This is a genomic window from Psychrobacter sp. CMS30, from assembly GCF_904846565.1.
In the GTDB taxonomy this organism is placed as follows: domain Bacteria; phylum Pseudomonadota; class Gammaproteobacteria; order Pseudomonadales; family Moraxellaceae; genus Psychrobacter; species Psychrobacter maritimus.
Genome location: NZ_CAJHBF010000004.1, coordinates 1 through 57,671 on the forward strand (window position 1 = coordinate 1; position 57,671 = coordinate 57,671).

A 57,671-nucleotide genomic window follows, 5' to 3' on the forward strand; every position below is an offset into this window, starting at 1 on the left:
GGTGAACGTCATCATGGCTGTAGTATCCATGTGGTTACTGCTGAGCTTGATGCCGGCGCTGTTTTGACCCAAGCGCTGCTTGAAGTCAATCAAAAAGACACTGCTGATAGTTTGCAAGCACGCGTACAAAAAGGTGAACATCAACTGCTGCCGTGGACGATATTACTAATTGCTAACGGTATTATTGACTTAAACACCCCGCATAATGATGCTGAATTATCTTGCTTACCTGCTTTACCTTTAAAGCTATGGTTAAATGATTAAGGCTTGAAGTCTATTTATATATTTTAAAAAAGCAGAATCCGTAATTGGTTCTGCTTTTTTTATGTGCTTAAATAACGAGGTGTTTATAGCAAATTGCTAGCAAAAAAATACCTCGTTACGCAATAACGAGGTATTTAGAAAACTAGGCTTTTAACAAACTAGGCTTTTAACAAACTAAGCATTTAAAATTAGAAGCCTAAAACATTCTAATAATTAAACAGGCTTTTTACCAACCACGTGTACAGCTTTAATATTCACAAACTCTTTGATACCAAAGCCTCCATGTTCACGACCATAACCTGAGTCTTTAACGCCACCAAATGGCAAGCCTGGATTGACTAAGTTATAACCATTGATATAAACCATACCTGTGTCAAAATGCTGCTGGGCTAAATTAATCGCCTTTTCTTCATCTTTTGAGAAGATAGCACCGCCCAGTCCATAACGACTGTCATTGGCAATTCGGAACGCATCATCTTGGTCTTTGGCACGAATAAGCGCTGCCACAGGACCAAATAGCTCGTCTTTATAAGCAGGCTGGTCTGGTTTGATATTTTCCAGAATTGTTGGTGGATAAAAAGAACCCGGCTTATCAGGTATTTCACCGCCCAAGGTAATGGTTGCGCCTTTGCTGACACTTTCTTGCACTTGTTTATGCAACTCATCACGCTGCTTGCTGCTTGACATCGGCCCTACGTCAGTCGATTCTTCCATTGGATCGCCGATTTGATAGCCTTTAAACTTCTCAATAACCAAATCACGGAATTTGTCATAAACACTATCGACGACCACAAAACGCTTAGCCGCGATGCAAGTCTCACCATTGTTATATAAACGTGCATGGGCACAAGTAGTAGCCGCTAAGTCTAAGTCGGCGTCTTCTAATACGATAAAGGCATCGTTTGAACCAAGTTCCATAACGGTCTTTTTCAGCACTTTTGCCGCTTGCTGCGCTACCACTCGACCAGCGACATCACTACCCGTTAAGGTGACACCACGTACTTTTTCGTGCTCAATGACTTTTTCAGACTGATCATGGCTAATGATGAGCGTACGGAATAAATCATTTGGCAAATCAGACTCATGCATGATTTTTTCAATTAACAAACCTGAGCCTGTTACGTTTGAAGCATGCTTAAGCAAGATACTATTACCGGCCATTAAGTTGGCAATGGTATAGCGGAATACTTGATACGCGGGAAAGTTCCATGGCTGGATACCATAGATAATACCGATAGGATTGTAGCTGATTAAACCTTTTTTGATGCCTTCGATATCGCGCTCATCATCCGCTAGCGCGGCAATTCCTTCACCAGCGGTGAAATCACAAATTGCTTTACATAGATCTACTTCACCTAAGCTCGCCTCCAAGGTCTTACCGCGCTCCTCGGTCATCAGCTTCGCAAGCTCTTCTTTATATTTCATCAGCGTCTCGCCAATGGAGTTAATCACTTTGGCGCGCTCATCGGCACTGACCAAACGCCATTCTGAAAAGGCTTTATGCGAGGCATCGATAATTTTATTAACTTCATCGCTGCTCATATAAGTATAGTTTTTAATGTCTTTACCCGTCGTTGGGTTCACAGTGGTAATATCTGCCATGATAATTATCCTTATTTATTTGATTATTATGTAATAAATAATTGATTAATAAAGATTCTTTTTAAGAACCGTTTTATCAATAGATGACTCAATATGATTACTAGATATGACTACTATCTAAGTCTTTATGCTAGATAAATAACAATATTGAGAGATGAACAAGCCACTTCACATTGAGATAGCTGTATTTATTGAGATAGCTGTATTAAGAGATATGTAGTTAAAGGCGCTAACGATTAGCTCATATTTCTTAACAATGCTTGTGGCAATTGTCTTTTTACTAAATGTTCATCTATCATAACAAAAGGATTTGACCATAGTTTTACAAGTTATGAAGAAGTGTGGATGAGATGTTAACAGTGTGTCATTGATAAATGTCATGCAAACTTTGCTGTAAAAAAATAGCTTGAGCCAGATCAATAAAGCCTGAGTATCTAATGGGCATAAAAAAACCAGCACATAAGAGATGGGCTGGTTTTATTCATTTATTAAACGCTGATTTTATTATTAGCGTATTAAAACAAATGGTTAATAATCGGTATTTCTTGCGGTGGATTGTCTTCTTCATCGACGATTTGACGGGCCACATGCATGATAAGTTGGCGTAACCAGCGATGGGCTGGATGATGTTGCAATAAGGGCGACCACGCCATGGTCAGCTCAAACTCAGGGATAAAAAATGGCGGCTCTTCCATTTTAATGCTGTCATTATTGGCTTGCATTTTTGCCACCCGCGTCGGCAAAGTCGCAATCAAATCTTTATTGGCTGCAAGCATGGCGGGCATTTGGTAATGGCGGGTAAAAACACTGATTTGGCGTTTTTGACCTAAGCGTTGTAGCGCCTGATCGATAGAACCAAGTCCGCCAGATTTTTCTGGATTGACGCCAAAGCCCACACCCATACCCGTTTTAGATACCCAAACATGCTGCGCTTTTAGATAATTTTTTAGATTAAAGCGGTTGGCATAAGGGCTTTCTGACGACAATAAACAGCTAAAGGTATCGCGCCAAACCAAAACTTGATGGAAGCTTTGTGGAATCTCATTAAAGCGGTTAATCGCCAAATCAACCCGACCCTGCTCCATATCACGATATGAGACGTCAGATGGCGTCAAGAAATCCAAAATGACATTGGGCGCTTCAGAACGCAGCGCTTTAACAAGCTTAGGCACCAAAGTCGCTTCTGCATAGTCTGAGGTCATAATACGGAAAACGCGCGAGGTACTATAAGGGCGAAACTCGGTACGCGGCTCGAGCACTTGGGTCAAATCGGCAAGTATCTCACGAATACGCGGCTGCAGCTCAAGTGCGCGCTCGGTTGGCGTCATGCCCTCTGAGGAACGTACCAACAATGGATCATTAAACAATTTGCGTAAGCGCCTTAGAATATTACTCATCGCAGGCTGGGTAATACCAAGCTGCTCAGCAGCACGTGTGACGTTTTTTTCACGAAGCAGCACATCTAAATGCACCAATAAATTCAAATCAACCCGCTGCAAATTCATATATTTTTCTCTTTGCCTTAGAATAAATACCACAATAAGCTTGAGCAAGCTTGGCATTTTTCGCGCTGTTATTTTAACTAAAGCTGCCATAACAGCATAATATAACTATATTTTTTATTAAACTTTTCTAGAATATGCTTATTATAACGCAATTTAACCAGCATAAGCCATTGTTTTATCTATACTATAAGCACATAAAATACCCAAGATAACAATCATAAATTAGATAAATCTTGGTAAGGCAGTTATAGTGATTGCCGTAGACCAAATACAGCGAAGACCACAAAAATCCGCTCTGAGCGTTAAATGTAGTGAGTCTAACCGCTTAATAATAAAAGCATTTTGAAGATGAGTCGTGATAGCACAGTACGATTAAATGGGCAATGAGCCATCATAAATTATCGTGTCATCGCCTGTCTTAGAGACAGCATCGATTATTGTAACATCTCTTATCACCAAATATGATATTGCTAACCCATAATTGCTTAAACATTATATTGCTTAAACATCATATAGAAGCTTTTTAAGCATAGAATATTTTCAATTACTACCGCTATCATTTAGCTATCGTCACTCACTATCAGCTAGCTACGGTCACTTAACTATAATCATTTGATAGTCAGCACATATTTTTACCCACTAGCTTTTAACTAAATAATTTTTAACTGACAAGTTCAGCAATCGCCTTGTATTAATAGGCAGGTTTGTTTAGGGTAAGTAAGGCTGGCTGGATAATTAAGCGGCAACCTAGTTTTAACGATATTAAATTGGCTATATCACGCAAACTGTCATATTTGATGTCATACAAGCTTGATATAGTGACGATAAGAACTAGGTTTAGGTTTAGGTTTAGGTTTAGGTTTAGGTTTAGGTTTAGGTTTAGGTTTAGGTTTAGGTTCAGGTTTAGGTTTAGGTTTAGGTTTTAGTAAAATACAAAGTTCGTAAGATACTTATTTATTAAGATAAAAAGTTAGTTGCCCCATCTTTAATTGTTTTGACAATTAAATTTTCGTTTTTTACACCCCACCAAGGAGACTATAGATGTCAACTGCATATAAATCAGCGATCGATTTAGTACGTGAATTAAAGCAAAAGCACGGTAACTGGCAGAACATTAGCGAGACTGATGCGGCACGTATGATGTCACAAAACCGTTTTAAAACCGGTTTAGATATCGCAAAATATACTGCAAAAATCATGCGTCAAGATATGGAAGACTATGACAATGATACGTCTCAGTACACGCAGTCTTTAGGTGCATGGCATGGTTTTGTTGCCCAGCAAACTATGTACGCTAAGAAAAAATACTTTGGTACGACGTCAAAAACTTATATCTACCTATCAGGTTGGATGGTTGCAGCCCTTCGTTCTGAGTTTGGTCCTCTTCCTGACCAATCTATGCACGAAAAAACCTCTGTGCCTAAGCTAATCGAAGAAATCTACACCTTCTTACGTCAAGCTGATGCTAAAGTACTAAACGACTACTTCCGTGAGCTAAACGCTGCAGAAGAAGCCGGTCAAGACACTTCAGCTATCCTAGAAAAAATCGAAAACTTTGATTCACACGTTGTGCCAATCATTGCTGACATCGATGCAGGTTTCGGTAACGAAGAAGCGACTTACTTGCTAACTAAGCAAATGATCGAAGCTGGTGCTTGTGCTATTCAGGTTGAAAACCAAGTATCTGACGCTAAGCAATGTGGTCACCAAGCTGGTAAAGTAACGGTACCGCATGAAGACTTCATCTCTAAACTAAATGCTATTCGTTATGCATTCCTAGAGCTAGGTGTTGAAGACGGCATCATCGTTGCTCGTACTGACTCTGAAGGCGCATCACTAACGCAAAAAATCCCAGTATCAAATGAGCCAGGCGACCTTGCTTCTAAATACATCGACTTCATCGAAATGGAAGAAGTGACTTTAGAAAATGCAAAAGAAAACGACAGCTTGCTTAAGCACAACGGCAAACTAGTACGTCCAGTTCGCTTGCCAAACGGTCTATATCAGTTCCGTGAAGAAACGAACATCGACCGCGTTGTCCTTGACTGTGTCACTGCTCTAGAAAACGGTGCTGATCTACTATGGATCGAAACACCAACTCCAGACGTAGAACACATCAAAATGATGGTTGACCGTATTAAAGAAGAGCAGCCTAAAGCCAAGCTTGTATACAACAACAGCCCATCATTCAACTGGACGCTTAACTTCCGTAAGCAAATCATCGCTCAGTGGGAAGAAGAAGGCAAAGACATCTCTGCATACAATAAAGATGACTTGATGAGTGCTGATTACGATGGTACTGAACTTGATACAGCAGCTGACGAAGCGGCTAGAAACTTCCAACGTGATGCATCACGTGAAGCCGGTGTATTCCATCACTTAATCACGCTACCTACTTATCACACTACTGCTCTTAGCGTTCATGAACTTGCTAAAGGCTATTTCGGTGATGACGGTATGCTTGCTTATGCAGCTGGCGTACAACGTAAAGAAATCCGTGAAGGCATCGCTTGTGTTAAGCACCAAGCAATGGCTGGTTCTGACCTTGGCGATGATCACAAAGAAATCTTCTCTGGTGAAAACGCCCTTAAAGCTGGCGGCGGCAAGAACACGATGAACCAGTTCTAATGTCCGACCACTTATAAGTACACTTTATAAGTAAAAGTTTTAAGAAAAGCCGTCCTACCTTGTAGGGCGGCTTTTTTATGCGCTATACATAACCCCATCTCCTGCAATAACAGTGCTACTTAAGCAATCGTTTCATTAACTGCCGTTCATTTACTCACTACTCCTATTACTTGAGCCAACCAAAACAAAAGTTTTACTTGTTATTCACCGATAGCTTTCATACGATGGTAATCAATGAGATAATAATTTACATAGTATTAAAATAATCGGGAGCCATCATGCAAGAGATAGAGCTAAAGTTTTTGGTACCAGAATCACGACTAAAAGGCTTGCTGCGCCAAGCACAAGTCAAATCATCTGAAGTAACGCAACTGGCGGCCCATTATTATGATACCCCTGACCAACAGCTTGCACAGGCGGGTATTGGCTTACGTATTCGTAAAGAAGGCGATGCGTGGGTACAGACCATCAAAGCGGGTGGCGACGGTATTGCGGCACGTTTAGAGCACAATGCGCCACTGGATAATGAGCAGGTACAGGCTATGCTCGATAGTAATACGCTCATGCCCGATTTAAGCATTTATAAAAACACCTCTGTCGCTCCTGCTTTGGCTGAATTTAAACTAAAAAAACTGGCCAAAAATCTTACTCGGTTATACGTGACCGATGTCGAGCGCACCACACGATTGCTGGTAGATGAGAGTGACGATGAAGCAAATAACCATATCGAGATGGCATATGATTATGGAGAAATTATCCACGGTAATGATGATAGCCAGCGCGACGCTATTCAAGAAATTGAGTTTGAGCTAATATCAGGCGATATAGACTTTTTATTTACCACGGCCAAAACGTGGTGTAAGCGTTATAAGCTTTGCCTGTCTACGGTGACCAAGGCTGAGCGCGGTAGCTTGCTGATTACAGGGCAACATCATAGCCCAGCCGTCAGTGCTGACCTTGACCAGCTGACTATCAACAAAGACAGCAGCATGCCTGCATTTATACGGGCAGTAGTGCATAACTGTCTGCTGCAAATACTACCAAACAGCAGCGCTATCGTCGCGGGCAGCGAAGATGATGACCATATCCTGCAACTGTACATTGGCATTGTCCGCTTGCAAGCTGCCCTACAAGCATTCGCCAGCTATTCTGACGAAATCAATCCAGACTGGCTGCCGATAGTAAAACAAACAGCGGCTTTAATTAATAACTACCAAAAGCTTGCCTATCTCGCCTTCCATATAGAGCCTGATTTACAACAGCAGGGCGCACCTATCGTCGATTGGGCAGCTGACATTGATACGCTCAAGATTAGCCCAAAGGATACTGTCGGTGCCAATGATTTTCAGCTGACCTTACTTGAGCTGATTGCCTTTACCATGAGCGACCCAAGCCTTGAACCGCAAGCGGATAAACCCGTCATCGATAAGCTGGCAAAAACATTATCCAAACAGTATGCAAAGCTTGGCAAAGCAGCACAAATACTACAGAGTAAAAAGGGTGCTGACTCAGATAGCATCACTATAGAAAATAATGATTTAAAAAATGATGAGTTACAAAGTATTGACTCAGAAGATAGTGACTTAGAAGATAGTGACTTAGAAAACGTCAATTCAAAAAGTATCAACTCAAAAAAACTTGATGTAGAAAATGACGATATAGAAAATAGTGATACAGAGCAAGCAATGAGCAAGCTGCATCAGCAGTTAACAACCTTACTTTATATCAGTGAATTTGCCGCGCCATTATTAGAGAAGAAAAAGTCAAAAAAGAAAACCAAGCGCTGGCTAAAACGTTTGGTCAAAGCGCAAACAGCTTTGAATCACTATCGCAATCATATAATGTATCAACAGCGCTATCAGTTGAAATCAGAGACAGATAGCAATGCCCTATATGGCGCTGGTTGGTTTTCAGCCATGCTAACAAGAGACCATAAGCGCAGCGAAAAACGCTTGGCTAAAGTGATAGACAGCTCAATATTTTGGTAAAAATGCTCATAGCATTATGAATCAAGCTTAGAATAAACAAAGCTTTAAATAAAAATCTTAGCATAAAAAAGACAGCTCATTATATATGGGCTGTCTTTTTTATAAACTTAGCGCTTTTATAAACCTAGCACTTTCATACGCTCGCTAACTGGCTGATAGGTTTTCTCGCCAGCAGGCTCAACAATGTTACCGAACGGCATTTGCGCAACCAATTCCCAACTATCTGGAATAGAAAATGCTTTAGCGGCATCTTCATCAACAAGCGGATTGTAGTGCTGTAGGTTGGCACCAACGTTCAAGGTACGTAGCTCTGTCCACATGGCATATTGATGCATGGCCGAGGTTTGCTGAGCCCAAACGGGGAATCTGTCTGCATATAGCGCAAATTGCTCTTGCAGCGATTGAGTCACGTTTTTATCTTCATAAAACAGCACAGTACCCGCGGCAGCACGGAAACCGTCTAGCTTTTGCTTACTGCCAGAAAAGTCGCCATCACCAACGGCTGCACGCAGTTTCTCTTCGGCGATATCCCATAGCTGCTGATGCTCGGCACCAAACAATACCACCAAGCGCGAAGATTGTGAATTAAAAGCAGAAGGCGTATGCAATAAAACACGCTCGGCCATATTGACAATCGCTTGTGGCTCTACTGGTAGCTCATTGCCCAAAGCATATACCGAACGGCGTTCATCAAAGGCTTGTTGTAAAGTGACTAGACTTTCTTTAGACATCATCATTATCCTGATAATTATAATAGAATGTAGGTTAAACGTGCCGTATTTGGCATGACACGTTGATATTAACAAGGAGGCTATTATATCAATATACTAAATAACGTCTAGACTCTATAAAGTTTATTTTATCAATCACTCTATAAAGTTATTCTGTTTTACTTAAGCTTTAATGAGTAATAAATAGTAGCTAACTAGCGATAATCATCACTGCTGTACCTTCTTCCACTCTCTCAAATAATTCCATAATATCCTCATTACGCATACGTATGCAGCCATGTGAGAGCGGCGAGCCCATCGGCTCGCTGTCTGGCGTACCATGGATATAAATATAGCGCTGATAGGTATCACAGCCACCTTGGCTATTGCTGCCTTTATTGACTCCCTCTTCCAGTCCACTTAACCAGAGAATACGGCTTAATATCCAATCGCGCTCAGGATGGTGCTTGCCAAGCTCTGCACTATATATCTCGCCCGTAGGAATACGGCCAATGAATACCGCATTCATAGGTTCATTTGCGCCGATTTTCTTGGCGATAAAATGTTTGCCAAGGGGCGTGCAGCCGCTATCTTGCTGACTGCCTATGCCATTTTTAGCGGTAGACACCGTATATTGAGTCACTTCTTTATCGTCTTGGTAAAGAGTTAAATTTTGCTGAGCAATATTAATCACTAAATGCCTATTCGTTTTTTCATTATTTGTCATAAAGGGATTCCAGCGGTCATTCACCTAATGGATGTCATTATTGACCGCATGATGAGTAAGTTGAGTGAATTTTTCTATTATTAAGGGATTGTATCAAGGCTTTTGGCACCGTAATATAGGGGCACACTTTTTGATGCTAGCAGATTATGACGACTATTTCACCGACACGTGTGTCGATGTATGATTTTCTCTATCAAGATACCAAGCCGATGGTGTCATTATTGGCAGATGCGGCCAAGCTTTCATTACCGCAAGCGCGCTTGGCGATGGATGCCAGCTTGCAAGCCATTGTCAGTGCTTTGCTTGCTTACCAGCAGCATAATGATGGACAAGCGGTGAGCAAAAAGCTGTTTGGGCGCGGCGCGGTTAAAGAGCTGCGCCAATATAACTCGATGAATTTTTCCACCATCAATGCGACGTTATATCATCGCCATGAAGCGGCGGATGCGATATTTTATGATAATGCTCGCGTGATTAAAGCCAGTGAATATATTGCCAAACAGATTGACGCAACGACATCGCAAGTGCAGATATTGCTCACGTCTCTATGCGTGATTGTCTTACGCGAGCTGGCTATTTTAGCCGAATATAGCCAACTTGATAATGATGAGATGGATAAATGGTTTGCCTTACAACCGCAGTTTTTATCAGCTGCTCGTTTTGCCGCCAATGAACCAACTTCTATCGAATCGAATGAAGCTAATGAAGATAAAAGTTTAACTGCGCCGATAGAAGGCGTTTTGGAATCGGCAGCTGAAATAAAAGCAGAAGTCGAGAATAGCCCTAATACAGAACGTACCTTATTAAGTATAGAGCAGCTCGCTGATACCCCGCCAGTTTTTAATCCTTGCTGGCATGAATTGACGACATTTAAACCTGAACGTCATGAGCCGGTGCAAGATATGCAACTGGCGACGGGTAATTATTTAAAAGTCATCGGACGCTCATCTGCAAATGCTCAGCAAGGCAAACATAATGACTTGCTCATGTTTGCAGAAATGACCGCTATCAGCTTACCGCACCAACGCTGGTTGCTGCAATTGGCTAAAATTTCAGAAATATACTTGCAGCGTAATCGCCTACGTATTACCTCCGAGCCTGCCAGCGCACCGAAACCACCTTTGGTCAGTTTGGGTCTAATCGGTAGCAATAACGACAATACGCCAACCACCGCCAGTGAAAAGCCCATTGAATACGACGCGCCTATACCTCTCTGGAAAAATCCCGTTATCTTGATTATTATAGCTGTTATCGGCGTGCTTGGCGCGCTTGCCGCTCTTAAATATCAAAGCCAAAAATCTGATGGCGTGTTACTGGCGACAGAAGAGGTCATAGAACAAGACCTTATTAAGGAGCGTCAACAGCAAGATGTGGCTATCGTCATGGTAGACGATGATGAAGATGGTGCTGAAGAAGCAAAAGCAGCACAATGACAAGTGGCAGCAATTAATACATAACTTTTTAATCATCAAAAAATAGTCGAACAAACCTGCAAAAACCCATAAAAAAAGGCGCTAACTTAATAGCGCCTTGTTTATTTCTTCTTGCTTATGTTGTGTCGATAGTAGACTGACTTTAAAATCAATATAGTGCGACTGGAATGAATTTTTCGTAGCCTCTGTGATAACAGCAAGCAAGGAAAATTTATAACAGTCGCACGTGACTATTAACGTATCGTCTATGTCTCGAATTGACTACCGCAAATCTGGCTTACTTCGATAAATCACGACCACGGCTGGCTTCAATCGCCAAACGCAGACCATTTAAACGGATGAAGCCTTCGGCGTCTTTTTGATCATAGGCGCCTGCATCATCTTCAAAAGTGGCGATTTTTTCATCGAACAATGAATCATCTGACTTACGACCAACGACGCTTACAGAACCTTTGTATAATTTAACGCGTACGGTACCGTTGACATATTCTTGTGATTTGTCAATCAAGGCTTGTAGCATCATGCGCTCAGGGCTGAACCAATAACCGTTATAGATAATCTTAGCGTAACGTGGCATCAGCTCATCTTTTAGATGCGCCGCTTCACGGTCAAGCGTCAATGATTCGATACCGCGATGCGCTTTTAGCATAATAGTACCCGCTGGGGTTTCATAGCAGCCGCGTGACTTCATACCGACATAACGGTTTTCGACGATATCTAAACGTCCGATACCATGCTTACCGCCAATCTCATTAAGCTTAATCATCACTTCATAAGGCTTAAGCGCTTCACCATCGATAGCAACGATGTCGCCTTGTTTGTATTCTAATTCTAGATATTGTGCTTCGTCAGGTGCTTCTTCTGGGCTAACTGACCAGCGCCACATATCGTCTTCTGCTTCGGCGTATGGGTCTTCTAAAATACCACCTTCATATGAGATATGCAGTAAGTTGGCGTCCATTGAATACGGAGATTTTTTCTTATTGCCGGCATAATCGATAGAAATATTATGTTCTTCAGCATATTTCATCAAGCTTTCACGGCTCGATAAATCCCACTCACGCCATGGCGCAATGGTGACCACATCAGGAGACAAAGCAACGGCGCCAAGCTCAAAACGTACTTGGTCGTTACCTTTACCGGTCGCACCATGGCTAATAGCATCGGCGTTATGTTCTTTAGCAATTTCAACCAAACGCTTGGCAATTAATGGACGCGCGATAGAAGTCCCTAGCAGATACTCGCCTTCATAGATGGCATTGGCGCGGAACATCGGGAATACGTAATCACGGGCAAATTCTTCACGTAAGTCTTCGATATGGATATGCTTGATACCCATTGCTTCAGCTTTGGCGCGCGCAGGCTCAACCTCTTCACCTTGACCAATGTCAGCGGTGAAAGTAATCACTTCTGCATCATAGGTTTCTTGTAGCCATCTGGCGATAATTGAGGTGTCAAGACCACCTGAATATGCCAAGACGATTTTATTAATAGTTTTTGGATCAAGCTGAGCCATGAAGAACTCCTAATATAAGAATTTATTGTCGAATACATTTAATGGGACGTAAAATGCGAATGATGGGATGAAATCAATAAAAGATAGATTGCCTGCTCAGTGTACATCATATTTACTAGCGGCAAAAGTAGCACTGCCATCAGGCACTGGGTTTTCCCTTATATTTGAGGTTAATTCTATAAATCCGGTTATTTCAAATAACAGTCGCTGTAAACAACCCTCATTAAACAACTATCATTTCTAACAAGATTCTTAAAACTTTGTCAAAAGTTAATCCGGTAAAAAATCGCTTATCATTTATGTACAGATATTTTTCCGCATATTTAGTCAAGTAGGCAAATCTGTTATGATAGCAGCACAGCAAGACTCCCCCCTTCACTCCCGTATATGACGATATAGAGCGCGATGACACCATGACTGATTCGATTAGAGAATTAACCATCCTGCAACCAGATGATTGGCATATTCATTTGCGCGATGATAAAGCGTTAGCAACCACTGTTCCGCATGCCGCCCAAAGCTTTAACCGCGTCATCTGCATGCCAAACCTTGTGCCACCTGTTAAAAATGTTGATGATGCCCACGCTTATCGTGCGCGCATCATGCAGCAGTTAGAAGCAAGTAATTTGAGTACTGAGCGCAAAGCAGCTTTTGACCCACGGATGACCTTGTATCTTACGGATAACACCAGCGCCCATGATATCGAAATGGCGGCAAAATCAGGTATCGTCCAAGCGGTCAAGCTCTACCCTGCTGGCGCAACCACCAACTCTGCTGATGGCGTTACTGATATCAATGCCCGCGTCGATATCTTTGAAGCGTTAGAAAAATACAATCTGCCATTACTGCTACATGGTGAAGTGACTCACGACCATGTCGATATTTTCGACCGCGAAAAACGCTTTTTAGACGAAGTATTGGCACAAATCATTGTCAAATTTCCAACCATGAAAATTGTAATGGAACATATCACCACCAGTGATGCCGCTGACTTTGTTTTAGCACAAGGAAATCAAGTTGCTGCCACCATTACGCCGCAACATCTGATGTTTAACCGCAATCATTTACTGGTCGGTGGTATTAAACCGCATTTTTATTGCTTGCCTATTTTGAAGCGCGAAAGCCATCAAAAAGTATTGTTAGATGTTGCCACCAGTGGCAATCCGAAATTCTTTTTAGGCACAGATTCTGCGCCTCATGCAACGAACGCAAAAGAATCTGCTTGCGGCTGTGCCGGCTGTTATAGCGCCGCTAATGCGCTACCGCTATATGCCACCGCTTTTGATAGTGTCGGTAAAATTGATAAGCTTGAAGGGTTTGCGAGTCGCTTTGGCGCTCAATTCTATGGCTTACCAGTCCACGAAAGCACCATTACTTTGATCAATACGCCGATGCAAGTACCAACCGACTACCCTTATTTTGATGGCTCGTCGTTAACGCCATTAATGGCGGGCGAGATATTACCTTGGTCTATTAAAGCCTAATAGTGATGACGTAAAACTGCCTGCGTCTCTATTATCTATTCGATCCCCTATAAAATAAACATCGTGCTACTGGTATAAATTGTGCGCAGCCTCTGGAGTGCGAAGCGCACAGCAAGCAAGGAAAATTTATACCAGTAGCGTATTATAATATTTGTACTTATTTTATTTAGGGCTATCTCCTATGATAGACAATGTGCTTCTGCTAAAAGGCAACTCCATTAGCAAAAGCAATACTCGCATCATAGGATGTTTATTTTTTAGCGATTTTTAATTCAATTCTTTAACTTAATTTTTTACTTCAATGCCACAGCACGACTGATAAAAGCGATTTAACTTGATATGACCATTCAAAACGATGCCGCCCTACCTGAAAACAACGCAAACAATACTAGCAATGTCACTAATACTAGCAATGCAACCAACACGACCGATGGCAACACAGACGAACAAGCGCCCATGACCTTAAAAGAGCGTTTTCGTAAGTTCTTGCCTGTCGTCGTCGATGTTGAAACGGCCGGCTTTAATGCGCAAACAGACGCCTTATTAGAGATTGCCTGTATTCCTGTGCTGCTAAATGAGCAGGGTGTGTTTTATCCGGGCGAGGCTTTAAATGCTCATATCGAACCCTTTGAAGGGTCAAACCTTGAGCCAAGCGCCCTCGCTTTTACCGGTATTGACCCTAAAAACCCACTACGTAAAGCCATTGCCGAAGATGAAAAAACAGCGCTACGCCGTATTTTTAAAGGTTTAAAGGAAGTGCGCCGTACTGAAGACTGCCGCCAATGCGTCCTTATCGGCCATAATGCGCATTTTGACTTGGGCTTTTTAAATGCGGCGGTACTGCGTACCAATAGCAAAAACCATAACCCATTTCACAATTTTTCAGTCTTTGATACCGTGACCCTGTCTGCCTTAGCATTTGGACAGACAGTATTAGCACGTGCCTGTAAGGCGGCTGGCATCGACTTTGACGGTAAAGACGCTCATTCAGCGCTCTATGATACCCAAAAGACCGCTGAGCTATTTTGTCATATCCTAAACAGCTACCCTATGCTATCGAATGCGATGCATCTTGAGCAGAGCAACTCGGAGGTGACAGAAGATAGCGCCGCAGACACTACCGTACAAGCAACCGATAGCGACACCAAATAACATAAAGCACACGCCCTCCATTGTTAAACGCAAATAATAGTGCTATCTATAGTTAATAACCTGCTATGGATTATTTGAGCTTAACAAAAGGGACTTTGCTATGGAGCCACAGTTTAAGTTATGGGCAACCATCATCGGTTATATGCTGCTCGCTTTAACCATTAGCACTTGTACGTCGTTATGGATTCGGCATCATTTAAAGCGTAACGACCTACATCCACGCCGCGCGCTCAAAAAAAGATATTTAATTTTAAAAAGACGAAGAAAAAGGCTTGACAGAAAACGCAGACGCCATTAGAATACGCACCACTTCAGCATAAAGGTGAAAGCAGCTGAAGCGTTGTACTAGTCCCCATCGTCTAGAGGCCTAGGACACCGCCCTTTCACGGCGGTAACGGGGGTTCGAATCCCCCTGGGGACGCCACTATTTGGCGTCACTTGTTAGCAAGTTTGCTGTAAAGCATTGATAAGACTAATAAGCGTACCATCAAAAGGCCCATTCACATTTTTTGTGAGTGGGCTTTTTTTATGCCTGCTCATTTCTCATGCGTTGTTATAATTTCGTATCAGTGACAATGCAGCGGTTTATGATGACTTTTTATGATAAATTTATAAAAGCAAAAAGCTTATGACAGCAAAAAGCCAGCGATTAATGCTGGCTTTTTTAATATGTGAGTTTTATTTTTTAGAAAAGCCTACCAAATCTTATCTGCTAGCATCAGCCAAAGTAGCGCCAATACAATCAAGCCGCCCAATATGGTCTGAATAAGGAAAAAGGCTTGGTGCTGTCCGACTACTTTGCCCAAGGTTACCCCTAAGGTATTATATTTTATCGGCTGCGTATCAAGCTCGCCGGATTTTTCTTGTTCTTCATAATAACCTTGCAGAATATCCAAAAACCGCTGCCATTCATTAGCGCCCCACGTATTGGGCTTAAACGGCATAAAGGCTTTAAGCTTAGGCTCATTCACCATCCAACGCTCAAGCGTAATAGAACGTAGTGACCAGCCAGCAAAACGGCGCTCAGCAATCGCTGAAAAATCCAAAATCTTTAAATCTTGATGTCGATCATCTACCAATAAGCGATTTTTTAGATTGGTTAATGCTTGCTCAGAACCTTCCACACACTGGAAAAAGTATCCGTTGCCGTAGCAAAGAATACCAGTAATATTATCGGCTTTGTTCAGCTTAATGGCGACTTCTGCGATGTCGTTAAGCGTACTCGCACTTGCAAGACCAGTCGACGTAATGTGGCTCAGATATACAAGCTGGCAGAGATCTGGCGTTACTGGATTTGTCGAATCATTGACTGTTGACAATCAGCTACTCCCTATTTTCAGGTAAATGTCGCTAAGACAACCATACTAACTTTAGATAAAAAATACTGACAAGATGTTTGAGGATAGCAAATCCACTTGTTATATTATTGATTTATAAATGTTTATATTAATTGTATTAAGTTGGTTACATCATAGGCTATTTTCGTCATCAAAGCAATATATGTTTATCTTAAGCCTCTACTTATTAATACTAAGCTATGCTTTAGAATTATTTATAGGCAAAATATGATATGAATATGTCTTCCTAGAATAGGTAATTTAAAAGTTTTAGAGACATAAAGAGAAAAAATAGGCGCATGAAGTTATAAGCGCTCAATTTAGTTATTGAGAACGTTAAGATTGATAGCAAAACAGGTTAGATAGAAAACAGTTTACATAGAGAATAAGAATCATAAAGGAAGAGTGCTTTATCGCTTCTTATAAGTGCTTTATCGCTTTCTATAATAATTAGGATTGGGCGGTAAGAATCGCTGCGAGCAAGATAGCGTCGTCAGGATAAGTCAGTTTGATATTTTGTCGACTGCCAGACACCAAGCGAATCGGCAGCTCTAAATGTTCAAAAGCGCTGGCCTCATCGGTAATTTCTAGCTGATTCTCAGCAACATAGGTTAATACTCGCTGCAACTCACCTAAGCGAAATACTTGCGGCGTTTGTGCTTGCCACATATGACTACGGTCGATAGTGCGCTTAGCGTAAGAGTGGCTGCTGCTATTGACAGGCTTATCTATAACGCCGTTTGTGGTCTTAGATTGAGCATGAGGCTGGGTGTAGGACTGTTTTAAGGTATCCGCTACTGGCGTGGCGAGAATAGCGCCATAAGGCTCTAGCATCGCCGCTTCAATCACCTTATTGATATCCTGTTGCGGCACCGCAGGACGTGCAGCATCATGTATCACGACCAAGTCTGAATCTTTAGCACCTGTCTGACGAATGGCTTCTACCCCTGCTTGTACCGATTGCCAACGCTCAGCGCCGCCAATGGCATACTGTATCGGCAGCGCAAAATTGAGTGTCTTTGCCGTGCTGTCATCTGCCGCTATAACCAATAAGCACTTATCAATATAAGCACTATTAGCAAGCCGCGCCACGCTATGCTGTAGCAAGGTCTGCCCTTGTAGCATGGTATATTGCTTTGCGATAGAGGCACCAAAACGACTACCGCGACCAGCAGCAACAATCATGGCATGTATATGTGGTGTGGTATTCATAAGGTGGCTTTGATTGATACTCATGGTTGGATTCCATGATGATAGGACTGGAGAGAAGTGAAAAAGAGGTTTAGATTTTAACCATAAATATTTTAAGACCAATAATGTCACTACTGTAGATAGTAGAAAACACTCATTTTGTAAAATTAAGAGCGATTAATAACGGCTGTGCGTCGTCGGCGCTGTTGATACTTGTACGAAGGTCTCATTTGGCTTAATTAAGCCCAAATCTAAGCGCGCGTGTTCTTCTACTGCTTCAAGACCGGTCTTTAAGTCATGAACGTCAGTGCGTAGCAAATTATTTGCCGCTACTTGGTTATCATTTAAGCGCTGCTGCTCATCAATCTGTGTCAGCAATTTATTATGCTCAAACTGACCGTTTTCACCCAGCCAATATTGATATTGCAGTCCTAAAAGGACGGCAACGGCTAAAGCAAGTAGCATAAATTGGCTAAAGTATTTCATAAATTGATCACGCCAAACGATAAAGAGACAATAGAAAACAGATAATAGAGTAAAGTAAAAAACTAAGTAGGCTTAGCTTAATGAGCGATATATCATCATATCAATGACGATATATCGCTTAGTTTTAAGCCTAACTGCTTAGCTGTATAGCTTATTAGCCACGTAGACCGATAAACTCTTCACGGCCACGGTAGCTTGCACGTACTTGTTGCTCGATACGTAATAACTGATTGTATTTTGCAACGCGGTCTGAGCGGCATAGTGAGCCTGTTTTAATTTGACCAGCAGCAGTACCAACCGCCAAGTCTGCAATGGTGCTGTCTTCAGTTTCACCTGAACGATGCGAGATAATCGTTGCATAGCCGTTTTTCTTCGCCAGATAAATCGCATCTAGCGTTTCTGATAAGGTGCCGATTTGGTTAAACTTAATCAAAATCGCATTAGCAATTTTCTTATCAATGCCTTCTTGCAAGATAGCAGGGTTGGTCACAAATAAATCATCACCGACCAATTGGACTTTATCACCAATCTGCTCAGTCAAATACTTCCAGCCATCCCAGTCCGACTCATCAAGACCATCTTCGATAGAGATAATAGGATATTGACGCGCCAAGCCTACTAAATAGTCAGAGAAACCTTGGCTATCAAAGGATTTATTACCCTCGCCTGCCAAGATATATTGACCGTCTTTATAGAATTCACTGGCCGCGCAATCTAAAGCCAAATGAATGTCTTCGCCAGCTTTATAGCCAACTTGCTCAATCGCTTGCATGATAACAGTGATAGCTTCTTCGTTGCTACGTAGGTTTGGTGCAAAACCACCTTCATCACCAACCGCTGTATTCAAGCCTTGTGATTTTAGGACAGATTTTAAGCTGTGGAAAATCTCCGTACCCGCACGCAGCGCTTCTGAGAAGCTAGTGAAACCAACCGGCTCAATCATAAACTCTTGGATATCAACCGTGTTATCCGCATGCTCGCCGCCGTTTAAGATGTTCATCATCGGTACAGGCATCGTCAATGACGTCTGATTGCGCAAGTTTGCAATGTATTGGTGTAGTGGCAGACTTTGTGACTTGGCAGCGGCTTTAGCAGTCGCAAGAGAGACTGCTAGCATGGCATTAGCGCCAAGGCTGTCTTTGTTTTCTGTGCCATCTAACGCAATCATTGCATCATCAATGCCTTGCTGCTCGGTGACATCTTTGTCCATTAGCGCACTGCGAATCTGGCTATTGACGTTGGCAACGGCTTTTTTGACGCCTTTACCCATGTAGCGATCTTTGTCGCCATCACGCAGCTCAAGCGCTTCACGTGAGCCAGTAGACGCGCCACTTGGGGCAGCAGCACGGCCAATAGTGCCATCAGCTAGGATAACATCGGCTTCAATCGTTGGGTTACCGCGCGAGTCTAAAATCTCACGAGCGCGAATGTCTTTAATTGCGGTGACGTTGGTGGTTTCTTCAGCGTACATAATGTCTGTTAATTCCTTTGGTCATGCCAAGTTTGTGGGATAAATAACGGCAACTAGAATACAAAAAAGATAAAAAATATCGTATAGCAAATATGCCCAAACCAGTCTTACCTGTTTATACGATTTATATCATCTGATACCAGTGATACAATCCGCTTATTTAGCGCATGATTTTGCGAATAGTGAAAAGTTGGTTTGGCACTTTAAGCGTCGGCTATAATGCTTGGCATCATAGCATAAATTTTGCCAAACTTCCCTTATCTTACACCAACTTGCGCCCATAAAAACCTATATGAGCAGCGATAGTAGTCGTTATCAAAGCGTTTTGTTAGTGCCGTTATTAATAGTGATATAACGCTTACGCTTTTGTTAAACGTTTGCTATTGCTATGTGCGCCAGAGACAGTGTTATCCAGTTCAACCTCGGTTTTAAATCGTGTCAAACGTAACGCGTTCATTAATACCGAAATAGAGCTGAGCGCCATTGCAGCCGCGGCAATCATAGGATTTAAAAAGCCAAAAGCGGCAAGCGGAATACCAAGGCAATTATAAATAAAAGCAAAGAATAGATTCTGCTTGATATTACGCACCGTGGCATTCGCAATTTTTTGCGCCGCATCGATATGCATGAGCGACTCGCCCATCAAGCGCGCAGAAGCACTGTGCTGTGCGACATCCGTACCTTCAAACATGGCAAAGCTGGCATCGGCAGTTGCCATCGCTGGCGCATCATTGACGCCGTCCCCTGCCATGGCAACTTTATGACCCGCCGTTTGCAATAAAGCAATTTGGCTGGCTTTATCACGTGGGCTCATTTTACCGTAAGCTTGCTCGATACCCAGCTGCCCTGCCACATGGTCAACGACCGATTGCTTATCACCACTCATCAAAATGACATTGATGCCAGCATCTTGTAGCGCTCTTATGGCTTGCGGCGTGTCATCCTTTAAGTCATCAGCAAGGGCAAAAGCACCTAGCGGCTCATCGTTAATACTAATAGCGACCGTACTGGCGATTTGCCATACTTTTGGCATCAGCTTTGGCAGCGTCAAATTAGCAAACTCTGCGCTACCAACCTTTATTAAGCCTAAGCCTTCGATATTTGCTTGTATACCAGCGCCCTTTATCACACTGATATCAGTCACATTCATCAATGGCAAGTTTCGCTCAGTAGCCGCGTTAATCAATGCCGTCGCTAATGGATGACTGGCATGCGCCTCAACACTCGCGGCAATTTGCAGGACATCATCAACGGCTAGTGACTTATCTACCATCACATTATCGACGATAGCAGGCTTACCGATGGTTAATGTGCCTGTCTTATCCAAAACAACGGTATCGATATTGCCTGCCGCCTCTAAGCTTTGCGCGTCTTTAAACCAAACACCATGACGCGCGGCGACACCCATACCAGCCCTGATAGCCGCTGGCGTGGCCAAACCAAGCGCACGTGGGCAAGCAATGACCAATACCGACACGGCATGCATTAACGCCGTGTCAATCATACCCGTTAGCCACCATGTCAGCCCAAAGGTGATCAAGGCAATCGTCACCACGACAGGAACAAAAATAGCCGTTACTCTATCGGCAAGGCGCGCTAAATTGGCTTTTGAGCCTTGTGCATCGCTGAGCGCTTGTACCATATCACCGAGCTTCGTATCGCTACCTTTAGCACTAACGCGATAGAGTAAGCTGCCGTTTTCGACGAGAGCGCCTGCTAGCAGTCCATCACCTACTTCTTTTTTCAGTGGTACGGACTCACCGGTTAAATGACTCTCCACACACCAGCCACTACCATCGATAACTGTCCCATCGGTTGCCACGCGGCTGCCTTGCTTAGCACGCAAGATATCGCCTACTTGTACATCTTGCAGCGCAACATTATGAAAGTCGCCATTCGGCTGCTGCTGCTCAACTTCATCGGGGGTTAATGACAATAGTAAATCAATACTGTTTAAGCTGTGCTTTTTGGTGCGCTCTTCAAGATATTTACCCGTACGCACAAAAGCAATGACCATTACCCCTGCTTCAAAATATACAGCTGGGCCGTGTCCACTACCATGACCACTTTGCAATAGACTGTTTAACGTACCATCGCCATGGGTCAGCCATAGATATGTTGAATACGCCCAAATAGTTACCGTACCGATGACCACCAGTACGTCCATATTGGCAAGACCACCTTTGATGGATGCCCAAGCGCTTTTGTAAAAGGGTAATGCCAATCCAAACTGTACAATCGTCGCTAGGATAAACTGAATCCAAACCGGCGGCATCCACGCCATACCTTGCCCAACAAGCATGCCCGCCATACCCACTAAAAACGGCAGCAAGCAAACCCATAACCCAATCAAGCGCCACGGATACTCAGTCGCGGTATCCTCGTCTGTTTGTGCAAACAAACTATCTGCTGCTTGCAAATTGGCCACGAAGCCGGTTTTATTTACCCATTCTGTGACCTGCTCAGGCGTGGTCTGCGTTGGGTCATAATCAACATTGGCAGTCTCGCCAGCGAAGTTTACACTTACCTCATATACCGATGGTTTTTTGTTCAGTACCTTCTCGATTCTTGAGGCACAGGCCTGACACGTCATTCCATCAATGGCCAGTTGCAAGTGTGCACGCGTAGGCGATGTCGTCGTATTGGACTGAATATCAGTTTCAACATCATAGGACTGCTCATTGCTGGTACGGGTAGAATCATTCATAAATAGAACTCGTTATTGCGTTATAGCGCGTTATAGCGTTTATCAATTGATATGGCCATAAAAATATCAGTGGAGGGAAAATCTAAATGAAACAAGTAAAGCGTTTTAAAGTTGAATATGAATCTTAATGGATACTAAATATTAAATGGATACGAATATTGGCTATTCAAGTATGTCACTCTCTACAGCTTAATAACGCTCAGCACAATGATAGAAGCAACTTAATATGTATAAATAGTGATTGCTCATTAAAAAAACCATTTAAATATCCATTAAAAAACCAGCCATGATAGCTGGTTTACTTAACTAAATGACAATGCTTACGAGTTAGCAACGGTGGCATCGAAGCCCGCTTCATCGATAGCAGCAGCAATGACTTCTGCACTGGTTTTGCTATCATCAAAGGTGACTGTCGCTTGATTGTCTGCAAGCTCGATACTGATATCATCTAAACCATCGATATCAGCGGTGGCATTATGGACGCTTGCCACACAGCCGCCACAAGTCATGCCATCAATCTTAATAACACGGGTTTGGTTTGCCATGAGAGGCTCCTTATTTTTATAACTGAGTTTTTATGAGTGAGTATTTTTATAGCTTTAATAAACTGCTTTTATCGCTGTTTTCTAAATACAGTCATTGCAGCATTGAACTAGCATAAGCCCAATTAAGCTGAACAACAAGTTTGATTGCTCGTATCTTTACGAAACCGCTTTATGAAAGTGTATCTTCCTTTATCAATGCCTCACCGCTAATCATGATAACGTGGATTTTGCGGGGCATCGATAGGAAACGGTTGAGTGACGTAATCGACCATACTGATTGCCGCAACGAAAGCATGGATGGTCGTTTGCGTATCATCATAACGAATGAAGGCAACACCATTTTCAGGCTCCAGCTCAATTTCAGTGACACCGGTAATATTTTTTAGCGCCGTCATCACGCTCTCAAGCCCTTCGGTATCATCGATATTTTCGATACTTACCTGCGCTATTTTAATCGCCATCGTCTTACCCTCTCATCGATATCATTGTTAACATTATTAATGCGTATCTAATACCTCAAAGCCTTTAACCAAATCATCTATCTGCTTGAGCTGACGTAAAAACGGCTCTAACTGACTGGTTCGCAACGCACATGGACCATCACATTTTGCAACTTCTGGGTTTGGATGCGCCTCTAAGAATAACCCGGCCAGCCCTGTTGCCATACCTGCGCGAGCAAGGGTGGTGATTTGCTCACGGCGTCCGCCGGCACTGTCACTACGCGCACCCGGCTGCTGCAAACTGTGCGTTACATCAAAAAATACCGGAATATCCATCTGCTTCATGGTATCAAAACCAAGCATATCGACGACCAGATTATTATAACCAAAGGCACTACCGCGCTCACAAAGTATCAGCTTATCGTTACCACCTTCAAGACATTTATTGACGATATGACGCATCTCATGCGGCGCTAAAAACTGTGCTTTTTTAATATTAATAATCGCATCTGTCTTTGCCATCGCATGCACCAAGTCAGTCTGACGCGATAAAAACGCTGGCAGCTGGATAATATCAGCAACTTCAGCGACGGGCGCTGCTTGATAAGGTTCATGGACGTCAGTGATAATTGGCACTTGGAATTTTTCTTTAATTTGCCCAAGCCAATCGATACCTTGCTCTAGTCCAGGACCTCTATAAGAATGTAAGCTTGAACGGTTAGCTTTATCAAAACTGGCTTTAAAAACATAGCCGATATCCAAACGCTGACATATATCAACATACTGCTCGGCAATCTCAAACGCCAATTCTTTTGACTCTAAGACATTCATACCACCGAACAATACAAACGGCTGATCATTACCGATATTGATTGTATTGCCATTTGGCGTCATAAGCTTGATATGCGATTGCGCCGTTAATAGATTTTCCATGAAGCGGTAACCCTCATTATTGTTATTTACTGTTATTACGCACAGTTATTATTAATGCTACTTTCCCATATTGTAACCGATAGCCCCATGAAAAAAAGTATCTAAGCGTAATTGGGCGTAATTACATCTCGCTGATACTGTAGATTACTTCATAAAAGCGCTATTGCTAGAAACCGCTATTAAAAAATGGCTAAATAAAGAGTAAAAAAAAGACCAATCCGAAGATCAGTCTTTTTTTTAACGATTAAGCTGTCATGCAATAACGATTATTTATTATCACTATAGGTTCTTGCTGCTTTTACAAAGCTGTTAAACAGTGGATGACCACCGCGTGGCGAGCTGGTAAATTCAGGATGGAACTGTACCGCGACAAACCAAGGATGGGTAGGAATCTCAACCGACTCAACCAAATGCTGTTTGGCCGAATAACCTGATATGCTCATACCTGCTTGCTCTAATGGTTCAATATAACGATTGTTCATCTCATAACGATGGCGATGACGCTCAGTGATATTGGTTGAGCCGTAGATTTGGGCAAGCTTACTACCAGCAACCAGTTCCGCTTGCTGTGCACCTAAACGCATAGTGCCACCAAGATCTGAATCATCACTACGAATCTGCAATTCGCCGCGCTCATCTAACCACTCGGTAATCAGACCAATAATAGGTTCAGCCGCCGTACGATGGAACTCAGAAGAGTTGGCATCGATATGTAGCACATTGCGCGCATACTCAATCACAGCCAGCTGCATACCAAGGCAGATACCAAGATAAGGTACGTTGTTTTCACGCGCATAAGTAATGGCTTTCATTTTGCCATTGGTACCGCGCTCACCGAAGCCGCCCGGTACTAAAATAGCATCAGCATCGTTTAGACGGGCAAATAAAGCATCATCCGTTTCTAACAATTCAGCATCAATATAGTCGATTTTAACGTCGGCTTTATGGGTGATACCAGCGTGTAGCAAGGCTTCATTGATAGACTTATAGGCATCCGGTAATTCAACATATTTACCAACCATCGCTACCGTCACCGTCGCTTCAGGATTCAGCTGTGCTTCAACCACTTTATCCCAATCGCTTAAATCCGCTTCTGGTAAATCAAGACCAAAACGCTCACAGATTAAGTCATCAAGATCCTGCTCATGCAGGGTGCGTGGAATCTGGTAGATACTTTGCGCATCTTCACACATGATAACTGCACGCTCTTCGACGTTGGTAAATAGCGCAATCTTGCGGCGATTGTCTGGTGAGATATGGTGATCAGAGCGGCAAATTAAGACATCAGGCTGCAAACCAATCGAACGCAGCTCTTTTACTGAATGCTGGGTCGGCTTAGTCTTGGTTTCACCAGCACTGGCGATATAAGGTACTAATGTTAAATGCATCAGCATGGCGCGATTGCGACCTAGCTCTACTTGCATTTGGCGCACGGCTTCCATAAAGGGAAGTGACTCGATATCACCGACCGTACCGCCAATCTCGATAATGGCGATGTCATAGCCTTCGCCACTTGCAAGAATTTTGCTTTTGATTTCATCAGTGATATGCGGAATCACCTGTACCGTACCGCCTAAATATTCACCGCGGCGTTCTTTATTCAAAACGTTTTGATAGATACGACCACTGGTGAAGTTGTTGCTCTTACTCATCTTTGAATGGCGCAAAAAACGCTCATAATAGCCCAAATCTAAATCAGTCTCAGCGCCATCTTCGGTGACGAACACTTCGCCGTGCTGGAACGGGCTCATCGTACCTGGATCGACGTTGATATACGGATCCATTTTGGTCATCGTCACTTTTACGCCACGTGCTTCTAGCACGGCAGCAAGGGATGCGGCGGTAATACCTTTTCCTAGTGAGGACACTACCCCACCGGTCACAAATATAAACTTGGTCATAGTACTCTGTCGGTAATTGGTAAAGAAGGATTTTACTAAAAATACGCCACAAAATATAGGGCAAAAGCGCAAACTCTTTAAAACACTCAGTTTTTAACGCTTAATCATCTTAAGTGCGTAATCATCGTAAATACGTAGCTATTATAACCCACTGCAGCTTCAAAAAGGTCACAACAAAAAAACTCACCCCGAAGGATGAGTTTTTTATAATCAGATTCTAATGTTTAGATTAGAATTTGTATTCTAGACCAGTACCAATTACGAATATATCAGCATCGCCATCGATAACAGTGTATTCATTTCTACCTAAACTATCTTCGCCACTCTTATATGCAGCCTTAACGTTTTCAGCGTTATTCACACCAGCGTAAGCATGCATGATCATGTTGTCTTTAAAGAAGTACTTACCACCAACAACGATTTGGTCTGAATCAGCGTTATTCCAACCGTCTAAGTTATCAGTTTTGTTGTACTGTGCATAGATAGAAGCTGGACGAGCAAAGTTAGTTAAAGGCATTGCCGCACTAACAATCAAACCTTTCTCTTTCTTAGTATCGCGAGAGTAATCAAAATCAGCTACTTGATATAAAGCGCCTAGAGTAACAGGAGCTGCCATGAATTTACCTAGATCAACAGTTGCAGTACCACGGATGATATCACCAAGAATATTCTGATCTTTGTCATAAGCAACGCCAGCTGTGAAGCCTGTACCTTGATCAAATAGTGCAGCAACACCAAAGCCAGAATTGTCATTGCGATTCTGATCATCAGAGTTGTACATTGCAGAAATCTCTAATGGCAGACCATCGTATTTTGGCGCAGTCCAAATGATTGAGCTTTTGATACGATTACTATCAGCCATATTCAGTGCTTCAACAGCGCCGTTTTCTAATTTATTTCTACCTAGGTTATCCCAATAGCCGCTGTCAGCAGTGACAACGTTGTTAATTCTGTCTAAAGTAGATTGGTTTTTACCAACGCGGAATTCACCGAACTGTTTGTTTACAACACCAAGATATGTATCGCGGTTAGTGAAACCGTCTCTATCACCATCGATGCTTGTGCCGTATTCCAACTGATAGATCGCATCAGTGTTAGCCGTCATGGCTTCAGAGCCTTTGATACCGATACGTGAAGCATGAGAGTTGATTTCTATTGTATCTTCATCATAATTGTAACCAGGGCCTTCAAACTCAGCATTAACATAGTCAGCTGCTAAAAAAGCTTTACCATATAGAGTTGGGGCTGCATTGGCTGCAGATACAGATAGGGCAGCGATTGCTGTAGCTAAAAGTAGTTTTTTCATGGGGGTATCTCCACTTTACAATTTTAGTAATGAGCGAGCTATTATTAGCCGGTGCCCAAAATGGTATCGTCACAAATCCTCAAAGATATAATGTGTAACTGGCTACCGAGATTAGTCAGAAACAAGTGTGGCGAAGTTCTATTACCGTAAGATGAAAAAAACCATGACTTACATAACTGGGATCGAAATCGTAACTGCCATGTAAACGTTGGTCTTTATCGCTCTGTTGCGTAACATCCGTTACCAAACTCATACTTCGAGTACAAGCATAACAACTTTGACATAATTTGCAACATATTTTTTACGTCTCTAATGACAAAAAATCTTCAAAGCCATGTCCGCTATGAGGTTTAACCTATATTTAATTAGGGACAAAAAAACACCCCTACTCGTCATGGACGAATAGAGGTGTTATTGAGAAATATCAGTAATAAGAATATAAACTATATTTAATATGCTTATTAAAAACAAAACGTTAGCAGGCTACTTATACATAGATAAATAGCCTTAAAGCAAAGCCCGTTAATAATAACTAACGCCGCTAGTTATATTATTTAATTAACAATATGGCTCGATTGTTTTAGCAGTTGGCTTTTAAGTCAAGGCGTGCTTGATGGAGCAATGGCTCAGTGTAGCCACTTGGCTGCTCGCGACCTTTAAACACCAAATCACAAGCCGCTTTAAAGGCATACGAGTTATCGAAGTCATTTGCCATGGTCTGATAGCCATTATCGTCAGCATTTTGCTCATCGACGACTTTTGCCATGCGTTTCATGGTATCCATCACTTGTTGCTCACTGATGACCCCATGATGTAGCCAGTTGGCGATATGCTGGCTTGAGATACGCAATGTCGCACGGTCTTCCATTAGACCCACATCATTAATATCAGGTACTTTAGAGCAACCAACGCCTTGGTTTACCCAGCGTACGACATAACCTAAGATGCCTTGAGCATTATTATCAAGCTCTTGCTGCTTCTCTTCTTCCGTCCAGTTGGTATTTTTTGCCAATGGAATGGTCAAGATGTCATCTAAGCTGGCACGCTCGCGTGATTTTAGCTTGTCTTGCACCTCAGCGACATTCACTTGATGATAATGCATGCTGTGTAAGGTGGCGCCCGTTGGTGATGGTACCCACGCTGTGCTAGCGCCCGCTTGTGGATGCGCGGCTTTGGTTTCCATCATCTCTTTCATCTCATCAGGCTTCGCCCACATGCCTTTACCAATCTGAGCGTGACCTTGTAGACCCGTCTCTAAACCGATATCGACGTTCCACTGCTCATAAGCTGGCTGCCATGCTTCTGACTTCATATCGCCTTTACGTACGAAAGGTCCGGCGTTCATGCTGGTATGCATCTCATCACCAGTACGGTCTAAGAAGCCGGTATTAATAAAGATAACGCGCTCTTTGGCTTGGCGAATCGCTTCTTTTAGGTTGACCGTCATCCGGCGCTCTTCGTCCATAATACCGATTTTAAGGGTATTACGTTCTAAGCCCAATAAGTCTTCTGAGGCATTAAACAAGTCGTTCGCCATTTTGACTTCTTCAGGACCATGCATTTTTGGTTTAACGATATACATCGAACCTTTACGCGAGTTTGATAGCTGGTTGTTACCTTTTAAATCATTTAAAGACAATAGCGGTGTAATCAAACCATCCATCAAGCCTTCAAAAATCTCTTCTTGACCATTACCCAAATCGACTAAGATCGCAGGGTTTTGCATCAAATGCCCAACGTTACGAATTAGCAATAATGAGCGACCTGGTAAGGTAAGGGTGTCGCCATCTGGCGTAGTATATTCGCGGTCTGGGTTTTGTTTACGCGTACGGGTTTTGCCGCCTTTTTCAAAGGTTTCTTGCAAATCGCCATTCATCAAACCAAACCAGTTGCGATAGACTTCCACTTTTTCTTCAGCATCGACCGCAGCGATTGAATCTTCACAATCTTGAATTGCTGTAATGGCTGATTCTAATAGCACGTCTTTAATACTGGCTGGATCGTCTTTACCAACTGGATGGCTGCCATCGATTTGAATTTCAGCGTGTAAGTTATTATTCTTTAATAAGATACCGGTTGGGCTTGCTGCATCACCGACAAAACCTGCAAACTGAGTAGCATCTTTTAGCTCAGTGCTGCTATCACCTTGTAGCACTTCAAGCTTGCCATCGACCACTTTAAAACCAGTGGCATCGTTGTATGAACCTGATGCTAACGCAAAGTTTTCATCCAAGAATTTTTTGGCATACGCCACGACAGCAGCGCCGCGAGTTGGGTTGTAGCCACCTTTTGCTTCTTGACCATTTTCATCGCTGATCACGTCTGTGCCGTACAAAGCATCATACAAGCTGCCCCAACGAGCATTGGTCGCGTTCAATGCATAGCGCGCGTTACGTACGGGTACGACTAACTGCGGTCCTGCGATATGGGCAATCTCGTCATCGACGTTTTGGGTGCTAACTTTGAAATCATCACCTTCTGGTAACAGATAGCCAATTTCTTGTAAAAATGCTTTATAAGTAGGATAGTCAATGTCGCCGTCTTTGGCAGGATTGTCTAGATGCCATTGATCAATCTGGGCTTGGATTTTGTCACGGGTCGCAAGCAGCGCTTTATTACGCGGCGTAAACTCCTTAATGACCTTTTCAAAACCTGACCAATAACTGTCTGAATCCACACCGACTTTCGGCAGCACTTCGTTTTCAATAAAATCGAACATCTGCTTATCGATGGCAAGAATGCCCTTCTGAATACGATTGGCGTTAGAAGACTGGCTCATATTGTTATCCTTATCTGTTCGTGAAGTGTGTTAATCCCGGGTTACTACTATCGCAGTTAAGATCTAAGTTGCTACTATTTAGACCAGCTTTGAGCAAATACTAAGGTGATAAACCTTACTTTTTGCGATAGCATTGATAGTTGATATAATGCTGAGTATCAACTACTCACTAGCAATCAATAGTAAGACAGAATGTCCCAAAAGCAAAATCTCATCCTACTATCAAATAATGAAATAAACAAGGAAACATCATTCAGCAAGTAAATACTTAGGCTGTAGATAAATGATACCCTATAAGACGTATGGCTTTAGATGCTATAAACGCCTTATTTAAGCACAATGATGGAAACGATGGATAAACTGTAAGTAATCATTACCATAGTAATTTATGCTTAACGGTTATCTATTAAGCTAAGGCGTTTAAAAGTATCAAACACGTCAAATGATCCATTATTCCAGATGCTATTAAAGATATTTGCCGCTATATAGTCAGTTCAATATAGAAAAGGCACGTTAAAAATAGCCTGCTGCTGGGATAAGTTTTTCTTGCTTGCTGTGCGCTTCGCACTTTTCGATGCTTCGCAAAATTTATCCCAACAGCCATGTATTCTTTTTAAGTTGAATCGACTATAGCAGACTTATTTATTTTCAGACCTTTTTATCATGATTCAATAAATGCTGTTTTACAACTACTCAATAAAGTCCAATAAAACTATGACTATCAATACACAAAACCTTGCAACTTTAACCCAAGAAAATGGCGCTCAAGAAGAAAATAATCAAGAAGACAGCGTCGATATTGCGCAATTACGAACGCCTATAAAGGTCGATTTATCCCCTATTTATGAGTTTTTGGGTACGCGAACCACACAAGCGTGGGTAAATGCCGCCATTGCTGACTTGCCATTAATCATTCAAGATCATGCCAATTGTGAAAAAAAAGCGGCTGGTACAGCAATGAACTTATTATTTCGCTATGAGTTTTCTTATGATTTACAGCGCAAACTGGCGCAGTTGATACGCGAGGAGATGCTGCATTATGAGCAGGTGCTCGGCATCATGAATGAGCGCGGGCAAGCGTGGCAATATCTAAGTGCCGGACGTTATGCTAAAGGTATGCTGAAACATAAACGTACCTACGAGCCAGCAGCGATGATAGATGTATTGATTATCGGAGCATTTATTGAAGCGCGCTCTTGTGAGCGTTTTGCTGCATTGGCTGAAGTCATCAACGATGAGCGTTTGGCGAAATATTATCGCTACTTACTTAAATCAGAAAGCCGTCATTTTGAAGATTATCTGGCATTGGCGCAGTCATTGTCAGAGGATAATATCGACGAGCGCGTGGCGTTTTTTAAAGCGGTAGAAGCGGAGCTGATATCGAGCCCAGATACTGAGCTGCGTTTTCATAGCGGTGAACCGGCTTAATTATAGAATCTGTGCCATATCTTAATGGCTAGGATTTTAACCATTCTAAAAGGCGGTTTAAAAAGAAAAAGGTGCAATAATTAGCGAAATGAGAATCGGCTAATTATTGCACCTTTTGGCTTTATACTTCTTCACTTCACACTGTCTAAGTGTCTACTTTCTTAGCATACTGTCTAAAACTGTTATTTATCGCTCTCCATTAAAGCGCTGTCGTATTCTTTATGACTTTTTCCGACATGATGCGGATCATGGTCATCCGTTAACCTTGCTGCTTCTGCTGGATTGGCTGTTTGCAATGCATCATCAGCAACAATCCCATTATTGTCATCGGCATCTTTAAGCAGCATATCATCATTTAAATGAGCCGTTTTTAAATTACTCGTTTCCGCATCCCTATCATCTGGCATATTCATGGTAATTCCTTTTCTAACCTTGTTAGCATCACTAGTATATAAAGTAGTATATAAACGGCTATCTAAACGAAAAACAGTGTGCACCTTAACGTCTAGCGCCTCATTACCCTGATACTAAAACCTAAGTCTTAGAAGTCTTTTTCATCAGGATTTAGCACGCGAGTTTGAGCATTATCAATGTTTGCATAACGGTTTAAGTCATTGATACCTGCACTTTTAGCCGCATCACCAACCATCGTATGCTCATTGATACCTTCGTCAAATGCACTGCCCTCTTGGTCACGGCGATCTGGCTGACGTGCAGGATTGTCATTATCGTTGACGTGTTCTGAATTAATCACGCCTTCTTTAAAGGTATCTGTCCCTTTATTTTCAGTAATGCTATTGTCAATTTCAGTATGAGCATTAGGTGTATGATTATTAGTACGATTAACATCAGCGTCGTCTAGACGCGTCTTGGTTAAAGCGGGATCTTTGGTTTGCATATCTTCATTTTGCATCATGGTATCCTTATCATGGGTAATTATTATCATCTTCTGATCATATTAGATTATTGCGATTATCGTTATTATTATTGATCATTGAATTTCTAATACTGCTTACTTATTTGTAAATTAAACAACGGCTTAACGCGATTCATTACCTTTTTTCGATAAATCATAAGCGTTTAAATCCGCGACATTTTTACCGCCTGCTGGCAAGTCCTCTTCTTTACGAGGGTCGGAATATATCTCGTCCGTTTCCTGTGATTCCTGCTGTGGTCCATCGATATTAGGCTCATGTTTACGACCTTCATAACTGTCTTGGGCATTGTCTGGATGTAAGGCTGCTGGATCACGAACGGGTACCGCTTCTTCATGGTTTGGATGGGTATTAGTTGGCATGGCGCGTCCCTCGCATTTATGGTTTAGAGCATTATTTATTTTTTATGCAGTAATAAATATGCTCATTGCTACTAATTTCTTTGTGGTACTGGTTGCTTTTTAGATAAATTAAAATCACTTATCAGTACGCAAATCATCATCAATAAAAGAAGTCTGTTCTTCTTTACTCAATTCTTCCGGCACATCGACTTCTTTATTGTCGGCTAGGTTTTTTTCGATTTGCTGACTATCGGCTTGCTCTGCTGCTTTTTTAATATCTGAGGTATCGTTCTTGGTATTGCTCATGATTCATTCCTATTTTTTATAATTGAGGTATCAGTAATAAAGCCTGTATCAATTATAGGAAGAACTCTCAATCGCTAACCAGTGCACTGCGGTATCAATGTGTGAATAAATGTGAGGTTACCAGACAGTTTGTAACGCATGTGTCATCTTTATACTTATCATCATTCTCAATAGAGATTATTAACACGAAAAAGCCAAGCGTAGGCTAAATCCACGCTTGGCTTTGATTTAGGATATTTTGATTAAGAATGTTAAAGGTCAATACTACCTAGGTTCACCCAAGATAGCAGTAAGCAACGCTAATAAAAGCAGATTAACTAAAAACTGACTATTAAAGCCATTTCGCTAAACTGACTCGCCCACACGGTTGATGACTTTTAACAAATAATCTTGCGCGATATGCGGCAGCTCACCTGCAGTAGGTTCAATCTGCTGCCAAACGCCATTACCGTCAAGTGTCCACGCTTGCACATTGTCTTTCAGGTAGTTTAATAACCCATCTTCATAAATCTGTTTAAAGAGCTTCTTATCCTCAATGGGAAATGCCACCTCGACGCGATGGAATAAATTGCGATCCATCCAATCGGCACTGCCGCAATATAAGCGCTCATCCCCATCGTTATGGAAATAATAAATACGCGTATGCTCCAAAAAACGCCCGATAACAGAACGCACAGTGATATTTTCAGACAACCCTTTTACTTGCGGGCGCAGGCAACACATTGAGCGCAAAATTAGCTCAATTTTAACCCCTGCTTGTGACGCATCATATAATTTATCAATCAGGCGACGTTCGGTCAGCGCATTAACCTTAACCATGATATGAGCGCGCTTGCCTGCTTTCGCATGGGCAATTTCATCATCGATAAAGCTCATTAGCTTTTCATGCAATGTAAAGGGTGCATGCAGGAGCTTTTTCAAATTGGCAGGTTTGCCCATTCCCGTCAGCTCTTGGAAAATTTTATGCACATCTTCTGAGATATCGGGGTCGGCGCTAAATAAACCATAATCGGTATAAACTTTTGCATTAGCCGCGTGATAATTACCAGTGCCTAGATGCACATAACGACGGATTTTATCGTCTTCACGGCGAATGATAAGCATCAGTTTGGCATGAGTCTTGTAGCCAACAATACCGTAAACGACCACCGCGCCAGCTTCTTGCAAATAATTGGCAACCGCGATATTAGACGCTTCATCAAAGCGGGCGCGTAACTCAATCACTGCCGTGACTTCTTTACCATGACGCGCTGCTGCCGCTAGGGCTTTGACGATTTCTGAATTGGTACCTGAACGATATAGCGTTTGCTTAATGGCCAATACTTTTGGGTCGCTTGCCGCTTGCCACAACAGATTGATAATCGGTGAAAAGGCATGAAACGGATGATGAACCAAGACATCGCCTTTACGCATCGCCGCAAACATGCTGGTCGCTTTATCGAGCTTATCGACTTCACGACGAAACGGTTTGGGTACGACATAAGTAAAAGGCTGATAACGTAGTGCTGGAATATTAAAGTCAAACAGCAAGCGCGTTAAGTTCACCGGTCCATTAACGCGGTACAATTGATTGTCATGCAGCTCAAACTCATTGAGCAAATAATCACTAATGGGCGTTGGACAATCGGTGGTGACTTCTAAACGCACCTTGTCACCAAAGCGGCGGTTTTCAAGCTCGCCTTCTAATGCCTTGGCAATATCATCGACGTCGTCTGCCAAGTCCAAATCTGCATTGCGTGTCAATCTAAACTGATGGCAACCCGTGACATTCATCCCAGGGAATAGCTCACCAATATGTTCATGAATCACGGCTGATAGCATCACATGATGCTCTTTACCACCTGTCAGCTCATCAGGCAGACGAATCACGCGCGGCAAGCTGCGCGGCGCTGGCACAATCGCCAAATTGATATCGCGACCAAAGGCATCTTTGCCTTCTAAGGTAGCGATAAAGTTTAAGCTTTTATTCACTAAACGTGGAAATGGATGCGCAGGGTCAATACTGATAGGTGTTAATACTGGTGATACTTGCTCGGTGAAATAGCGCTTCATCCACGCCGATTGCTCGCTATTTAACTCGTCCCGTTTTAGATAACGAATATCTTCTTTGGCAAGTGCTGGCAGGATATCTTCATTTAAAATACGGTATTGCTCAGCGATGGCAGCGTGAGTGATAACGGATATCTCTTCTAATACTTCGCTTGGGCGCATACCGTGGACACTGGTCGATACATCACCCAGATTAAGCTTTTGCATGATACCGGCGACGCGAATCTCAAAGAACTCATCGATGTTAGATGAAAAAATAATTAAGAAAAATAACCGCTCTAATAAAGGATGACGCGAACTTGCTGCCTGCGCTAAAACCCGCAAATGAAACTGTAGTAATGACAAGTCGCGATTGATATAGCTGCTCGGCGAATAGCTGCCATCTTCTGAACGTTGCCAATCAATGTCAGTCAAGCTCTCAGTTAAGCCCTCAGTTAAACTGTTAGTCGCACTATCGGTTAAAATATCAGTCGAGTGTTCATTCACTTCATTGTCACTCACTTCAATAAGGCTTGTGCTTACTTCATTGTCAGTTTTTATACTCATAGCAACACTGTCATTAACTTCATGCTTATTATCTATCTCTGCCATCTTCCCACTCCTTTAGCGTTAACGATACGCCATCATCTTTTATTTTTATACTCAAACACGGTTCAGAAGTTTTTATACTAATTTTTTTAGAGCGGCTAATTTTACATCCTATAACATAGCACAATTAGTCTTACTGCCATTTAAAATCACTAACAGTTTAAGCGAGCAAGCTACGCCGATTGTGGCAAGACGGCATTTTTCATCCGTTTTTTAATGATGCGTTGTTTGTTACGCAAGCGTTTGTCGCTTTGATGACTTTCATAGTATTTCGGATTGGTCAGCATGGCGATGAGTAAAGCAGATTCGTCACGGTTTAGGTTGGCAGCTGACTTATCAAAATAATGATGGGCGGCGGCATCGATACCGTAAATGCCATTGCCAAACTCCGCCACATTGAGATAAGCGGTCAAAATGCGCTGCTTATCCCACAAAGTTTCTATCATTACAGTGATAATCGCTTCCTCAGCTTTACGGCTATAAGAGCGATGCGAAGTGAGAAACAAGTTTTTAGCCAATTGCTGGGTGATCGTTGAGCCGCCCGCTGACATTTTTCCAGTTTCTTCGTTCTTTTTCTGTGCCGCCTTAATGCCTTTCATATCAAAGCCATTATGCTGGCTAAACGTCGAATCCTCACTGACAATCGCCGCTTGTTTGGCAGATTTGGCAATGGCGTCATACTCAGCCCACGTCTGGGTGACCGTGCCGCCCGTTAAACGATGGGTCAGCATAAACATACTGTTATTAATCGGCTGGGTTTTCCAAATCAACAGTAACCCTGCGACCAATATATGGAATGCCACGACCAACAACATGAATGCCAATAATAAACGTTTGATAAATTTGCCAAAACTTGTCATGCGTGCGATATCCGAGTGGTGAAAAAATAGTCATATAAAAAGCGGCCATCTATAAATGGCGCGCTATAAACGGCAAGCTATCAATAAGATGCTAATAATGCGCAATGATAAATAGCAGGTCATCTTACCTAATCTCACAATCGCTGTCATTATTTACCCCATTTCTTTATCATGTAAATAGTGTTAAATGACATGAATGACTTTGCTTAAATTACGGAAGATAAATACTTAGCATTAGACATTATAAACAGACGTTAGAAGCAAATATCTTAAAAGGTAGCAACTATCAAAAATAGAAATCAGTATAAGAGTAAAAATATGGATAATGATAATGGCAATTATAATACGATACCAACACTACGGGCACGTATGATTGCCGCCAACCCCAACCTTGGTACGGCTGAAAATCAGGATCAATGGTGGCTACTCGGCACATCTGGCTGTCATCTTTGTGACGTCGCTGAGCAGTTGCTCACCCAATTTCAAACGGTGCAGCCGATAAGCTATCAGTATGTTGATATTGCCGATTTTGATGAGGCGCTTATGATGGAGTTTGCTACCACGATTCCTGTGATATTGACGCCATCAAAACGCTTGAATTATCCGTTTTCAGTGTTGGATTTGCAGCAATTATTAGTAGCGTCATAAAGCACTTTTTATAAAGTGGTCTTTATAAAGCAGCCAGCATAAGAGCGCTATTATAAAACAATCATAATAATGAGAAACCTATGAAAGATTTAAAAAAAATAACGGAAATTGAGGATTTGCGCCGTGTTGCCGAGCGTAAAGTACCACGCATGTTTTATGATTATGTCGATTCGGGCTCATGGACTGAGACCACTTATCGCAACAATGAAACCGACTTTGACCGTATTAAATTGCGCCAAAGGGTTCTGGTCAATATGGAAGGGCGCTCGCTTGCCACTGATATGTTGGGCTCAAAAGTCAAAATGCCCGTTGCTATCGCACCAACTGGCTTTACCGGTATGATGTGGGCCGATGGCGAGATTCACGCTGCACGGGCAGCGGAGAAATTTGGCGTGCCCTTTTCGCTTTCGACCATGAGTATCTGCTCTATCGAAGATGTGGCAGAAAATACCAGTGCGCCGTTTTGGTTTCAGCTATATGTGATGCGCGACCAAGAGTTTATGGCAAACCTGATTCGCCGTGCTAAGGCGGCCAATTGTTCCGCGCTTATCTTAACCGCGGATTTACAAGTGCTCGGACAGCGCCATAAAGATATCAAAAACGGTCTATCAGCGCCGCCAAAGCCTACCCTTGGCAATATATTAAACCTCATGACCAAGCCGCAATGGTGCATGAATATGCTCGGCACCAAACGTCATAGCTTTGGCAATATTGTCGGTCATGCCAAAAACGTCGAGGATATATCATCGCTCTCGGCATGGACGGCTGAACAGTTTGACCCGGCGCTGAGCTGGGATGATGTCGCGCGCATTAAAGATATGTGGGGCGGCAAGCTGATTATAAAAGGTATCATGGAACCTGAAGACGCCATCTTGGCTGCCCGTAGCGGTGCCGATGCGTTAGTCGTCTCAAACCATGGCGGCCGTCAGCTTGATGGGGCGCTGTCTTCCATTGCCGCGCTTGCTGATATCGTGCAAGCGGTACGAGCGGAAAATAGTAATATTGAGATTTGGCTCGATAGTGGTATTCGCTCCGGTCAAGATGTGCTCAAAGCGTTGGCTGTAGGCGCCAATGGTACAATGATTGGTCGCGCGTTTTTATATGGGCTTGGCGCTTACGGCGAAGATGGCGTGCGCCGTGCGCTAGAGCTCATTTATAACGAGTGTGATATCAGCATGGCGTTTTGCGGTCATACCGATATCAATCAAGTAACGGATGACATTTTGGTCAAAGGCACTTATGAGAATCTTAAAACTCATGCTTATTAAAAAGCTAGTCCTTATTAAAAAACCCAACTTTATTAAATATTGATATATTCAGTTCGATGTAAAAAGGATATGCTCAAAATAGCGTCCCGCTAGAATAAATTTTCCTTGCTTGCTGTGTGCTCCGCACTCCAGAGGCTTCGAAAAATTTATTATAGCAACCCTATATCGTTTTGAAGTTGAATCGACTATAACCCACTTATGGGTGACACGCCCTAACCCTAGCCTTTATACTCTACTCATCACTTTTTATTGATAGTTTGCGTTTATGACCATTCAACAATTATTAAAAACCGCGCCCGTCACCACTTTGCTATTAGTCAGCTTTATCGGGCTATTTATCATGCAGGTGCTGAGCGGCGTCGATGCCAATAATCCATCGACTGAAGCATTGCTGAAATGGGGTGCCAATGCCTTGCCTTATACCATGGACAGTGAACCATGGCGCTTGGCAAGTAGTGCCTTTTTGCATATCGGTCTGATGCATTTATTGTTTAATGGTTTTGCCATGTATTTCTTTGGGCAAATCGCCGAGCCGATGTTTGGTTCAGCGAAGTTTTTGGCGTTATTTTTACTCGCCGCAATCGGTGGCAACCTACTGAACAACCATATTACGTGGCAAGGCATCTTAGATGGCACTGGACAACCGGGCATATCTGCGGGCGCGTCTGGCGGTATCATGGGTATCGGTGCCGCGCTATTGATAGCCGCACTGTTTAAAATATCAGTCAATGGTATGGTGCTCAATCTGAAAAGCCTAATCATTATTATGGGCATCAATTTGGTATATGGCTTTGCCGTACCGGGTATTGATAATGCCGGTCATATTGGCGGCGCGGTCACGGGATTGGTGATTGCATTGGCGTTTGCCATTGCCTACCGTCAGCGGTTGGCTGCTACGCTACAGAATGTACCTAGCGCAGCTCAAGACATTTATCAAACGACGTATATCAATTCTCCAGCAAGTAGCAACACGGACTTTTCTGCCCCTACTTCTACCCACGCTCCTCGCTTTGATAATGAGGGTAATTTTGATAATAACAGCAGTTTTAATCATGACTCTGCTGTAAACTTACCTATAAATGTGAATGCTAATCACGCAAGCCTTAATCACAGCAAAATTAACGAACAACAAACAGCGACCAAATCGACGCTTATTTGGCAATTGCTACCGTGGCTGGTCATGCTGCTGATCAGTATTGGTTTTATATGGTGGTGGCAAGATATTCATCAGCAAATATTACAAGTGCTAGCAGCCATTGAGTAAAATGCCAGACTTATTTATTATTCTATTTATCGACTCTGTTTTTACCATTTATCCCACCCACTTATGAGAGCAAATCATGTTTAAATCATCAGCGCTATCGAAACCGTTGACGCGCACTGTCCTTAGCGCATTGACCGCCACTGCCCTATTTAGTGTCGCCAGCATCTCTAATGCCGCACTGTTTAAAAACAACTTACCGACTGATAAAGATGCCATTTTAAGCGTCGGCGTCAACGTCATGGCAGTCAAGTCAGCTTATGATTTGGAAGACAGCACCGACATAAAAGTATTGCCGGGTGTGTTTTATGATAACAACAGAATCTATGCACGCGGTGCGCAAGCGGGTGCTTATATCATCAATGATGGCACCAATCAGCTAGCCGCTTATGCTCAGCTCGATGGCAGTGAATTCGATCCTGATGATGCGACTGGCGCGCTGCAAGGTCTGGATAAACGTAAGGCTTCAGCCGCTGCCGGTCTATCGTATCTACGTCGTACGCCTGTGGGCGGTTTCCGCCTGCAAGTCGCGACTGACGTTTTAGATAATAGTGGCGGCAATACGGCGCGCTTGACCTACCTTGCCAAAATCACTAAAGACAAGCTGACGGTCTATCCAAGCATTGGCTTTGAATATCATGATGCTGACTACAATAACTATTATTATGGCGTTAGTGCGCAAGAGTTTGCAAATACAGGCGTCACTGCTTATGAGTCAAATAATAGCTTAAACCCTTATATCAATATCAGTGCCAACTATGATTTCAATGAGCGCTGGGCAGGATTTGCCAATCAAAGCTTAAGCTATCTGCCAAATGAGCAATACGATAGCCCGATGGTTGACTCGCGTACGGATGCAACAACGACGCTAGGACTTTTGTATAAGTTTTAGCATTTTGAAAGTGTGATAAGAAAAGCCGAGCATTTTGCTTGGCTTTTTTATTGTGTTAATTCGTTGATATGAGACACTAGCCTATCATATAAATTCCAGATTTGATTTTATATACAGGATTGCACCATTATGCTCCACGCTACTCTCTGGGTGATTGGAGCACTCACCTCATTTTGTTTAATGGCCATTGGTGCTCGTGAGCTAAATAGTCAAATTGGTATTTTTCAGATTTTATTCTTCCGAAGTATCGTAGGCTTGCTAGTATTATTGCCAATAATGTTTTTATCAAAAAAGAGCAACTCTTTATTACCCAAGCGTATTAAATTACACTTAGTGAGAAACTTATTTCATTTCGCGGGACAATATGGCTGGTTCTTAGGCATAGGACTACTGCCATTAGCGACCGTTTTTGCTATTGAATTTACCGTGCCCCTTTGGACGATAATCATCTCGTATTTCTTCTTAAAAGAGTCTATAACTGTAAGAAAGGTTATTGCCGTATTACTAGGCATTCTAGGCGTAATAGTCATCGTACAGCCAAGCTTAGAGGTAGCCCGTTATGGGTCATTAATGGTTTTGGGTGCGGCTATTTGCTATGCCTTTTCCCATGTGGCCACAAAATCGTTATCCAATACTGAAAACCCAATCAGCATCATTTTTATGATGTGTTTAATACAAGCCCCTCTGGGACTACTTTTATTTATAGAAGGGTGGACAACGCCAGCAGGTATTCAGTGGCTATGGCTCGTCATTATAGGTGTCACGGCGCTATCGGCACATTATTGTATGACTAAAGCCATGCAACATGCAGAGGTCACATTCGTGGTCACTATGGATATGTTCAGATTACCGCTCATCTCACTCATTGGCGTACTCTTATATGCTGAGCACTTTAGCGTGGCTTTGATACTTGGTATGCTGCTAATAGTCGCTGGTAATTCGGTAAATATCTATGGTAAGGAAAATAGGCCTTGAAATCCTGTAGACCAGCTTCATATATATAGTAGGCAAGATACACTGTAAACTATCAAACATGAGGAGACTGTTATGAGTCAGTTAATCACACGCAATTCTATCTTTGACAACTTCTTTGATGATATGGCACCTAGCTTTTTGATGCGTCCCCTACATGGTGATGCACTACCTAGCGCCAACCAAATCAAGATTGATGTCAACGAAAAAGACAATAAGTTTTACGTCAATGCTGAGATTCCTGGCGTCGCTAAAGAAGACATTGATTTATCCATTACTGGAGATATTGTCTCTATTAGCGCAGAAATCGAACAAAAAGACGAGCAAAAAGAAGGCAATAAGATACTACGCAGTGAGCGTTACTTTGGCTCAGTCTCACGTAGCTTCCAGTTGCCAGATAAGGTAAAAGTCGATGAGGCAGAAGCGTCATATGAAAATGGCGTATTGCAGTTGGTACTGCCAAAAGAGACCGGCTCAGATCGTAAGAAGCTTGAAATTAAATAATAACTAACAAGTTTCGATAATAAGCTAAATAAATTGCTTAAATAGCTAAGGGCACATGAGTTTATCATGTGCCCTTTTTTTGCTTACCCTATCATATTTGGCTTAAGCGTATTTAATAGGCTCAATATCATCCAAGAACTGAAGATTATCAGTCTCAACCAAACGCAGCTCATAAGTAGATTGCAGATTTAGCCAAAACTGAGCGCTACCACCAAAATACTTGGCTAAACGCAGGGCAGTATCTGCTGTAATGCTACGCTTCTCACGTATGATTTCATTGATACGTGCAGGTGTGACAGCAAGCTTTATCGCCAATGCATTGGCGCTCATATCGAGCGGTTAAAGAAAGTCTTCTCGTAGTACTTCACCCGGATGAATAAGACACATACCGTTCTTATTCATAGTGTGCTCTCTTCGATATTTTTAATAACATTTTTCATAGAATCAATGATAATCCACGATTTCTACGTTAGTAGCGCCTTGTTCTATCCAAGTAAAGCACAATCGCCATTGCCCATTGATACGAATACTGTGCTGACCTTCTCTGTCACCACGCAAAGCTTCTAATCGGTTGCCGGATGGAGCTTTTAAGTCTTCAAGCATAGTTGCACTATTTAGCAGTAGTAATTTACGCTCTGCAACGTTTTTAATGGCAGACCAAAAAAAAGACCTTGCCGCGTTATGCGACAAGGTCTTTTTTTATAAATTAGCCCTTAACTTGCTACAAACTAGCCTTTAAGCTTTTTGATAGAGGCAACATTACAGCCTTTATAAAGGATTTCACTCTTAGCATTTTGGATATTAGCAGACGATTTATGATAGTTATTTAAACGCAGTGCGCCAGTCATAATACTAAAGTTTTCTTCATCACCAAACACGGTATCAACCATGTCAGAACGACCTAAGTTAATGGGTAAAAATCTTTTTTTGCCATTCAGATTGGCTTCTGCAAAGGTCGGTAGGTTTTGCTTGTTAAAACCATAAGTGACGCTAACTTTCTTGTTGTTTTGGCAAGTATAGTTGACCTGTCTGTGTTTAACAGCGCTATCATAACTCTCGCTTGGCTCCATCACTTGGTCCGAGTAGGCCATGGCAGAACCAGAACCCAACATTGCCATCAAAATACCAGCTGATGATAAAGCGGCAGTTAACTTTTTCATAAATTACCTCAATGATATAAGTAGAATGGTCATAGATAAGAAAAATTATGGACGTTAGCGGCGAACTATTTTTAGTTGGTCTGATTGTTCGCTCTTATTGTCTTTGTCGTGATTTAGAACTGTTATTCACGAGTTCTTATCTATGCGCTCATTATAAGCAAAATTTTTGTTGATGCTGTTATAACTATTGGTTTGCTTGTTGTCTGAGCGTAAGACATTGTTTCTCTCGATGTATGTGCTTCAATTGATAGATAAAAAAAAGACCCTGCGCATCCGTTTATAAAGGATGACAAGGTCTTTTTAAATAACTTACTTCTTAGTGGAACAAATATGACACTGCTACAAGGAATACGGGCGCAAATGGTACCTGTCGTACATTAAGCGAGTCTGACACCGTAGCAGGTCGTTATTTATTTTACGAATTAAGAAGGATGCACCATATCAGCAGGTGTTACCCACTCATCAAACTGCGCTTCAGTTAACAGCTCTAACTCAACGGCAACTTGCTTCAAAGTTTTGTTTTCTTTATAAGCAGTCTTGGCGATTTTTGCTGCGTTTTCATAACCAACATGACGGTTCAATGCGGTGACTAGCATTAACGAGTTATGTAAGAAATCATCGATTTTGTCTTTGACTGGCTCGATACCAACGGCACAATTTTCGTTAAAGCTGTTGCACGCATCACCCAATAGCTTGATAGATTGCAATAGGTTAAAGGCAATCACTGGCTTATAAACGTTAAGCTCAAAGTTACCTGACGCGCCAGCCATGCTGATCGTAACGTCGTTACCCATGACTTGAGCGACAACCATGGTCATTGCTTCTGATTGGGTTGGGTTTACTTTACCCGGCATGATAGATGAGCCTGGCTCATTTTCAGGAATTGTCAACTCGCCTAGACCACAGCGAGGACCTGATGCCAACCAACGTACGTCGTTAGCGATTTTATTTAAGCTACCTGCTAGCGTTTTTAATGCGCCAGAAGCAAATACTTCAGCATCACGAGCCGCTAGTGCTTCAAATTTATTTGGTGAGGTGACAAACGGCAGACCAGTCAAGGTTGATAACTGTTCAGCTGCTTTTACCGCATAATCAGGGTGAGCGTTTAAACCCGTACCAACCGCCGTGCCGCCTAGTGGCAATTCATATAGACCTTGTAGCGCGTTATCAATACGCGTCAATGAATGGTCAAGTTGGCTCACATAACCGCTGAATTCTTGACCTAGGGTCAAAGGTGTGGCGTCTTGCAGATGCGTACGACCAATTTTAACGATGCTATCAAATTCTTTGGCTTTGGCGTCTAGTGTATCGCGCAATGCTTTTACGGCTGGAATTAATAAACCATTTATTTCACGAGCAGCAGCAACGCGAATCGCGGTTGGGAAGCTGTCATTAGTAGACTGTGCATGGTTGACATGGTCATTTGGATGAATCGGCGTGTAGCTGCCGCGCTCATTACCAGCAATCTCATTAGCACGGTTGGCCAATACTTCGTTCATGTTCATGTTTGACTGCGTACCAGAACCAGTCTGCCATACAACCAATGGGAACTGATCCGTTAGACCACCGTTGATGACTTCGTCAGCAGCTTGGACGATTAAGTCGCGCTTATCGCCTTCGATACGCTCAAGGCTCGCATTGGTAATCGCAGCGGCTTTTTTCACTAGCGCCATTGCTTCAATCATCGGACGTGGCAAGGTCTCGCCACCGATTTTAAAGTTCTCGCGGCTACGCTGAGTTTGCGCGCCCCAATAAGCGTCAGCTGGGACTTCCACGTTGCCCATGGTATCTTTTTCGGTACGAGTTGCCTGATTCTGTGTCGACATAACTACCCTCTTTGATGGTTTGTTGTATAGCTGCTTTGAAAAAAGTGCAACACACGCTGCACATAAAGGAAAATACGATGTAAAGTGGCGTTATGATAGCATGACTTATCACAAATTTCTCCAAGTCCGTGAGGCTAACTGATGTCTAAAAACACCAGCCAACAACATTCTGCTACTGCATTATCTGATTCGTTATCTCATCTACCAACTGATGACGCTCACTCTAAAAAGGATGTCAAAATTGCTAACAGCTTAAGCAATCCGCCTAGACGACAATTTACGCGCCAGCGTCGGCAATTAACGGCTGGCGAACGTAGACATTACGCGCGCATGGCAAGCTTGCATTTAATCAAGTTGCAACAGCGCTTACCTCCGCGTGCGCGTATTGGCTTATATTATGATGGCTTTGGTGAGCTGCCCACTCAGCCACTGTTGGACTGGTGTCAACACTTAGGCTATTTACCTTATCTGCCTGTGATTGGTTCACTCGGTCGTACTAGAAATGGTAATGATGATAAACGTTTGCGCTTTGTGCCTATTTATCAGTCGAAACTGCTGAATATACCGACGCGCATTCATAGCTTAGGGATGAAACAAAACCATCACCGCCGATTGCTTTGGGCACACGAATTAGATGTGATTATCTGTCCGCTCGTGGCGGTTGATAAAAATGGTAATCGTATGGGCATGGGTGGTGGCTTTTATGACACGACACTTGGTAAAAGCCATCAGGCAGGGTTAAAAAAGCCGTTAAAAATCGGTTGGTGTTACGACTTTCAAGTCGTTGAGCAATTAGAACGTCAACCATGGGATGTACCATTAAATGGCATAATTACGCCAAGTGGCTTGAGGTGGTTTCGATGAATGATAAAAAAGATTCTATGGATGACAAATCTAGTGCTGATAATGTTGAGGAATATTTGCAAACATTAGGAAATGATGATGCTAGGGAGATGCTCTACTACAGTCAAGAACAAGCCTTTAGCTCTGATGAGCTATCGAGCGTAATCAATGAAGCGCGTTTAAATGAGTTGCTGGCGCAGAGTGATGAGTTTTTAACAAGCTTGAATGGTGAGATTGGAGATTTTGATGAGTAATTTATTAATTTAACATCACTTTACTAAGCTAGCCTTTTTCCAGCTTGCGAATCAAATTTATTATATTATTACGGTCTTCTTCATATTTTTCCTTATCTATAGCAAATACTTCCATATATGGATCGCTTCTTACATAAAACTGTTTGATTAGTACAGGATCATTCTTCGAGTTTCTAGATAGGAGTAACTTCAATCCTTTTATCAACAGCATCACTTCATTCTGAGTAAAATCTTGAGTGCTCATAACGCCTAGCCTGTGTTTAATAGATTAGATTTTATAAAGATTACAGTTAATGAAGGATTAATGAAAGCTATACGATGTACACGGTACATCGTATACAACTACTCACCACTTTATACATGTTAGCAAACTACAACACCATCGCCGCAATCCAACCAAATACCAATAACGGAATATTGTAATGGATAAAGGTCGGCACCACACTGTCTTTGATATGGTCATGCTGACCGTCAACGTTTAGACCAGAGGTTGGTCCAAGCGTTGAATCTGACGCTGGCGAACCGGCATCGCCAAGCGCGCCAGCTGTACCAATAATCGCAACGGTTGCTAAAGGTGAGAACCCTAAAGAGATACATAGTGGTACATAAATCGCCGCCAAAATAGGAATGGTCGAAAAAGACGAACCAATACCCATGGTCACAATCAAGCCAATCAATAGCATAATAAATGCAGCCATCGCTTTATTACCCGCAAACAATGACGCCGCGCCATCAACCAACGGCTGAATCTGTTCGGTCGCTTTCATCACTTCGGCAAAACCTTGGGCGGTAATCATAATAAAGCCAATCATCGCCATGAGCTTGATACCGTCATTAAAAACGGTATCAGCATCACGCCATTTAACCACGCCCGTTGCCATAAAGACGCCAAAACCAAACATTGAGCCTAGCAATAATGAATCAGTATAGAGCTGTACGACAAAGGCGGTAACGATAGCAATTAGCGCTACGATGGTTTTCATTTTGCTTTGCGTTTGTGCGTCGGCTGCTGTCTTGCTTAAAGCATCTTTTTCTACTACCGCATCGCGAGCTTGTTTATCGATGGCTAGCTGCTGATACTGGCGCGGCTTACGATAGCTGATAAATACTGCCACTAGCAAACCAACGAGCATGCCAAGTGCTGGAATCGCCATGGCTTTGGTGACCGAAATATTCGATACATCAATACCGGCCTCACCGACGTTTTTTAGCATAATTTGATTGAGGTAAATATCGCCAAAGCCATAAGGGATAAACATATAAGTGGTCACAAGACCAAAAGTAATCAGACAGGCAATCAGGCGTCTATCGATTTGCATGCGGTTAAAGGCAAGCAATAAAGGCGGTACAAGCAGTGGAATAAAGGCGATATGAATCGGGATTAAGTTTTGGCTAAAGCAGCTCATGGTAACCAAACCGGCAAACAGCATGTATTTAATCATGCCGCTGGTGCCACCGGCATCAATGCGCTTGATGACCGCCCCTGCCAATGACTGCGGCAAGCCCGAATGCGCAATCGCTACTGCAAAAGCACCCAATAAGGCATAAGACAGCGCGATTTGCGCGCCATTACGGATACCTTCTTGAAAGGCATTTAAGGTATCGGTCATGCCAAGACCCGCAATCAACCCACCTGCCAGCGCCCCGATTAATAAACTGAGTACCACGTGTACCCGCGCTAAAGACAGCCCTAGCATGATGACTACCGCTAGTAGCACCGCATTGATGGTCATATTCTCGCCCCTTACCCTATGTTTTGTGGCCCGCTATTGTCACATTGCCGACCTATTTATTTCGCCCTAGCATTTTAACTCACACGTTAATCCATATAGTTGCTATTTGAACGGAGCGGTTAAGACGCGCGTCATTTTACCTGATTTTAGCCATAAAGCCCACGCGCAAAACCTAGCAGACATCAGCGACAATGCAAATAAAGGCGCAATATTCTCCTTGCGGTTGGTCATATAGCCTTGCAATTTCATTTAGCAGCACCATTTATCTAAACATGAACCACTAACTTGACTTTACAAGTCTGGTGAACGAGGAAGAATATATGAGTGAACATAAAATTGCCCAAGACAATATCGACATCGATGTCGACGTTTCATCTAACGTTTCTGATGATAACGCGCTAAATATCTCATCTGACGATATGTTGGAAAACGAGTCGGCGTCTGAAACGGTTAAAAACGAAACTGTCGAAGACAATGAGAGTAAAGACAGCGATTCTGAAGACATTAAAGCTAAAGACGCTGAAGAAAACTATCTACCGCTACTGGCATTACGCGATGTGGTTGTCTATCCGCATATGCAGATTGCTTTGTTCGTCGGTCGCGCGCCCTCAGTAAAAGCCGTGGAATTGGCACAAGCCGAATACGGCAATAAAGTATTGGTCGTGGCGCAAAAAGACTCGCTAACCGAAGATATTGATCAAGATAACTTGTATCAGTACGGAACTGTGTGCCGCATCGTCAGCACCATGCCGCATGATAGCGATGAAAATTGCATCAAAGTATTGATTGAAGGTCAATACCGCGCGCGCGTCAATAACATTGAAAATCATGACGAGCTATTGATGGCAAGCTTTGACCGTGCTGACCTCGATGTCAGTATGGATGAGAGCCAGCAAAAAAACACCATCCAAGCTTTAACGACGTTGTTTGAAGGCTATGCCGACGCCCGTCTACGTAATGCTCGTGAGCTAACTCGTGTGGCAAAACGCATCGATGATTTGCTTGAATTAGTCTATTTCATCTCAACCCGCGTGTCGATGGATTTGGATATTAAGCAATCGTTTTTAGAAGAAGACGATATCAAAACCCACATCAATACCTTGACCGAGTACTTAGTGAAGCAAAGCGCTGAGCAAAATATCGAGCAAGATATCCAAGATGCGGTTCGTCAGCAAATGGAAGACAACCAGCGTGAGTACTTCTTAAACGAGAAAATGAAAGCCATCAAGAATGAGCTGTCAGATATGAATGACGGTGCGTTCGATGGTGAAGATGACGTGGCTGAGCTTGAACAACGCCTAGAAGATGCTGACTTGCCAGAAGATGTGCGCAAAAAAGCGGAACAAGAGCTGAAGAAACTCAAAATGATGCCACCTGCATCGAGTGAATCGTCAGTGGTGCGCAACTATATTGAGTGGATTTTGGATACGCCGTGGAATGCGACGACCAAAGTTTCCATTAATTTAGATAAAGCCAAAACCGTCTTAGACGAAGACCATTATGGTTTACAAGATGTAAAAGACCGCATCTTAGAATACCTCGCCGTACAGTCGCGGGTGAAAAAACTGCGCGGGCCGATTCTTTGTTTAGTCGGTCCTCCGGGTGTTGGTAAAACCTCATTAGGTGAATCGATTGCGCGCGCAACGGGTCGTAAGTTTGTACGTATGGCGCTTGGCGGCGTACGTGATGAAGCGGAAATCCGTGGTCATCGCCGTACTTATATCGGCGCGATGCCGGGTAAAATCGTGCAGTCATTGGCAAAAGTCGAAGTTAAAAACCCGCTATTCTTATTAGATGAAATCGATAAAATGGCGCAAGACTTCCGCGGTGATCCAGCGTCAGCGTTGCTTGAAGTGCTCGATCCATCACAGAACGATACCTTTAACGACCATTATTTAGATATGGACTTAGATTTATCGCAAGTGATGTTTATCTGTACCGCCAACAGCATGGATATCCCGCCTGCCCTGCTTGACCGTATGGAAGTCATTCGTCTACCGGGCTATACCGAAGAAGAAAAGGTCAATATTGCGCAGAAATATCTTGTGCCAAAAGCGATTAAAAATAATGGCCTTAAAGAAGGTGAAATTGAGATTGTAGAAGCGGCATTGCATAGCATCGTGCGTAGCTATACCCGTGAAGCCGGTGTGCGTAACCTTGAGCGTGAAGTCAATAAAATCTGCCGTAAAGTCGTTCGCGGTTCGGTTGAAACCCATGGCGCACGCGCTCCGAAGAAAGCAGAACGTCAGCTAATCGTGGTCGATGACAAAAACATCGATGACTATCTAGGTGTACATCAGTACGATTATGGTCTGGCGGAAGAAGAGCCTGAGATTGGTCGTATTACGGGCCTTGCTTGGACACAAGTCGGTGGCGAGCTATTAACCATCGAAGCGGTGGCGATGAAAGGTAAAGGCGAGCTAAGCTTTACCGGTTCACTCGGCGATGTCATGAAAGAGTCGATTCGTGCAGCAATGAGCGTGGTCCGTGCTCGCGGTGATAGCTTAGGGATTGATTACGAGACCTTTAAAACCACTGACGTCCACGTGCATATGCCAGAAGGCGCGACCCCGAAAGACGGTCCATCTGCTGGTGGTGCGCTCACGACAGCGCTGGTCTCTGCCTTAACTGGCATTGCCATTCGTCCAGATATTGCGATGACAGGCGAGATTACCTTACGCGGTAAAATCCTACGCATCGGTGGTCTGAAAGAGAAGCTACTTGCTGCGCATCGCGGTGGTATCAAGCATGTGTTGATTCCAGCGACCAACGAGCGTGACTTGGCTGATATCCCCGATAACGTCAAAGCTGGACTGACCATTCAACCAGTGGCTACGATTGATGAGATATTAAAAGTAGCATTGGTCAGTATGCCAGTGCCGCTTAAGCCTGCTAAAGTGACGGTTGATAAAACCTCAAGCAAAGCGCTGCATAACTAATCTGATTAGTTACTAATCCAGCCTTACAAATTAAAAAGCCGCTCATCGTCATGATGGGCGGCTTTTTTTGGTAATAATAAAAAACAATCTGGTTAAGACCCTGTGCTATATTTTAGACAAATGTTTATTTGGTAATAGCCATAATGTTAAACCACCTGATTTTAAACCGCTTAACTCTATCCTTATTGCTCGCTATCTCTTTTCCGGCAGCGCTAATAGGTTGTCAGTCCACACCTATTAAAAGCCCTCAACAAACGGATACAGTAGATAATACAACCGTCAACACCATCCACCCTACTGACAAGGCTGTCATAAGTGAATCACAAGTAATGCAATGGGTAGCTCACTATGACTGGCAATTGGCGCAAGTAATTAATCAAAACGGTAACATAGTCGACATCGAAAATTTTGCACCGATTACCTTAGCAATAGAACCCAGTGCAGTCAGATTTTATCAAGGCTGTGAACAGTATATGATGGATTTTCAGTCGATGTCCGCGCCGCCTTATCCCTATTATTCTCATCTTGCCAAAGTTCCAGCGAACTGTAACGATGACAATGACAATGACAATGACAATGCCCTTGATAATAAAACTGTGATTACAGAGGATAATAGTATTCAATCGTTATTTGTTAAGTACGCACCTGTTAGGCTTAATTTTGAGTTATTGCCAACTTCGCATTTAACATCAGAATCAGCGCCAGTCGCCATACAAGCTGCCCCTAAACGTTTGGCACTTAATATCGAAAACGGTAATCGCTTAATTTTTATAGGTTCACCTAAAGCATTAGCTGCTCCCACTGGATTGCCCATTACTAACGAGTTATTGGAGCGCTACGATTGGCAGCTGGTCAGCGCCGTCAGTAATACTTATGAGGCAAAAGGGGAATTAACTAGAAAACCTTTGGGCAATTTTTATCACCCCGATCACCCTATTTCAGCGAGCTTTGAGAGTTGGCCTAACAATCAATACGCATCCTTTAGCTCAGGCTGTAACGGCTCGCGCGCGCCCTATTTTTTACTCAATGATAATACTTTCAAAGTCGGCACTATCATCAGCACTGTAATGGGCTGCGGTGAGACAGGCAATAGAATCGAGTCCGCTTTGTTTGATTTGATGCGTGATAGCAGCAGTCAGCTAACATTAAGCTTACAACCTTCACAGCCAATATCGCCAACAGCAGACAATCAGACCGATATGCCTCGTTATAATTTATTGCAAACGATGGCAACAGGCGAAACCTTAGTATGGCAAAACGAAGTAAAGAAAATACCGTAAACAACTTTCAAACCCATACGATACTTACATTTATTAACCGATTGTTGCGCATTTGATGAATAACTATATCTAACGCTTGGCTATACTGGTTGCGGTATTAGGCAATATTTGAATATCTTAACTAAAACTATAGAAACTCACCATAACGATTAAATATAAATGGAGATAATAATGAAAAAGACGATGCTTGCAAGTGCCCTATTATGTGGTTCAGCGTTGGTAATGACGGGTTGCCAAACCGTCGAAGGTCAAATGCAAACCGGCAATCCACTGAGCCAACCTGCGCTAAAATCTACTATCAATGCAGTCGCTGGTAATAAAAATGAAGTGGGTCAAGTATTCCTACGTCCAGTTGATGGCGGCGTACAAGTCTACGGTAAGCTCATGAACCTGCAACCAGGTAAAACAGTATCACTACACATCCATGAAACGGGTAGCTGTGCTGATATGGGTAAAGCGGCAGGTGGTCACTTCAATCCAGATAATAAACCGCACTCTAACCCTGATGATATGAATGGTCATGCGGGCGACTTGCCGAACTTAACCGCCAATGCCGATGGTGTTGCTACTATCAACTTTGTAAATAAGAAAATCTCCGCTGCTGATGCTGGTAAATATAGTGTTAACCGTTTAGCATTTATCGTGCACAGCGGTGTTGACGACTATACTAGCCAGCCAGCTGGTAATGCAGGCGATCGCGTTGCTTGCGGTATCATCGAAAAGAACTAATCGTATTTAGCCAATAACTTTTAAAGCTCAATACTGTTAGTATTCTTAAAATTGATAGCATAAAAAAACCTCTTAGATTATCTAAGAGGTTTTTTTATTTAAAGTGATTTATGGTAAAAGTAAAACAGGTTTACTCTTCTACCCATTCACCATTACGCCAATACACACCCCAACGGGTGGCTTTGCCGTTTTTCTCAGAGCCGATATACTGCTCTTTTTTCTTACGCGACCAGCGCAAAATGGTTGGATTGCCCTCAGGATCTGCATCTGGACCTGCAAACAGATACTGGAATTTATCTTCCATCTTATCTTTGATTTCGCGTAACTCAGCAAGCTTTGGCGGACGTGTTTCGCGTACTTTCGGGAACTTAGATGCTGCTAAGAACATCCCTGCCGCGCCTTCACGCAAGATAAAGTAATCATCATGCTTGGTTGATTTTAGCTCTGGCAAATGGATAGGATCCATACGCGGCGGCGCAGCTTCGCCAGTTTTGAGTACTTTACGCGTGTTATCACATTTCTGACAAGCAAAGTATGGACCAAAACGTCCGGTTTTTAGCTCCATCTGCCCATCACACTTATTACAGTCGATGGTTGGGGCGTCTGAACCCGGTACTTCAAACTTACCTTCTTCTAAGATATAACCGTCGCAATCAGGGTTATTACCACAGATATGCAGCTTAAGACCACCGTCGACGATATAGCCATTCATGGCCGTACCGCATTTCGGGCAACGTTTTTTCTCCATCAAATCTTTAACTTCAGCCGCTTCGTCATCGCTGTCGCTATCATCAAGATTGGCAAACGCTTCGACTGGCATTAAGTTCTTAGTGCCTTTACAGCGCTCTTTTGGCGGTAAATTATAGCCAGTACAACCTAAGAATACACCCGTTGAGCCGGTACGCAGCTGCATCGGACGATCGCAAATATCGCAATGTACATCTGGCACATCGGTTGGATCATTCGGACGCATGCCGTCTTTTTCTTTGGCACGATCTAGGGTCTTTTTAAAGTCGCCATAAAAGTTATCGAGGACATCTTTCCAGTCGGTATCGCCTTCAGCGACATGGTCAAGCTTGTCTTCTAGCGCAGCAGTAAAGGTATAATCCATCAAATCTGGAAAACTTGCCGTCAATCTATCGGTGACGATATCGCCCATTTTTTCGGCAAATAAACGCTTATTTTCAAGCTTCACATAGCCGCGATCTTGAATGGTCGAGATGATAGAAGCATAAGTCGATGGACGACCGATACCTTTTTTCTCAAGCTCTTTGACCAAGCTTGCCTCTGTGTAGCGCGGTGGCGGCTTGGTAAAGTGTTGACTAGGATCAAGCTTATCGAGCGTTAACTTATCACCTTTTTTGACATCTGGAAGCAACGTATCGTCGGTTTTCGCTGGTGGCATGACTTTAGTAAAGCCATCAAACACTAAGGTACGACCACGGGCTTTTAGCTCAACATCATTGGCAGCGACGAATAGATTCACTGACAGGTATTTTGCAGGGAGCATCTGACAAGCCACAAACTGACGCCAAATCAGCTCATATAGGCGGATTGCATCGCGCTCAACACCTTTTAGCTGGGTTGATTTCATATTGACGTTAGATGGACGAATGGCTTCATGCGCCTCTTGTGCGCCTTGCTTATTGCCATAGAAGTTCGGCTTTTCTGGCACATACTTTGCGCCATAGCTGTCTTCGATATAGCCCCGTACCGCCGCCAATGCATCACCCGACAAGAAAGTCGAGTCGGTACGCATATAAGTAATATGACCGGCTTCGTATAAACGCTGCGCCAAAATCATGGTTTTCTTAACTGAAAAACCTAAGCGCGTGCTTGCTGCTTGCTGCAATGTCGAGGTGATAAAAGGCGCACTGGGACGCGATTGCGTTGGCTTCTCTTCGCGCTCTTTAACAATAAAGTCGCTTGAGTTAAGCACTGCTAATACTTTATCAGTCTGCTCTTTATTAACAAGCTTTAGGGTTTTGCCGCCTTGCTTGGTCGCTTCTAAACGAATCGCAATTTGCTCAGCGTCTGTGGCTTTACTATCGGCAATATGGGTATCAGCATGAATCTGCCAGTATTCTTCTGGAATAAAGGCGCGAATCTCATGTTCTCTTTCCACAACCAAACGCATGGCAACGGACTGGACACGACCTGCTGACAGACCGCGAGCAACCTTTTGCCACAGCAGCGGCGATACCATAAAGCCAACCACGCGGTCTAAAAAGCGCCGCGCTTGCTGAGCATTCACACGGTCAATATCAAGTTTTGATGGTTGCTTAAAGGCATTTTGAATGGCGGATTTGGTAATCTCGTTAAAGACCACGCGCTCATACTTACTGTCTGCGCCGCCGATGACTTCTTTTAGATGCCAAGCAATCGCTTCCCCTTCTCTATCCATATCCGTTGCGAGATAGATTTTGTCAGCGTCTTTAGCTAAGGCTTTAAGCTCTTTGATAACCTTGGTCTTGTTGGGCAATACTTCATAGACTGCCGCCCAGTTATGTTCTGGGTCGACGCCCATGCGCCGTACCAATGCTTGCTGGGTTTTTTCTTCTTTGCTCAGGCTGTCATCTTTTTTGCTCGCCGCTGGCTTCTTCGCGCTTTTGCTCGCGCCCACTGGCAAATCACGGACATGACCGATACTTGAGCGTACGATAAAGTCGTCGCCCAAGTATTTGTTAATGGTTTTTGCCTTGGCGGGTGATTCTACGATCACCAAAGACTTGCCTTTAGGACTGTCTTTAGTTTTGTCAGCAGCCGCAGCTGGACTTTTTTTGGTTGCGGGTTTTGCCATAAGTGACGACACCATAATAAGTAAATTAAAATAAGGATAAATTCAGCAGCATGGCAATTTATAATAGTTAGTTATAATGGCTCAGCGAATTATTGTAGTAAGGGCTGCTGATAAAAACGGTTATAAAACAAACAATAACCATAACGCATACATACAGTTATAAAGACGTTACACTGCTAAGCATTAAGCTGTCAACTTAAAATGACTGAGAGTTTGCCAAAAGGACTTGCATATTGCCTCTTAATGGAGACGAAAAACTAATTTGCTAGCTTGCAACGACTTTTATAGCTGCTTTTGCATCTGTAATGCCCATCTCTCAAGGTTTTCTTTCAGTATTAATAAGTCGGTTTCAATGGCTTTTTGCTGATAAGCAGGGTTGGTTATGGGACGCACATAGGCAATATCTTCCCAATAAATAATAATGCTATTCGACTTAACCAATAATGCTTTTACAAATGGCTCAATACCAACGGGCAGCGCTAAAGGCTCTTTATCCAAGCTAAAATTGGCCTGTATTGCTAAGCCATTGTTTAAGCTGTTGTTGTCGCTGCTGGCATTGCTAGCCGGACGCCATTGTCCATCTATCACCTGATAGCGCGTCAACGGCAGTTTTACATTATCCAGCACCAAACCATATTGCCCAATCATGCCGCGACCATACTCGTTGTCTTTGCCCTTTACCCAATCTGGGCAAGTAACTAACTTGGGATTGAGTTGTAAGCGACGCGCCGTCATACGCAGCTTATCCAAACGCTGGTCGATTCCGCTAGGTTTGAGCGCCATCATACTCCCTAATACGAATAGTACAATGGCGATCGCAATCCACATTCCCATAACAGTCAGACCTTTTAGCTTAAATGAAGTAATGCTATAAATTAAAATAGGGCTAATAACCTATAAGCGTGGTTATTGATATAAAAAGCTTAAATACAAACGGCTGCTAGCTAGGTGCTTATAATGAGCGCAAACCATTAAAAATCAAGCGCCCTTAAATGCTATCGTTGATAACTAGCGAAATGCTGAGCAAACCTGACACTTAGCAATGCCTTATTATTTTTAGCAACGCCTTATTATTTATAGTGGCATATCAAATACTTAGTACAGAAAGCCACTGATTCGATAACAAGATGCAAAAAGTTGGTCGCCTAAAAAAGTGCTATGATAAACCATAATTTTAAACACGCGCAGGTTTATTATGAATTATCATCTTAAGCGAAACTCATCGACCGCCTCACAAGTAAGTAAATGCGTCGGTAAAATCATGCGTAAACCGCGTCTTGCTATCTCGCTAATGGGCGCGGCCTTGTTTACATTATCCGGCTGTGCGACGACTCAAAACCTAACGCCCGAACAATGTCAAAGCAGTAACTGGCAAGAAGTCGGCTATGCGGATGGTATCCGTGGGCGCTCAGGAGCCTACTTTGGGCACTATACCAATCAATGCGCAAGTGTCGTTGGCGCAACGCCAAACCGCGTATTGTGGGAGCAAGGTCGCCAGCAAGGGCTGAAAAACTACTGTACTGAGCTCAATGCTTATAAGCTTGGCCGCGAAGGCTATGATTGGCAGCCTGTCTGTCCGCTCGAAGGTATCGAAAAGCTCGAGGAAGCGTACTCCCAAGGGCGTTACTATTATATCCGCCAGCGTGACCTTGATTATCTGCGCTCGCCCTATCCGTTTGGTTATGGCTCTGGACGCTTAGGTTATGGTTATCGCCCATTTGGCTATGGCTGGTAATCGCTATATAAAGCATTCAACTTATCAGCTATTCGCTTAGCTCAAAGGCAGCCGAAAAAAAAAGATAACCTCGCAAGGTTGCCCAAGCGAGGCCGGAGAAAAGAGTTATTATTTTAATTATTCTTGTTATTGTCTTGGTTATTTTTTTATTGCTAAGCCTACTGGTTTATCTTGGCAGTCTGTTTTTCTAGAGACTGTTTTTCTAGAGACCATTC

At 42.9% G+C, this 57,671-nt stretch carries 49 protein-coding genes and 1 tRNA gene; 20 read left to right on the top strand and 30 right to left on the bottom strand.

The genetic code is table 11. The features are described 5' to 3' along the window. On the top strand, positions 1-264 hold a 264-nt coding region (locus tag JMX94_RS02940), incomplete at its 5' end, for a formyltransferase family protein (protein WP_265088930.1). Between the two features lie 213 nt (positions 265-477). Here the strand turns inward: JMX94_RS02940 and JMX94_RS02945 are convergent. Both JMX94_RS02945 and JMX94_RS02950 read right to left on the bottom strand, forming a co-directional pair. Then, the gene (locus tag JMX94_RS02945) at positions 478-1,866 is read right to left on the bottom strand and encodes an NAD-dependent succinate-semialdehyde dehydrogenase (RefSeq protein WP_201563058.1); all 1,389 of its coding nucleotides are present in this window, start codon (positions 1,864-1,866) and stop codon (positions 478-480) included. Positions 1,867-2,381: 515 nt separating this feature from the next. Beyond that, positions 2,382-3,371, bottom strand: a complete 990-nt coding sequence (locus tag JMX94_RS02950; protein ID WP_201563060.1) for a LysR family transcriptional regulator — start codon at positions 3,369-3,371, stop codon at positions 2,382-2,384. 1,041 nt (positions 3,372-4,412) lie between these two features. On the opposite strand from JMX94_RS02950, the gene JMX94_RS02955 reads away from it, so the two are divergent. Beyond that, on the top strand, positions 4,413-5,999 hold the full coding sequence (locus JMX94_RS02955; protein ID WP_201563062.1) for an isocitrate lyase: 1,587 nt from the start codon (positions 4,413-4,415) through the stop codon (positions 5,997-5,999). Positions 6,000-6,277: 278 nt separating this feature from the next. Further along, positions 6,278-7,987 carry a CYTH and CHAD domain-containing protein gene (locus JMX94_RS02960; RefSeq protein WP_201563064.1) on the top strand — a complete coding sequence of 570 codons (1,710 nt, stop codon included), beginning with the start codon at positions 6,278-6,280 and terminating at the stop codon, positions 7,985-7,987. A gap of 116 nt (positions 7,988-8,103) precedes the next feature. Here JMX94_RS02960 and JMX94_RS02965 read toward each other — a convergent pair whose 3' ends face one another. Continuing rightward, a complete protein-coding gene (locus JMX94_RS02965; RefSeq protein ID WP_374220390.1) occupies positions 8,104-8,718 on the bottom strand; it encodes a nitroreductase family protein in 615 nt (204 codons plus the stop codon). Positions 8,719-8,908: 190 nt separating this feature from the next. Then, positions 8,909-9,424 (bottom strand): L,D-transpeptidase, encoded by a 516-nt coding sequence (locus JMX94_RS02970; protein WP_201563066.1) that lies wholly within the window; start codon positions 9,422-9,424, stop codon positions 8,909-8,911. Between the two features lie 146 nt (positions 9,425-9,570). Between JMX94_RS02970 and JMX94_RS02975 the strand changes: the two genes are divergently transcribed. Continuing rightward, on the top strand, positions 9,571-10,857 hold the full coding sequence (locus tag JMX94_RS02975) for a hypothetical protein (protein ID WP_201563068.1): 1,287 nt from the start codon (positions 9,571-9,573) through the stop codon (positions 10,855-10,857). Positions 10,858-11,134: 277 nt separating this feature from the next. On the opposite strand, the gene JMX94_RS02980 is transcribed toward JMX94_RS02975, so the two are convergent. Next, positions 11,135-12,373, bottom strand: coding sequence for an argininosuccinate synthase (locus tag JMX94_RS02980; RefSeq protein ID WP_201563070.1), 1,239 nt, complete (start codon positions 12,371-12,373; stop codon positions 11,135-11,137). 413 nt (positions 12,374-12,786) lie between these two features. On the opposite strand from JMX94_RS02980, the gene pyrC reads away from it, so the two are divergent. The 3 genes from pyrC to JMX94_RS02995 all read left to right on the top strand — a co-directional run bounded on the left by pyrC (position 12,787) and on the right by JMX94_RS02995 (position 15,433). Further along, positions 12,787-13,857 carry a dihydroorotase gene (gene pyrC / locus JMX94_RS02985; RefSeq protein WP_201563072.1) on the top strand — a complete coding sequence of 357 codons (1,071 nt, stop codon included), beginning with the start codon at positions 12,787-12,789 and terminating at the stop codon, positions 13,855-13,857. A gap of 456 nt (positions 13,858-14,313) precedes the next feature. After that, positions 14,314-15,009, top strand: a complete 696-nt coding sequence (gene rnt, locus JMX94_RS02990; protein WP_374220391.1) for a ribonuclease T — start codon at positions 14,314-14,316, stop codon at positions 15,007-15,009. Positions 15,010-15,357: 348 nt separating this feature from the next. After that, positions 15,358-15,433 (top strand) — tRNA-Glu (locus tag JMX94_RS02995). A 271-nt stretch (positions 15,434-15,704) separates the two neighbouring features. Here JMX94_RS02995 and JMX94_RS03000 read toward each other — a convergent pair. From JMX94_RS03000 to JMX94_RS03050, 11 genes are all read right to left on the bottom strand, one after another. Then, positions 15,705-16,328: a BLUF domain-containing protein gene (locus tag JMX94_RS03000; RefSeq protein ID WP_201563076.1), complete on the bottom strand. Its 624-nt coding sequence runs from the start codon at positions 16,326-16,328 to the stop codon at positions 15,705-15,707. A gap of 468 nt (positions 16,329-16,796) precedes the next feature. Further along, the gene (gene ispD, locus JMX94_RS03005; RefSeq protein WP_227673487.1) at positions 16,797-17,582 is read right to left on the bottom strand and encodes a 2-C-methyl-D-erythritol 4-phosphate cytidylyltransferase; all 786 of its coding nucleotides are present in this window, start codon (positions 17,580-17,582) and stop codon (positions 16,797-16,799) included. A gap of 132 nt (positions 17,583-17,714) precedes the next feature. Continuing rightward, positions 17,715-18,023, bottom strand: coding sequence for a septum formation initiator family protein (locus JMX94_RS03010; protein WP_183620640.1), 309 nt, complete (start codon positions 18,021-18,023; stop codon positions 17,715-17,717). Between the two features lie 154 nt (positions 18,024-18,177). Next, positions 18,178-19,494, bottom strand: a complete 1,317-nt coding sequence (gene eno, locus JMX94_RS03015) for a phosphopyruvate hydratase (protein ID WP_201563078.1) — start codon at positions 19,492-19,494, stop codon at positions 18,178-18,180. A 358-nt stretch (positions 19,495-19,852) separates the two neighbouring features. Continuing rightward, positions 19,853-22,201 carry a cation-translocating P-type ATPase gene (locus JMX94_RS03020; RefSeq protein ID WP_201563080.1) on the bottom strand — a complete coding sequence of 783 codons (2,349 nt, stop codon included), beginning with the start codon at positions 22,199-22,201 and terminating at the stop codon, positions 19,853-19,855. Between the two features lie 320 nt (positions 22,202-22,521). After that, positions 22,522-22,746 carry a heavy-metal-associated domain-containing protein gene (locus JMX94_RS03025; protein WP_201563082.1) on the bottom strand — a complete coding sequence of 75 codons (225 nt, stop codon included), beginning with the start codon at positions 22,744-22,746 and terminating at the stop codon, positions 22,522-22,524. 206 nt (positions 22,747-22,952) lie between these two features. Then, on the bottom strand, positions 22,953-23,207 hold the full coding sequence (locus tag JMX94_RS03030) for a heavy-metal-associated domain-containing protein (protein WP_087814436.1): 255 nt from the start codon (positions 23,205-23,207) through the stop codon (positions 22,953-22,955). A gap of 36 nt (positions 23,208-23,243) precedes the next feature. After that, the gene (kdsA, locus tag JMX94_RS03035) at positions 23,244-24,080 is read right to left on the bottom strand and encodes a 3-deoxy-8-phosphooctulonate synthase (protein ID WP_227673500.1); all 837 of its coding nucleotides are present in this window, start codon (positions 24,078-24,080) and stop codon (positions 23,244-23,246) included. Between the two features lie 305 nt (positions 24,081-24,385). Continuing rightward, positions 24,386-26,020, bottom strand: coding sequence for a CTP synthase (locus JMX94_RS03040; protein WP_201563085.1), 1,635 nt, complete (start codon positions 26,018-26,020; stop codon positions 24,386-24,388). Positions 26,021-26,249: 229 nt separating this feature from the next. Then, positions 26,250-27,326: a porin gene (locus JMX94_RS03045; RefSeq protein WP_201563087.1), complete on the bottom strand. Its 1,077-nt coding sequence runs from the start codon at positions 27,324-27,326 to the stop codon at positions 26,250-26,252. A 580-nt stretch (positions 27,327-27,906) separates the two neighbouring features. After that, the gene (locus JMX94_RS03050; protein ID WP_201563089.1) at positions 27,907-30,105 is read right to left on the bottom strand and encodes a malate synthase G; all 2,199 of its coding nucleotides are present in this window, start codon (positions 30,103-30,105) and stop codon (positions 27,907-27,909) included. A gap of 714 nt (positions 30,106-30,819) precedes the next feature. Between JMX94_RS03050 and JMX94_RS03055 the strand changes: the two genes are divergently transcribed. Then, positions 30,820-31,533 (top strand): tRNA-(ms[2]io[6]A)-hydroxylase, encoded by a 714-nt coding sequence (locus JMX94_RS03055; protein ID WP_201563091.1) that lies wholly within the window; start codon positions 30,820-30,822, stop codon positions 31,531-31,533. Positions 31,534-31,715: 182 nt separating this feature from the next. On the opposite strand, the gene JMX94_RS03060 is transcribed toward JMX94_RS03055, so the two are convergent. The 6 genes from JMX94_RS03060 to mtgA all read right to left on the bottom strand — a co-directional run bounded on the left by JMX94_RS03060 (position 31,716) and on the right by mtgA (position 36,612). After that, the gene (locus JMX94_RS03060; RefSeq protein ID WP_201563093.1) at positions 31,716-31,946 is read right to left on the bottom strand and encodes a hypothetical protein; all 231 of its coding nucleotides are present in this window, start codon (positions 31,944-31,946) and stop codon (positions 31,716-31,718) included. A 128-nt stretch (positions 31,947-32,074) separates the two neighbouring features. After that, positions 32,075-32,479, bottom strand: coding sequence for a hypothetical protein (locus JMX94_RS03065; protein ID WP_227673488.1), 405 nt, complete (start codon positions 32,477-32,479; stop codon positions 32,075-32,077). 93 nt (positions 32,480-32,572) lie between these two features. Continuing rightward, positions 32,573-32,830 carry a hypothetical protein gene (locus JMX94_RS03070; protein ID WP_201563095.1) on the bottom strand — a complete coding sequence of 86 codons (258 nt, stop codon included), beginning with the start codon at positions 32,828-32,830 and terminating at the stop codon, positions 32,573-32,575. Between the two features lie 114 nt (positions 32,831-32,944). After that, positions 32,945-33,115, bottom strand: coding sequence for a hypothetical protein (locus JMX94_RS03075; protein ID WP_201563097.1), 171 nt, complete (start codon positions 33,113-33,115; stop codon positions 32,945-32,947). Positions 33,116-33,460: 345 nt separating this feature from the next. Beyond that, positions 33,461-35,755, bottom strand: a complete 2,295-nt coding sequence (ppk1, locus tag JMX94_RS03080) for a polyphosphate kinase 1 (RefSeq protein ID WP_201563099.1) — start codon at positions 35,753-35,755, stop codon at positions 33,461-33,463. A gap of 170 nt (positions 35,756-35,925) precedes the next feature. Then, positions 35,926-36,612: a monofunctional biosynthetic peptidoglycan transglycosylase gene (gene mtgA / locus JMX94_RS03085; protein ID WP_201563101.1), complete on the bottom strand. Its 687-nt coding sequence runs from the start codon at positions 36,610-36,612 to the stop codon at positions 35,926-35,928. A gap of 318 nt (positions 36,613-36,930) precedes the next feature. On the opposite strand from mtgA, the gene JMX94_RS03090 reads away from it, so the two are divergent. From JMX94_RS03090 to JMX94_RS03115, 6 genes are all read left to right on the top strand, one after another. Beyond that, the gene (locus tag JMX94_RS03090; RefSeq protein WP_201563103.1) at positions 36,931-37,260 is read left to right on the top strand and encodes a glutaredoxin family protein; all 330 of its coding nucleotides are present in this window, start codon (positions 36,931-36,933) and stop codon (positions 37,258-37,260) included. A gap of 80 nt (positions 37,261-37,340) precedes the next feature. Then, a complete protein-coding gene (locus JMX94_RS03095) occupies positions 37,341-38,528 on the top strand; it encodes an alpha-hydroxy acid oxidase (protein WP_201563105.1) in 1,188 nt (395 codons plus the stop codon). Between the two features lie 265 nt (positions 38,529-38,793). Continuing rightward, positions 38,794-39,792 carry a rhomboid family intramembrane serine protease gene (locus JMX94_RS03100; protein ID WP_201563107.1) on the top strand — a complete coding sequence of 333 codons (999 nt, stop codon included), beginning with the start codon at positions 38,794-38,796 and terminating at the stop codon, positions 39,790-39,792. A gap of 76 nt (positions 39,793-39,868) precedes the next feature. Further along, the gene (locus tag JMX94_RS03105; RefSeq protein WP_201563109.1) at positions 39,869-40,681 is read left to right on the top strand and encodes a MipA/OmpV family protein; all 813 of its coding nucleotides are present in this window, start codon (positions 39,869-39,871) and stop codon (positions 40,679-40,681) included. Positions 40,682-40,810: 129 nt separating this feature from the next. Beyond that, complete coding sequence (locus JMX94_RS03110; protein ID WP_201563111.1) at positions 40,811-41,656, top strand: DMT family transporter; 846 nt, start codon at positions 40,811-40,813, stop codon at positions 41,654-41,656. Between the two features lie 72 nt (positions 41,657-41,728). Then, complete coding sequence (locus tag JMX94_RS03115; RefSeq protein WP_201563113.1) at positions 41,729-42,157, top strand: Hsp20/alpha crystallin family protein; 429 nt, start codon at positions 41,729-41,731, stop codon at positions 42,155-42,157. 102 nt (positions 42,158-42,259) lie between these two features. Here JMX94_RS03115 and JMX94_RS03120 read toward each other — a convergent pair whose 3' ends face one another. The 4 genes from JMX94_RS03120 to fumC all read right to left on the bottom strand — a co-directional run bounded on the left by JMX94_RS03120 (position 42,260) and on the right by fumC (position 45,143). Beyond that, positions 42,260-42,487, bottom strand: coding sequence for a HigA family addiction module antitoxin (locus JMX94_RS03120; RefSeq protein ID WP_201563115.1), 228 nt, complete (start codon positions 42,485-42,487; stop codon positions 42,260-42,262). A 114-nt stretch (positions 42,488-42,601) separates the two neighbouring features. Then, a complete protein-coding gene (locus JMX94_RS03125) occupies positions 42,602-42,847 on the bottom strand; it encodes a type II toxin-antitoxin system RelE/ParE family toxin (RefSeq protein WP_201563117.1) in 246 nt (81 codons plus the stop codon). 38 nt (positions 42,848-42,885) lie between these two features. After that, the gene (locus JMX94_RS03130; protein WP_201563119.1) at positions 42,886-43,317 is read right to left on the bottom strand and encodes an adhesin; all 432 of its coding nucleotides are present in this window, start codon (positions 43,315-43,317) and stop codon (positions 42,886-42,888) included. Between the two features lie 422 nt (positions 43,318-43,739). Then, entirely contained in the window at positions 43,740-45,143 is a 1,404-nt protein-coding gene (gene fumC, locus JMX94_RS03135) for a class II fumarate hydratase (protein ID WP_201563121.1), read from the bottom strand. A gap of 141 nt (positions 45,144-45,284) precedes the next feature. Between fumC and JMX94_RS03140 the strand changes: the two genes are divergently transcribed. Next, positions 45,285-46,007, top strand: a complete 723-nt coding sequence (locus JMX94_RS03140) for a 5-formyltetrahydrofolate cyclo-ligase (RefSeq protein ID WP_201563123.1) — start codon at positions 45,285-45,287, stop codon at positions 46,005-46,007. Continuing rightward, entirely contained in the window at positions 46,004-46,240 is a 237-nt protein-coding gene (locus JMX94_RS03145) for a hypothetical protein (protein WP_201563125.1), read from the top strand. Before JMX94_RS03140 ends, JMX94_RS03145 begins: the two co-directional genes overlap by 4 nt. A 28-nt stretch (positions 46,241-46,268) precedes the next feature. Here JMX94_RS03145 and JMX94_RS03150 read toward each other — a convergent pair whose 3' ends face one another. Both JMX94_RS03150 and JMX94_RS03155 read right to left on the bottom strand, forming a co-directional pair. Beyond that, positions 46,269-46,484: a hypothetical protein gene (locus JMX94_RS03150; RefSeq protein WP_201563127.1), complete on the bottom strand. Its 216-nt coding sequence runs from the start codon at positions 46,482-46,484 to the stop codon at positions 46,269-46,271. Between the two features lie 127 nt (positions 46,485-46,611). After that, positions 46,612-47,973, bottom strand: coding sequence for a Na+/H+ antiporter family protein (locus JMX94_RS03155; protein WP_191690474.1), 1,362 nt, complete (start codon positions 47,971-47,973; stop codon positions 46,612-46,614). Between the two features lie 320 nt (positions 47,974-48,293). On the opposite strand from JMX94_RS03155, the gene lon reads away from it, so the two are divergent. The 3 genes from lon (at position 48,294) to JMX94_RS03170 (ending at position 52,921) form a co-directional block, all read left to right on the top strand. Next, complete coding sequence (gene lon / locus JMX94_RS03160; protein WP_227673489.1) at positions 48,294-50,912, top strand: endopeptidase La; 2,619 nt, start codon at positions 48,294-48,296, stop codon at positions 50,910-50,912. Positions 50,913-51,055: 143 nt separating this feature from the next. Continuing rightward, positions 51,056-52,192 (top strand): META domain-containing protein, encoded by a 1,137-nt coding sequence (locus JMX94_RS03165; RefSeq protein WP_201563129.1) that lies wholly within the window; start codon positions 51,056-51,058, stop codon positions 52,190-52,192. A 171-nt stretch (positions 52,193-52,363) separates the two neighbouring features. Further along, positions 52,364-52,921 (top strand): superoxide dismutase family protein, encoded by a 558-nt coding sequence (locus JMX94_RS03170; RefSeq protein WP_201563131.1) that lies wholly within the window; start codon positions 52,364-52,366, stop codon positions 52,919-52,921. 130 nt (positions 52,922-53,051) lie between these two features. On the opposite strand, the gene topA is transcribed toward JMX94_RS03170, so the two are convergent. Both topA and JMX94_RS03180 read right to left on the bottom strand, forming a co-directional pair. Further along, entirely contained in the window at positions 53,052-55,721 is a 2,670-nt protein-coding gene (gene topA, locus JMX94_RS03175; RefSeq protein ID WP_227673490.1) for a type I DNA topoisomerase, read from the bottom strand. 282 nt (positions 55,722-56,003) lie between these two features. Then, positions 56,004-56,555 carry a hypothetical protein gene (locus JMX94_RS03180; RefSeq protein WP_201563133.1) on the bottom strand — a complete coding sequence of 184 codons (552 nt, stop codon included), beginning with the start codon at positions 56,553-56,555 and terminating at the stop codon, positions 56,004-56,006. A 361-nt stretch (positions 56,556-56,916) separates the two neighbouring features. On the opposite strand from JMX94_RS03180, the gene JMX94_RS03185 reads away from it, so the two are divergent. Next, positions 56,917-57,456: a DUF2799 domain-containing protein gene (locus JMX94_RS03185; protein ID WP_227670472.1), complete on the top strand. Its 540-nt coding sequence runs from the start codon at positions 56,917-56,919 to the stop codon at positions 57,454-57,456. Positions 57,457-57,671: the final 215 nt, after the last annotated feature.

What these genes read in the sequence shown, in the direction of transcription:
- JMX94_RS02945 (WP_201563058.1), bottom strand. Translation starts at nt 1,866, where the DNA reads ATGGCAGATATTACCACTGTGAACCCAACGACGGGTAAAGACATTAAA.
- JMX94_RS02950 (WP_201563060.1), bottom strand. Translation starts at nt 3,371, where the DNA reads ATGAATTTGCAGCGGGTTGATTTGAATTTATTGGTGCATTTAGATGTG.
- JMX94_RS02955 (WP_201563062.1), top strand. Translation starts at nt 4,413, where the DNA reads ATGTCAACTGCATATAAATCAGCGATCGATTTAGTACGTGAATTAAAG.
- JMX94_RS02960 (WP_201563064.1), top strand. Translation starts at nt 6,278, where the DNA reads ATGCAAGAGATAGAGCTAAAGTTTTTGGTACCAGAATCACGACTAAAA.
- JMX94_RS02965 (WP_374220390.1), bottom strand. Translation starts at nt 8,718, where the DNA reads ATGTCTAAAGAAAGTCTAGTCACTTTACAACAAGCCTTTGATGAACGC.
- JMX94_RS02970 (WP_201563066.1), bottom strand. Translation starts at nt 9,424, where the DNA reads ATGACAAATAATGAAAAAACGAATAGGCATTTAGTGATTAATATTGCT.
- JMX94_RS02975 (WP_201563068.1), top strand. Translation starts at nt 9,571, where the DNA reads ATGACGACTATTTCACCGACACGTGTGTCGATGTATGATTTTCTCTAT.
- JMX94_RS02980 (WP_201563070.1), bottom strand. Translation starts at nt 12,373, where the DNA reads ATGGCTCAGCTTGATCCAAAAACTATTAATAAAATCGTCTTGGCATAT.
- pyrC (WP_201563072.1), top strand. Translation starts at nt 12,787, where the DNA reads ATGACTGATTCGATTAGAGAATTAACCATCCTGCAACCAGATGATTGG.
- rnt (WP_374220391.1), top strand. Translation starts at nt 14,314, where the DNA reads ATGACCTTAAAAGAGCGTTTTCGTAAGTTCTTGCCTGTCGTCGTCGAT.
- ispD (WP_227673487.1), bottom strand. Translation starts at nt 17,582, where the DNA reads ATGAGTATCAATCAAAGCCACCTTATGAATACCACACCACATATACAT.
- JMX94_RS03010 (WP_183620640.1), bottom strand. Translation starts at nt 18,023, where the DNA reads ATGAAATACTTTAGCCAATTTATGCTACTTGCTTTAGCCGTTGCCGTC.
- eno (WP_201563078.1), bottom strand. Translation starts at nt 19,494, where the DNA reads ATGTACGCTGAAGAAACCACCAACGTCACCGCAATTAAAGACATTCGC.
- JMX94_RS03020 (WP_201563080.1), bottom strand. Translation starts at nt 22,201, where the DNA reads ATGAATGATTCTACCCGTACCAGCAATGAGCAGTCCTATGATGTTGAA.
- JMX94_RS03025 (WP_201563082.1), bottom strand. Translation starts at nt 22,746, where the DNA reads ATGGCAAACCAAACCCGTGTTATTAAGATTGATGGCATGACTTGTGGC.
- JMX94_RS03030 (WP_087814436.1), bottom strand. Translation starts at nt 23,207, where the DNA reads ATGGCGATTAAAATAGCGCAGGTAAGTATCGAAAATATCGATGATACC.
- kdsA (WP_227673500.1), bottom strand. Translation starts at nt 24,080, where the DNA reads ATGACGCCAAATGGCAATACAATCAATATCGGTAATGATCAGCCGTTT.
- JMX94_RS03040 (WP_201563085.1), bottom strand. Translation starts at nt 26,020, where the DNA reads ATGACCAAGTTTATATTTGTGACCGGTGGGGTAGTGTCCTCACTAGGA.
- JMX94_RS03045 (WP_201563087.1), bottom strand. Translation starts at nt 27,326, where the DNA reads ATGAAAAAACTACTTTTAGCTACAGCAATCGCTGCCCTATCTGTATCT.
- JMX94_RS03050 (WP_201563089.1), bottom strand. Translation starts at nt 30,105, where the DNA reads ATGAGCCAGTCTTCTAACGCCAATCGTATTCAGAAGGGCATTCTTGCC.
- JMX94_RS03055 (WP_201563091.1), top strand. Translation starts at nt 30,820, where the DNA reads ATGACTATCAATACACAAAACCTTGCAACTTTAACCCAAGAAAATGGC.
- JMX94_RS03060 (WP_201563093.1), bottom strand. Translation starts at nt 31,946, where the DNA reads ATGAATATGCCAGATGATAGGGATGCGGAAACGAGTAATTTAAAAACG.
- JMX94_RS03065 (WP_227673488.1), bottom strand. Translation starts at nt 32,479, where the DNA reads ATGATAATAATTACCCATGATAAGGATACCATGATGCAAAATGAAGAT.
- JMX94_RS03070 (WP_201563095.1), bottom strand. Translation starts at nt 32,830, where the DNA reads ATGCCAACTAATACCCATCCAAACCATGAAGAAGCGGTACCCGTTCGT.
- JMX94_RS03075 (WP_201563097.1), bottom strand. Translation starts at nt 33,115, where the DNA reads ATGAGCAATACCAAGAACGATACCTCAGATATTAAAAAAGCAGCAGAG.
- ppk1 (WP_201563099.1), bottom strand. Translation starts at nt 35,755, where the DNA reads ATGGCAGAGATAGATAATAAGCATGAAGTTAATGACAGTGTTGCTATG.
- mtgA (WP_201563101.1), bottom strand. Translation starts at nt 36,612, where the DNA reads ATGACAAGTTTTGGCAAATTTATCAAACGTTTATTATTGGCATTCATG.
- JMX94_RS03090 (WP_201563103.1), top strand. Translation starts at nt 36,931, where the DNA reads ATGGATAATGATAATGGCAATTATAATACGATACCAACACTACGGGCA.
- JMX94_RS03095 (WP_201563105.1), top strand. Translation starts at nt 37,341, where the DNA reads ATGAAAGATTTAAAAAAAATAACGGAAATTGAGGATTTGCGCCGTGTT.
- JMX94_RS03100 (WP_201563107.1), top strand. Translation starts at nt 38,794, where the DNA reads ATGACCATTCAACAATTATTAAAAACCGCGCCCGTCACCACTTTGCTA.
- JMX94_RS03105 (WP_201563109.1), top strand. Translation starts at nt 39,869, where the DNA reads ATGTTTAAATCATCAGCGCTATCGAAACCGTTGACGCGCACTGTCCTT.
- JMX94_RS03110 (WP_201563111.1), top strand. Translation starts at nt 40,811, where the DNA reads ATGCTCCACGCTACTCTCTGGGTGATTGGAGCACTCACCTCATTTTGT.
- JMX94_RS03115 (WP_201563113.1), top strand. Translation starts at nt 41,729, where the DNA reads ATGAGTCAGTTAATCACACGCAATTCTATCTTTGACAACTTCTTTGAT.
- JMX94_RS03120 (WP_201563115.1), bottom strand. Translation starts at nt 42,487, where the DNA reads ATGAGCGCCAATGCATTGGCGATAAAGCTTGCTGTCACACCTGCACGT.
- JMX94_RS03130 (WP_201563119.1), bottom strand. Translation starts at nt 43,317, where the DNA reads ATGAAAAAGTTAACTGCCGCTTTATCATCAGCTGGTATTTTGATGGCA.
- fumC (WP_201563121.1), bottom strand. Translation starts at nt 45,143, where the DNA reads ATGTCGACACAGAATCAGGCAACTCGTACCGAAAAAGATACCATGGGC.
- JMX94_RS03140 (WP_201563123.1), top strand. Translation starts at nt 45,285, where the DNA reads ATGTCTAAAAACACCAGCCAACAACATTCTGCTACTGCATTATCTGAT.
- JMX94_RS03145 (WP_201563125.1), top strand. Translation starts at nt 46,004, where the DNA reads ATGAATGATAAAAAAGATTCTATGGATGACAAATCTAGTGCTGATAAT.
- JMX94_RS03150 (WP_201563127.1), bottom strand. Translation starts at nt 46,484, where the DNA reads ATGAGCACTCAAGATTTTACTCAGAATGAAGTGATGCTGTTGATAAAA.
- JMX94_RS03155 (WP_191690474.1), bottom strand. Translation starts at nt 47,973, where the DNA reads ATGACCATCAATGCGGTGCTACTAGCGGTAGTCATCATGCTAGGGCTG.
- lon (WP_227673489.1), top strand. Translation starts at nt 48,294, where the DNA reads ATGAGTGAACATAAAATTGCCCAAGACAATATCGACATCGATGTCGAC.
- JMX94_RS03165 (WP_201563129.1), top strand. Translation starts at nt 51,056, where the DNA reads ATGTTAAACCACCTGATTTTAAACCGCTTAACTCTATCCTTATTGCTC.
- JMX94_RS03170 (WP_201563131.1), top strand. Translation starts at nt 52,364, where the DNA reads ATGAAAAAGACGATGCTTGCAAGTGCCCTATTATGTGGTTCAGCGTTG.
- topA (WP_227673490.1), bottom strand. Translation starts at nt 55,721, where the DNA reads ATGGCAAAACCCGCAACCAAAAAAAGTCCAGCTGCGGCTGCTGACAAA.
- JMX94_RS03180 (WP_201563133.1), bottom strand. Translation starts at nt 56,555, where the DNA reads ATGGGAATGTGGATTGCGATCGCCATTGTACTATTCGTATTAGGGAGT.
- JMX94_RS03185 (WP_227670472.1), top strand. Translation starts at nt 56,917, where the DNA reads ATGAATTATCATCTTAAGCGAAACTCATCGACCGCCTCACAAGTAAGT.